The 51,453-nt window shown below is 60.9% G+C and carries 48 protein-coding genes; 27 read left to right on the top strand and 21 right to left on the bottom strand.

Annotation, left to right across the window (positions count from 1 at the left end):
- A partial coding sequence (dacB, locus tag K0H48_RS21585; protein ID WP_257627079.1) for a D-alanyl-D-alanine carboxypeptidase/D-alanyl-D-alanine-endopeptidase occupies window positions 1-1,418 on the top strand: 1,418 nt, incomplete at its 5' end.
- 1 nt (window position 1,419) lies between these two features.
- Here the strand turns inward: dacB and K0H48_RS21580 are convergent.
- Complete coding sequence (locus K0H48_RS21580) at window positions 1,420-2,199, bottom strand: IclR family transcriptional regulator (protein WP_219269072.1); 780 nt, start codon at window positions 2,197-2,199, stop codon at window positions 1,420-1,422.
- A gap of 120 nt (window positions 2,200-2,319) precedes the next feature.
- Between K0H48_RS21580 and hmgA the strand changes: the two genes are divergently transcribed.
- The 4 genes from hmgA (at window position 2,320) to K0H48_RS21560 (ending at window position 7,057) form a co-directional block, all read left to right on the top strand.
- On the top strand, window positions 2,320-3,603 hold the full coding sequence (hmgA, locus tag K0H48_RS21575) for a homogentisate 1,2-dioxygenase (protein ID WP_219269071.1): 1,284 nt from the start codon (window positions 2,320-2,322) through the stop codon (window positions 3,601-3,603).
- A 3-nt stretch (window positions 3,604-3,606) separates the two neighbouring features.
- Entirely contained in the window at window positions 3,607-4,893 is a 1,287-nt protein-coding gene (gene fahA, locus K0H48_RS21570; RefSeq protein WP_219269070.1) for a fumarylacetoacetase, read from the top strand.
- 12 nt (window positions 4,894-4,905) lie between these two features.
- On the top strand, window positions 4,906-5,550 hold the full coding sequence (gene maiA / locus K0H48_RS21565; protein WP_219269069.1) for a maleylacetoacetate isomerase: 645 nt from the start codon (window positions 4,906-4,908) through the stop codon (window positions 5,548-5,550).
- A 136-nt stretch (window positions 5,551-5,686) separates the two neighbouring features.
- On the top strand, window positions 5,687-7,057 hold the full coding sequence (locus tag K0H48_RS21560; RefSeq protein ID WP_219269068.1) for an aromatic acid/H+ symport family MFS transporter: 1,371 nt from the start codon (window positions 5,687-5,689) through the stop codon (window positions 7,055-7,057).
- Between the two features lie 288 nt (window positions 7,058-7,345).
- On the opposite strand, the gene K0H48_RS21555 is transcribed toward K0H48_RS21560, so the two are convergent.
- Window positions 7,346-8,149, bottom strand: a complete 804-nt coding sequence (locus tag K0H48_RS21555) for a SirB1 family protein (protein WP_219269067.1) — start codon at window positions 8,147-8,149, stop codon at window positions 7,346-7,348.
- Between the two features lie 187 nt (window positions 8,150-8,336).
- Here K0H48_RS21555 and K0H48_RS21550 point away from each other — a divergent pair, with 187 nt between their 5' ends.
- The gene (locus K0H48_RS21550; RefSeq protein ID WP_219269066.1) at window positions 8,337-9,356 is read left to right on the top strand and encodes a Glu/Leu/Phe/Val dehydrogenase dimerization domain-containing protein; all 1,020 of its coding nucleotides are present in this window, start codon (window positions 8,337-8,339) and stop codon (window positions 9,354-9,356) included.
- A 56-nt stretch (window positions 9,357-9,412) separates the two neighbouring features.
- Here the strand turns inward: K0H48_RS21550 and K0H48_RS21545 are convergent, their stop codons facing one another.
- On the bottom strand, window positions 9,413-9,673 hold the full coding sequence (locus K0H48_RS21545; protein WP_219269065.1) for a YebG family protein: 261 nt from the start codon (window positions 9,671-9,673) through the stop codon (window positions 9,413-9,415).
- A 248-nt stretch (window positions 9,674-9,921) separates the two neighbouring features.
- Between K0H48_RS21545 and K0H48_RS21540 the strand changes: the two genes are divergently transcribed.
- Window positions 9,922-10,410, top strand: a complete 489-nt coding sequence (locus tag K0H48_RS21540; RefSeq protein WP_200430904.1) for a phosphate-starvation-inducible PsiE family protein — start codon at window positions 9,922-9,924, stop codon at window positions 10,408-10,410.
- On the opposite strand, the gene K0H48_RS21535 is transcribed toward K0H48_RS21540, so the two are convergent.
- The 3 genes from K0H48_RS21535 to K0H48_RS21525 form a co-directional block, all read right to left on the bottom strand.
- Complete coding sequence (locus K0H48_RS21535; protein WP_099548463.1) at window positions 10,407-10,724, bottom strand: DUF3509 domain-containing protein; 318 nt, start codon at window positions 10,722-10,724, stop codon at window positions 10,407-10,409. The two genes, K0H48_RS21540 and K0H48_RS21535, sit on opposite strands and share 4 nt — an antisense overlap.
- A gap of 286 nt (window positions 10,725-11,010) precedes the next feature.
- A complete protein-coding gene (locus tag K0H48_RS21530; RefSeq protein ID WP_219269064.1) occupies window positions 11,011-12,315 on the bottom strand; it encodes a serine/threonine transporter in 1,305 nt (434 codons plus the stop codon).
- 60 nt (window positions 12,316-12,375) lie between these two features.
- On the bottom strand, window positions 12,376-13,752 hold the full coding sequence (locus K0H48_RS21525) for an L-serine ammonia-lyase (protein ID WP_219269063.1): 1,377 nt from the start codon (window positions 13,750-13,752) through the stop codon (window positions 12,376-12,378).
- A 137-nt stretch (window positions 13,753-13,889) separates the two neighbouring features.
- Here K0H48_RS21525 and K0H48_RS21520 point away from each other — a divergent pair, with 137 nt between their 5' ends.
- Both K0H48_RS21520 and K0H48_RS21515 read left to right on the top strand, forming a co-directional pair.
- The gene (locus tag K0H48_RS21520) at window positions 13,890-14,837 is read left to right on the top strand and encodes a LysR substrate-binding domain-containing protein (RefSeq protein WP_017135169.1); all 948 of its coding nucleotides are present in this window, start codon (window positions 13,890-13,892) and stop codon (window positions 14,835-14,837) included.
- Window positions 14,838-15,049: 212 nt separating this feature from the next.
- Window positions 15,050-15,460, top strand: a complete 411-nt coding sequence (locus K0H48_RS21515; protein WP_017135168.1) for an HPF/RaiA family ribosome-associated protein — start codon at window positions 15,050-15,052, stop codon at window positions 15,458-15,460.
- A 59-nt stretch (window positions 15,461-15,519) separates the two neighbouring features.
- Here the strand turns inward: K0H48_RS21515 and K0H48_RS21510 are convergent, their stop codons facing one another.
- A complete protein-coding gene (locus tag K0H48_RS21510; protein ID WP_219269062.1) occupies window positions 15,520-17,031 on the bottom strand; it encodes an MFS transporter in 1,512 nt (503 codons plus the stop codon).
- Window positions 17,032-17,136: 105 nt separating this feature from the next.
- On the opposite strand from K0H48_RS21510, the gene K0H48_RS21505 reads away from it, so the two are divergent.
- Entirely contained in the window at window positions 17,137-18,009 is an 873-nt protein-coding gene (locus tag K0H48_RS21505; protein ID WP_219269061.1) for a LysR family transcriptional regulator, read from the top strand.
- 511 nt (window positions 18,010-18,520) lie between these two features.
- On the opposite strand, the gene fecA is transcribed toward K0H48_RS21505, so the two are convergent.
- From fecA to K0H48_RS21490, 3 genes are all read right to left on the bottom strand, one after another.
- Complete coding sequence (fecA, locus tag K0H48_RS21500) at window positions 18,521-20,857, bottom strand: TonB-dependent Fe(3+) dicitrate receptor FecA (protein WP_219269060.1); 2,337 nt, start codon at window positions 20,855-20,857, stop codon at window positions 18,521-18,523.
- Window positions 20,858-20,950: 93 nt separating this feature from the next.
- The gene (locus tag K0H48_RS21495; RefSeq protein ID WP_219269059.1) at window positions 20,951-21,892 is read right to left on the bottom strand and encodes a FecR domain-containing protein; all 942 of its coding nucleotides are present in this window, start codon (window positions 21,890-21,892) and stop codon (window positions 20,951-20,953) included.
- The gene (locus tag K0H48_RS21490) at window positions 21,889-22,377 is read right to left on the bottom strand and encodes a sigma-70 family RNA polymerase sigma factor (RefSeq protein WP_219269074.1); all 489 of its coding nucleotides are present in this window, start codon (window positions 22,375-22,377) and stop codon (window positions 21,889-21,891) included. Before K0H48_RS21490 ends, K0H48_RS21495 begins: the two co-directional genes overlap by 4 nt.
- A 171-nt stretch (window positions 22,378-22,548) precedes the next feature.
- Between K0H48_RS21490 and K0H48_RS21485 the strand changes: the two genes are divergently transcribed.
- The 6 genes from K0H48_RS21485 (at window position 22,549) to K0H48_RS21460 (ending at window position 28,819) form a co-directional block, all read left to right on the top strand.
- The gene (locus K0H48_RS21485) at window positions 22,549-22,851 is read left to right on the top strand and encodes a DUF3649 domain-containing protein (protein ID WP_219269058.1); all 303 of its coding nucleotides are present in this window, start codon (window positions 22,549-22,551) and stop codon (window positions 22,849-22,851) included.
- Complete coding sequence (locus K0H48_RS21480) at window positions 22,848-24,416, top strand: PepSY domain-containing protein (protein WP_219269057.1); 1,569 nt, start codon at window positions 22,848-22,850, stop codon at window positions 24,414-24,416. The genes K0H48_RS21485 and K0H48_RS21480 overlap by 4 nt, the downstream gene beginning before the upstream one ends.
- Window positions 24,417-24,743, top strand: a complete 327-nt coding sequence (locus K0H48_RS21475; protein WP_219269056.1) for a DUF3325 domain-containing protein — start codon at window positions 24,417-24,419, stop codon at window positions 24,741-24,743.
- Between the two features lie 7 nt (window positions 24,744-24,750).
- The gene (locus K0H48_RS21470) at window positions 24,751-25,329 is read left to right on the top strand and encodes an RNA polymerase sigma factor (RefSeq protein ID WP_219269055.1); all 579 of its coding nucleotides are present in this window, start codon (window positions 24,751-24,753) and stop codon (window positions 25,327-25,329) included.
- Window positions 25,326-26,303, top strand: coding sequence for a FecR family protein (locus K0H48_RS21465; protein ID WP_219269054.1), 978 nt, complete (start codon window positions 25,326-25,328; stop codon window positions 26,301-26,303). The genes K0H48_RS21470 and K0H48_RS21465 overlap by 4 nt, the downstream gene beginning before the upstream one ends.
- 275 nt (window positions 26,304-26,578) lie before the next feature.
- A complete protein-coding gene (locus tag K0H48_RS21460; RefSeq protein WP_219269053.1) occupies window positions 26,579-28,819 on the top strand; it encodes a TonB-dependent receptor in 2,241 nt (746 codons plus the stop codon).
- Window positions 28,820-28,979: 160 nt separating this feature from the next.
- Here K0H48_RS21460 and K0H48_RS21455 read toward each other — a convergent pair whose 3' ends face one another.
- Together K0H48_RS21455 and yejK are read right to left on the bottom strand one after the other, a co-directional pair.
- On the bottom strand, window positions 28,980-29,330 hold the full coding sequence (locus K0H48_RS21455; RefSeq protein WP_219269052.1) for a glutaredoxin family protein: 351 nt from the start codon (window positions 29,328-29,330) through the stop codon (window positions 28,980-28,982).
- Complete coding sequence (gene yejK, locus K0H48_RS21450; RefSeq protein WP_065885922.1) at window positions 29,330-30,334, bottom strand: nucleoid-associated protein YejK; 1,005 nt, start codon at window positions 30,332-30,334, stop codon at window positions 29,330-29,332. The genes K0H48_RS21455 and yejK overlap by 1 nt, the downstream gene beginning before the upstream one ends.
- Before the next feature lie 397 nt (window positions 30,335-30,731).
- Here yejK and K0H48_RS21445 point away from each other — a divergent pair, with 397 nt between their 5' ends.
- Window positions 30,732-31,013 carry an HU family DNA-binding protein gene (locus K0H48_RS21445; protein ID WP_003188840.1) on the top strand — a complete coding sequence of 94 codons (282 nt, stop codon included), beginning with the start codon at window positions 30,732-30,734 and terminating at the stop codon, window positions 31,011-31,013.
- A 99-nt stretch (window positions 31,014-31,112) separates the two neighbouring features.
- Here K0H48_RS21445 and rlmF read toward each other — a convergent pair whose 3' ends face one another.
- The 5 genes from rlmF to K0H48_RS21420 all read right to left on the bottom strand — a co-directional run bounded on the left by rlmF (window position 31,113) and on the right by K0H48_RS21420 (window position 37,725).
- Window positions 31,113-32,132 (bottom strand): 23S rRNA (adenine(1618)-N(6))-methyltransferase RlmF, encoded by a 1,020-nt coding sequence (gene rlmF / locus K0H48_RS21440; RefSeq protein WP_200430922.1) that lies wholly within the window; start codon window positions 32,130-32,132, stop codon window positions 31,113-31,115.
- Window positions 32,133-32,363: 231 nt separating this feature from the next.
- Window positions 32,364-35,210 carry a valine--tRNA ligase gene (locus tag K0H48_RS21435; RefSeq protein WP_219269051.1) on the bottom strand — a complete coding sequence of 949 codons (2,847 nt, stop codon included), beginning with the start codon at window positions 35,208-35,210 and terminating at the stop codon, window positions 32,364-32,366.
- A 150-nt stretch (window positions 35,211-35,360) separates the two neighbouring features.
- Window positions 35,361-35,747, bottom strand: a complete 387-nt coding sequence (locus K0H48_RS21430) for a DNA polymerase III subunit chi (RefSeq protein WP_219269050.1) — start codon at window positions 35,745-35,747, stop codon at window positions 35,361-35,363.
- A 7-nt stretch (window positions 35,748-35,754) separates the two neighbouring features.
- Window positions 35,755-36,183, bottom strand: a complete 429-nt coding sequence (locus tag K0H48_RS21425) for a DNA polymerase III subunit chi (RefSeq protein ID WP_219269049.1) — start codon at window positions 36,181-36,183, stop codon at window positions 35,755-35,757.
- Between the two features lie 51 nt (window positions 36,184-36,234).
- Complete coding sequence (locus tag K0H48_RS21420) at window positions 36,235-37,725, bottom strand: leucyl aminopeptidase (protein ID WP_219269048.1); 1,491 nt, start codon at window positions 37,723-37,725, stop codon at window positions 36,235-36,237.
- 284 nt (window positions 37,726-38,009) lie between these two features.
- Here K0H48_RS21420 and lptF point away from each other — a divergent pair, with 284 nt between their 5' ends.
- From lptF to tadA, 10 genes are all read left to right on the top strand, one after another.
- The gene (lptF, locus tag K0H48_RS21415) at window positions 38,010-39,128 is read left to right on the top strand and encodes an LPS export ABC transporter permease LptF (RefSeq protein ID WP_056858889.1); all 1,119 of its coding nucleotides are present in this window, start codon (window positions 38,010-38,012) and stop codon (window positions 39,126-39,128) included.
- Complete coding sequence (gene lptG / locus K0H48_RS21410) at window positions 39,121-40,200, top strand: LPS export ABC transporter permease LptG (protein WP_219269047.1); 1,080 nt, start codon at window positions 39,121-39,123, stop codon at window positions 40,198-40,200. Before lptF ends, lptG begins: the two co-directional genes overlap by 8 nt.
- A 151-nt stretch (window positions 40,201-40,351) precedes the next feature.
- Entirely contained in the window at window positions 40,352-42,151 is a 1,800-nt protein-coding gene (lepA, locus tag K0H48_RS21405) for a translation elongation factor 4 (protein ID WP_138816700.1), read from the top strand.
- Between the two features lie 5 nt (window positions 42,152-42,156).
- On the top strand, window positions 42,157-43,011 hold the full coding sequence (gene lepB, locus K0H48_RS21400) for a signal peptidase I (RefSeq protein WP_017136294.1): 855 nt from the start codon (window positions 42,157-42,159) through the stop codon (window positions 43,009-43,011).
- A 152-nt stretch (window positions 43,012-43,163) separates the two neighbouring features.
- Window positions 43,164-43,853 (top strand): ribonuclease III, encoded by a 690-nt coding sequence (gene rnc / locus K0H48_RS21395; protein WP_219269046.1) that lies wholly within the window; start codon window positions 43,164-43,166, stop codon window positions 43,851-43,853.
- Window positions 43,846-44,748 carry a GTPase Era gene (gene era, locus K0H48_RS21390; protein WP_034102340.1) on the top strand — a complete coding sequence of 301 codons (903 nt, stop codon included), beginning with the start codon at window positions 43,846-43,848 and terminating at the stop codon, window positions 44,746-44,748. The genes rnc and era overlap by 8 nt, the downstream gene beginning before the upstream one ends.
- A gap of 165 nt (window positions 44,749-44,913) precedes the next feature.
- Window positions 44,914-45,603: a DNA repair protein RecO gene (gene recO, locus K0H48_RS21385; protein WP_219269045.1), complete on the top strand. Its 690-nt coding sequence runs from the start codon at window positions 44,914-44,916 to the stop codon at window positions 45,601-45,603.
- 51 nt (window positions 45,604-45,654) lie between these two features.
- Complete coding sequence (gene pdxJ, locus K0H48_RS21380; protein WP_219269044.1) at window positions 45,655-46,398, top strand: pyridoxine 5'-phosphate synthase; 744 nt, start codon at window positions 45,655-45,657, stop codon at window positions 46,396-46,398.
- A gap of 258 nt (window positions 46,399-46,656) precedes the next feature.
- Window positions 46,657-48,033 carry a multicopper oxidase family protein gene (locus tag K0H48_RS21375; RefSeq protein ID WP_219269043.1) on the top strand — a complete coding sequence of 459 codons (1,377 nt, stop codon included), beginning with the start codon at window positions 46,657-46,659 and terminating at the stop codon, window positions 48,031-48,033.
- Complete coding sequence (gene tadA, locus K0H48_RS21370; RefSeq protein ID WP_219269042.1) at window positions 48,033-48,524, top strand: tRNA adenosine(34) deaminase TadA; 492 nt, start codon at window positions 48,033-48,035, stop codon at window positions 48,522-48,524. The genes K0H48_RS21375 and tadA overlap by 1 nt, the downstream gene beginning before the upstream one ends.
- Before the next feature lie 114 nt (window positions 48,525-48,638).
- Here the strand turns inward: tadA and cmoB are convergent, their stop codons facing one another.
- From cmoB to K0H48_RS21350, 4 genes are read right to left on the bottom strand one after another with little or no spacing between them, the layout of a single operon-like run.
- Complete coding sequence (gene cmoB, locus K0H48_RS21365) at window positions 48,639-49,595, bottom strand: tRNA 5-methoxyuridine(34)/uridine 5-oxyacetic acid(34) synthase CmoB (RefSeq protein WP_219269041.1); 957 nt, start codon at window positions 49,593-49,595, stop codon at window positions 48,639-48,641.
- Window positions 49,592-50,335, bottom strand: coding sequence for a carboxy-S-adenosyl-L-methionine synthase CmoA (cmoA, locus tag K0H48_RS21360; protein ID WP_219269040.1), 744 nt, complete (start codon window positions 50,333-50,335; stop codon window positions 49,592-49,594). Before cmoA ends, cmoB begins: the two co-directional genes overlap by 4 nt.
- A 36-nt stretch (window positions 50,336-50,371) precedes the next feature.
- The gene (locus K0H48_RS21355; RefSeq protein ID WP_219269039.1) at window positions 50,372-51,028 is read right to left on the bottom strand and encodes a lysoplasmalogenase; all 657 of its coding nucleotides are present in this window, start codon (window positions 51,026-51,028) and stop codon (window positions 50,372-50,374) included.
- 1 nt (window position 51,029) lies between these two features.
- On the bottom strand, window positions 51,030-51,419 hold the full coding sequence (locus K0H48_RS21350) for a protease inhibitor I42 family protein (RefSeq protein WP_138816694.1): 390 nt from the start codon (window positions 51,417-51,419) through the stop codon (window positions 51,030-51,032).
- Window positions 51,420-51,453 lie beyond the last annotated feature (34 nt).

Below are 51,453 nucleotides of genomic sequence, written 5' to 3'. Positions count from 1 at the left end.
TGGGCTTGAGTTTGTTACTGGGCGGTTGCGCCACGCCTTCCAAGACGGCTACCGGGCAGAGCCTCGACCAGTTGCTGGCCGACCCTGCGCTGCACGGCGCCTCGGTCTCGCTGATGGTGCGGGATGCCAACAGTGGCGCCACGCTGTATCAGCACAACCCGCGCACACGGCTGGTGCCGGCTTCCAACCTCAAGTTGCTGACCACGGCTGCGGCCATGGACGTGCTCGGGCCACAGTATCGTTTCGCTACGCAACTGCTGAGCAATGGCATTCGCCAGGGCGACCGCCTGACGGGCAACCTGTACCTGCGCGGCCTGGGCGACCCGACCATTCAGTTCGCCGATTACCAGGCGTTGGCAGCGCAGTTGGCCAGCCAGGGTGTGCGCCAGGTGCAGGGCGACCTGGTGTTCGATGACACCTGGTTTGACGCTGAGCGGCTGGGCGTCGACTGGTCTCACGACGACGAAACCACCTACTACGGCGCGCAGATTTCGGCGTTGACCGTGTCACCCAATACCGATTTTGATGCCGGCAGCGTGCTGGTCACTGCCAAGGCGCCGGCGCGGGCCGGGCAGCCAGTGAGTGTCGATATCTTCCCGCCGACCAACTACCTGCAACTGAGCAACCGCGCTGTCAGCGGGCCGGGCAATACCTATGGGATCAACCGTCGCCATGGCACCAACCTGCTGCAGCTCAGTGGCGCCGTGGCGCCTGGGCGTCAGAGCGAGCAACTGGTGAGTGTCTGGGAGCCAACGCAACTGGTGGCCAACCTGTTCGAGCAAGCGCTGGCGCAGCAAGGCATCACAGTGCTTGGCCGTCGTGTGATGGGCGGTGCCAGCCCGTCTGCGGTGACGGTACTGGCCGAGCACAAGTCGGCGCCGTTGCAGGAATTGATCACGCCGCTGCTCAAACTCTCGAACAACAACATGTCCGAGGCCTTGCTCAAGGCCATGGGCCGCCAGACGGCCAACAGCGGCACGGCGGCAGCGGGTGCGGTGGCGGTGGCCGGGTTTCTCAAGCGTCAGGGGCTGGACACGGCGACGCTGAGCCAGGTCGACGGCTCGGGGCTATCGCGACGTAATCTGGTGTCGTCGCAAAACCTCACCGACCTGCTGCTGGCCGCAAGCAAGCAGCCGTGGTTCAACGCCTGGTACAACGCGCTGCCCATTGCCGGCAACACCGACCGCATGACCGGCGGCAGCCTGCGTTATCGCCTGCGCGGCACCCCGGCCGAGAACAACCTGCATGCCAAGACCGGCTCCATGGGCGGCGTATCGTCCTTGAGTGGTTACATCACCGATACCAAAGGGCGCAAGCTGGTGTTCTCGATGCTGAGCAACAACTACGTGGTGGCCGGCGCGCAGGTCAAAACCGTGGAAAACCGCGTGGCGCTGGCTCTGTCACGCTGGGACGAGTGATTCAGGGCTGATAGCCCATGCGCCAACTCACGGCCCGGGTCGCCGCCAGCAAGCGCTGCGCCGCCGGGCCATCTTCATCGGCGTGGAACAGTGAGGTGGGGCCGACCACGGTCATCACCGCCGCCACGTGTCCGACCGCATTGAATACCGGCGCCGACAACGCATCGACGCCGGGCATCAGCAAACCATGCACAAAGTGCAGGCCGCGGTGGCGAATCTGTTCACAGGCGCTGGCGTAAGCCTCGTCGTCCGCCAGGGCATGGGCAGTCCCGGCCTGTATCTCGCGTTCGCGCAATTCCACGGTTTCCCGAGAGGGCAGGTAAGCGCTGAAGACCAGCCCGGTGGACGAACTGAGCAGCGGCAGCACCGAACCCAACTGCGTCACCACGGTGACGGCGCGCACTGCCGGTTCTATCTGCACCACGGTCGCGCCCTGGTTGCCCCACACCGCAAAAAAGCAGGTTTCATTCAATTCATCACGCAGCTCTGCCAGCGGCATTGCGCCGACTTTCAACACGTCTATGCTGCCCAGTGCTGCCAAACCCACGCGCAACGCTTCGCGGCCCAGGCCGTAATGGTTGGTAGCGGTGTTCTGCTCGGCAAAGCCTGAGGCGATCAGCGCCTGCAAATAGCGGTGGACCTTGCTTGCCGGCATCTGCACATGTTCGGCCAGGCGCGACAGCGAAGTGGCCGGAGACAGTTCGGCCAGCGCCTTGAGGATATCGGTGCCCACTTCGGCCGAGCGGACTTTCTGTTTACCGTTGTCGCGGGGCTTTTCCATGGAAGGGCGAGAATCCGAGAGATGAATGGGCGTCTTTATAGCTTGACGGTCGATAGTGATCAAATTACGTTATGCGTAACTGGATTACGATAAAAACAACTTCCGCACAGAGGATGATCCATGGACCTCGAATACCAATCGGGCTTCGGCAATCAATTCGCCAGCGAAGCCCTGCCCGGCGCGCTGCCCGTCGGCCAGAACTCCCCGCAAAAAGCCCCCTACGGCCTGTACACCGAGCTGTTTTCCGGCACTGCCTTCACCATGGCGCGCAGCGAAGCCCGCCGCACCTGGCTGTACCGCATTCAGCCGTCGGCCAACCACCCGGCGTTTATCAAGTTGGAACGGCAATTGGCCGGTGGGGCGTTGGGCGGGGTGACGCCGAATCGCTTGCGCTGGAACCCGCTGGATATTCCGAGTGAGCCGACCGACTTTGTCGACGGCCTTGTCGGCATGGTCGCCAACTCCGGTGCGGAAAAACCTTCAGGCATCAGCATCTACACCTACCGCGCCAACCGTTCCATGGAGCGCGTGTTTTTCAACGCCGATGGCGAACTGTTGATCGTCCCGGAGCAAGGCCGTCTGCGTATCGCCACCGAGTTGGGGGTGCTGGACGTCGAGCCGCTGGAAATTCTGGTGCTGCCCCGTGGCCTGAAGTTTCGCATCGAACTGCTGGATGCCCAGGCGCGTGGCTATGTTGCGGAAAACCACGGCGCGCCACTGCGCCTGCCGGACCTTGGGCCGATCGGCAGTAACGGCCTGGCTAATCCGCGTGATTTTCTTACCCCGGTTGCCCACTACGAAGACAGTAAAAAGCCTACAACGCTGGTGCAGAAATTCCTCGGTGAACTGTGGGCCTGCGAGCTGGACCATTCGCCGTTGAACGTAGTCGCCTGGCACGGTAATAACGTGCCGTACAAATATGATCTGCGCCGCTTCAATACCATCGGCACCGTGAGTTTCGATCACCCGGACCCGTCGATTTTCACCGTATTGACCTCGCCCACCAGCGTGCACGGGCTGGCCAACCTCGATTTCGTGATTTTCCCGCCGCGCTGGATGGTGGCCGAGAACACCTTCCGTCCGCCGTGGTTCCACCGCAACCTGATGAACGAATACATGGGCCTGATCCAGGGCGCCTACGATGCCAAGGCCGAAGGCTTCCTGCCCGGTGGCGCGTCGCTGCACAGCTGCATGAGCGCCCACGGCCCGGACGGCGAGACCTGCACCAAAGCCATCAACGTGGAGCTTGCGCCGCACAAGATCGATAACACCATGGCCTTCATGTTCGAGACCAGCCAGGTGCTGCGCCCGACACAGTTCGCCCTTGAGTGCCCGCAACTGCAACCCTCTTACGATGCGTGTTGGGCTTCACTGCCCGCCACCTTCAACCCGAACCGGAGATAACCCATGACTCAGCCAACCCTTACCCGCAGCTGGGTAGCCTCCGCCAACGGCCACCGCGATTTCCCCTTGCAGAACCTGCCGCTGGGCGTGTTCAGCATCAATGGCTCGGCGCCGCGCAGTGGCGTGGCGATTGGCGACTCGATTCTCGACCTGCACGCTGCGCTGGATGAGTTCGAAGGTGAAGCACGGCGCGCCGTTGAAGCCACCGCCGGTGGCCAACTGAATGCCTTTTTCGAACTCGGCCGTGGCCCGCGCGTAGCCTTGCGCGAGCGCCTGCTGGAACTGCTCGCCGAAGGCAGCAAGCTGCACACCCGTGAGGCGCAGGTACTGCACCGCGCGGCGGATTGCCAGATGCATTTGCCGGCAAAAATCAGCGATTACACCGACTTTTATGTGGGTATCGAACACGCGCAAAACGTCGGCAAACTGTTCCGTCCCGACAACCCGTTGCTGCCTAACTACAAGTACGTGCCGATTGGCTATCACGGCCGCGCCTCGACCATTCGCCCGTCGGGCACGGACGTACGTCGGCCTAAAGGCCAGACGCTGCCGGCCGGCCAGACCGAGCCAACCTTTGGCCCGTGCGCGCGCCTGGATTACGAATTGGAACTGGGCATCTGGATCGGCCAGGGCAATGCCATGGGCGACTCGATTGCCATTGGCGACGCCGCCGAGCATATCGCCGGCTTCTGCCTGCTCAACGACTGGTCGGCACGGGATATCCAGGCCTGGGAATACCAGCCGCTCGGCCCGTTCCTGTCGAAAAGCTTCATCACCAGCATCTCGCCGTGGGTGGTCACCGCCGAAGCCCTGGAGCCGTTCCGCAAAGCCCAACCGGCGCGCCCCGAAGGTGACCCGCAGCCGCTGCCGTACCTGCTGGACCAACGTGACCAGGCCGCTGGCGGTTTCGACATCGAGCTGGAAGTGCTGCTGACCACCGCCGCGATGCGCGAGCAAAACCTGCCGGAACACCGCCTGACCCTGAGCAACACCCAGCATATGTACTGGACCGTAGCGCAGATGGTTGCGCACCACAGCGTCAACGGCTGCCAGTTGCAGGCCGGTGACTTGTTTGGTTCGGGCACGTTGTCCGGGCCGCAGCCGGGGCAATTCGGCAGCCTGCTGGAGATCACCGAGGGCGGCAAAAAGCCGATTGAACTGGCCTCCGGCGAGGTGCGCAAGTTCCTTGAAGATGGCGACGAAATCATCCTGCGCGCCCGTTGCAGCCGTGAAGGTTTTGCCTCCATCGGTTTCGGCGAATGCCGTGGCACCGTGATCGCAGCACGCTAAGAGGGCAGGGCGATGCAACTCTATACCTACTACCGTTCTACTTCGTCATACCGGGTGCGTATCGCCCTGGCGCTCAAGGGGCTGGACTTTACCGCCGTGCCGGTGAACCTGCTGGTGCCGCCCGGTGGTGCGAATCGCCAGCCCGAGTACCTGGCGATTAACCCGCAGGGCCGTGTGCCAGCGCTGCGTACCGAGGATGGCGAGCTGTTGATTCAATCACCGGCAATCATCGAGTACCTGGAAGAGCGTTATCCACAGGCGCCGCTGCTCTCCAAGGACTTGGCGACCCGCGCCCATGAGCGCGCTGTGGCGTCGATCATCGGCTGCGATATCCACCCACTGCACAACTCCAGCACGCAAAACCTGCTGCGCAAATGGGGGCATGACGAGGCGCAAGTGCTCGAGTGGATCGGGCATTGGATCAGCCAGGGGCTGGGTGCGGTGGAGCAGTTGATTGGCGATGAAGGCTTTTGTTTTGGTGAGCAACCGGGGATGGCGGATGCGTTTCTGATCCCGCAGTTGTATGCGGCTGAGCGTTTCAAGGTGCCGTTGGGCGCGTACCCACGCATTGGGCGCGTGGCGGCGCTGGCGGCGCAGCATCCGGCGTTTGTGCAAGCGCATCCCGCCAACCAACCCGACACCCCTGACACACCCTAAATCAATGTGGGAGCTGGCTTGCCTGCGATAGCGGTCTATCAGTTGATAATTCACTGGCTGACACACCGTCATCGCAGGCAAGCCAGCTCCCACAGTTTGATCCGCGTCATCCTTATAAAAATAACAGGTACTTGCGATGCACAATCAGATTGCGAGCTTTCGCGCTGCACTCGACGCCCGTGCGGTGTCGCGCTACCAGTGGTTGATTCTGCTGTTGCTGGCGCTGCTGCTGGTAACCGACGGCTATGACGCCCAGGTGCTGGGTTACGTGGTGCCGGCATTGGCCAAGGATTGGGGCCTGGAAAAAGCCGCGTTCGGCCCGGTGTTCAGTGCCAACTTGTTGGGCCTGACCTTGGGCTCATTGCTGGTAACGCCGCTGGCCGACCGCTTCGGCGTGCGCCGCATCCTGCTCGCCTGCGTGCTGATCTACGCGAGCCTCACCGTGCTGATGGTGTTCGCCAACTCCCTGAGCACACTGATGGCCGCGCGGTTTATCTGCGGCATCGGCATGGGCGGCGCGATGCCCAGCGCCATGGCGTTGATGTCGGAATATTCCCCACCGCGCATGCGCACCTTGATGGTGACACTGGCCGCCTGCGGCTTCTCGTTCGGCGGCGCGGCGGGTGGCTTTGTCGCTGCGGGTTTTATCGAAGGCTACGGCTGGCAGGCGGTCTTCCTGGCGGGCGGGGTGACGCCGTTGCTGCTGTTCCCCTTCCTGGTATGGCTGTTGCCGGAATCCCTGCCACGTCTATTGCGTGATGCGCCACCCTATACGCGGCTGCAAAAGGTCACGGCGCGCATGCTGCCCGACTGGCAGCCGCCGCTGGCGAGTGAGGCAGAGAACCTTCAGGAGCAGGGCAGCAAACTCACGGTGGTGGAGCTGTTTCGCAACGGCTACGCGCGTCCGACCGTGCTGATTTGGGCAACCTTTTTTGTCAGCCTGATCCTGCTGTATTTCATGATCAGCTGGCTGCCGACGCTGCTGCTGGAAAGCGGCCTGGCATTGAAGCAAGCCAACTTGGTGACCTCAATGTTCCTGTTTGCCGGCACCCTGGGCGCCATCGGTATGGCCTGGTTCGCCGACCGCCTCAAAAGCAAAGTGCGGCTGTTGTCCGGCGTGTTGGCGGCGGCTGCAGTGTGCACGATTTTGCTGGGGCTGAACCATGACAACCCGCGTTATCTGGTGGCCTGTGTGTTCGCGGCCGGGTTCTGCATTATTGGCGGGCAACTGACCCTCAATGCCTTTGCCAGCAACTTCTACCCCGCGCATGTGCGTGCTACCGGCACTGGCTGGGCTTTGGGTGTGGGGCGCTTTGGTTCAATCCTGGGGCCGTTGTTTGGCAGCATGTTGCTGGCGATGCATATTCCGGTTGAGCAGATCTTTTTCTTCTGCGCGATTCCGGCGGTGATTGCGGCGCTGTTGATTATTCAGGTGCGCTCGCCTGGCTCCAACGCGGCGCAGGGTCCTTTGCACAGCGATACTCTCAAGACGCCGGCCAATCATTGATTTTCGGCTGGGCAGGTTCTGTGCCGAGCTGGGCTTTCTGTGGCAAACGGGCTTGTTGTGGCAAACGGGCTTGTTGTGGCAGGCGGGCTTGTTGTGGCGAGCGGGCTTGCCCCGCGTTGGGTGGCGAAGCCGCCCCAAAACCTGCCACTGCGGTTTGTCTGGAGAAATGCGGTGACGGTAATGGGGCTGCTGCGCAGCCCAACGCGGGGCAAGCCCGCTCGCCACAACAAGCCCGTTTGCCACAGAAAGCCCGCCTGCCACAACAAGCCTGCAGGCGCAGATAGTATTTCAGTGCACCACGGTGTTGGGTGGCAAATGCCCCAGCCGCTCGGTCAGGCGCAGGCGCTGGATCGGGTCTTCGCTGAGCAACAGGGCATGTTCCAGATCAAAGCGCTCGGCGCTCGGGCAGTCCAGGCGCTGGTAAAGGCTGGCCCGCGCCAGGTAATCCGCTGCGCTGGCGTTGCCCAGCTCCAGCACGCGCTCGGCGTCGATCAGAGCCGACAGCGGATGGTCATTGGCCAGGTGCAGTTGGCGCAGGTTACGTGACAGCCGTTGCAGGATCGCGCGCGGTTCGGCGGTGTGCAGGTGCTCGGCCTGCAACTTGAGGTTTGGCCCGTACTGGCGGTGCAGCAACTCGCGGCAGTCGTTGGGGTACAGGCGCCGCCCGCCACACGGGTCCAGCAGGTGATCGGCGCCAGGCACCCGCAGCAGGAAATGGCCGGGGAAATTAACCCCCTCCATGGGGATATCCAGGCGCCGCGCCATCTCCAGCGCGATCAGGCCCATGGCCAAAGGCTGGCCGCGTTTGCGCTGCAGTACTTTGTCGAGCAGCGCGGCGGCGGGGCGCAGTGGCGTGGAATCATCCTGGGCAAACCCCAGGTCATTCATGCGCCGCAGCAACGGTTGGCCGAGTTCATCCGTCGGTAGCATGGGCATGCCTACGCTGACCTGTTGTTGCAGCAGGGTCAGGTCTTGCAGGATCAGCAAGGGTTGCACGCTCGGATCATGTTCAGCCGCTATCCACAGCGCGGCTTCAAACAGCGCAGGCGGTGAGCGGTCCAGGCAGGCGAAAAAGGCTGTGCGGGGATTCATTGCATTCTCCGGCGGATGCCCACGTTTTAGCCTTGCTGTGAATATTCGTCCAGTAACTTAAGAAATGTCCTGCGTGCTTATGTCGTGATGCCTACGAAACCTGGCGGCTTATTCCAGCGTGATTCAGCAGTTTTCTACCGCAAGCCTATACTGGGGCCTCTACCAGAAGTGATTCGGGAGCTTGACGATGTTTGCGCTTATGCACAGCACCCGCCTTGAATCGCTGCACCTGAGCGTCGACCCGGTCACCGGGTTGAAGGCCGTCATCGCCATCCACAACAGCCGCCTCGGCCCTGCCTTGGGCGGTTGCCGTTATCTTGCTTATCCCGACGATGAAAGTGCCGTAGCCGATGCCGCACGCCTGGCCCAAGGCATGAGCTACAAAGCCGCCCTGGCCGGCTTGCCGGTGGGCGGCGGTACGGCGGTGATTATCCGCCCCGTGCACGTGGAAAGCCGCGCCGCATTGTTCGAAGCGTTTGGCCGTTGTATCGAAAAACTCGACGGCCGTTTTGTCACCTCGATCGACAGCGGCACCTCGGTTGCTGATATGGACTGCATCGCCCAACACACCCGTTTCGTCACCAGCACCACGGCCGCCGGCGACCCGGCGCCGCATGCGGCCATGGGCGTTTTCACCGGCATCCGCAGCACCGCCATGGCGCGCCTGGGCAGTGACAACCTTGAAGGCCTGCGCGTTGCGATCCAGGGCCTGGGCAATGTCGGTTATGCGCTGGCCGAACAACTGCACGCGGCGGGCGCCGAACTGTTGGTCAGCGACATTGACCACGGCAAGGTGCAATTGGCCATGGAGCAACTCGGCGCACACCCCATCGCCAACGATGCTTTGCTCAGCACACCCTGTGACATCCTGGCGCCGTGCGGTGTCGGCGCGGTGTTCAACCGCCACACGGTCGGCCAACTGCGTTGCGCCGCCGTGGCCGGTTCCGCCAGCGCGCAATTGACCACCCTGGACATTGCCGACCAACTGGAAGGGCGCGGTATCCTCTACGCCCCGGATTACGTGATCAACTCCGGTGGCCTGATCTACGTCGCCCTCAAACACGCCGGCACCGAGCTGCCCGCCATCACCGCGCACCTGTCGAACATCGGCACGCGCCTCACCGAAATATTCGCCCACGCCCAAGCCGAAAAACGCTCCCCCGCACGGGTAGCGGACGAGTTGGCCGAACGCCTGCTCTACAAATAGCCCAGGCATTAAAAAGGCCCTGAATCAATGATTCAGGGCCTATTCAATTCGGGCGTTTACTCGTCTACCGAGTTCAACAACTCGGACAGCGCGTCTGGCTGGCTCTTGAACGCCTTGGCAAAGACATCGCGATTCTTCGCCATGTAGAACCCGGCTTCTTCGACCTGCTGCTCGCTCAAGGACGGCACGGCTTTTTGCAACACTTCTGCCAGCAACTCAGCGAGTTCAAGCATCTTGTCATGACGGTCAGCTTCGGCTTTATCCATGAACAAATGCTCCAGATCTCGGCTGCTGCGGTATACCACTTCGACGGCCATTCACCACCTCACATGCCTTCACGATAGTTGTCTTTTTCGACTACTGTATTTATATACAGCTAAAAGGGTAAGCCAAACCACGGGGTTTGGGTAGCAGTTTTTTAATGTAGCCCGTAAATACAGGTTCGGAGTGCCTCATGTCACGCCGCCACCATCTTATACCTGCCACTGGCCTTTTTTCTGCATGCAGAACAACCGTCACGTCCACCCCGCATTATCCGGTCGAGCCGACCTAAGGAAGCATCATCGTGAAAATCAATTGGGCCGAAAAGCTGCGTCAGCAAGTCCATGGGCTGGCCGAGTCGCTGGGGAATCTGTTCGTCGAGACGTTCCACTACCTGGCGCTGTTCGCCATTGGTGCCGTAACAGCCTGGGCGGCGGTGATGGAGTTTCTGGGGATGCTGGAGACAGGGCACATCAAGATCGATGACATCTTGCTGCTGTTCATCTACCTGGAATTGGGCGCAATGGTCGGGATTTATTTCAAGACCAACCATATGCCCGTGCGCTTCCTGATCTACGTGGCGATCACCGCGCTGACGCGCCTGCTGATCTCCAACGTGTCGCACCACAACCCGCCGGACGTCGGCATCATCTACCTGTGCGGCGGCATTCTGTTGCTGGCGTTCTCGATTCTGGTGGTGCGCTATGCCTCGTCGGCGTTCCCGTCGGTGAAGGTCGAAGGCCCGCGTCGCAAGGGCGAGGCGAGCCTGGAAACCGAGAAAGGCGAGCTTTAAAGCCCGACGCTGAAGGGCAGGGTGCGGGCGGGCGGTGGCTGCAATAGTTTGTGGCTGTCGCCGTCCGTCATCACCGCCAGAATCTCCATGGCGCTGTGGCCCTGTTCGATGGCGATGCCGAACTGAATGCTTTGCACCAGGCGCTTGAGCCGCTGCGGGTCGTTGCGTTGTTCGGCGCTGATCATGCGTTTGGCCACCACGCCCGTCTCATCCGAGAGGGTGAGCATGATGCTGCCGTCGAGCCGTTGGATGCTCAAGTTGACGCGGTAGGTGGGCGTGAAGGTGTCAGTGATGATCTGAAAAGGATTGTCCATGGTGCGTTACCGCCTGATAAGAACATGCAGTCATTGACGACCGGTGTCTGGTTTAGTTCGCATTGCCTGACCACCGGCCACTCCGTCGCTGAGGGTTCACAAGGTCCGTTTGCCTCAAGAGCTGTACAGCAAGGGGCGTGCCGTATAGCGCTTTACCAGGCGCTGCAATACCCCTGTGGGAGCGGGCTTGCCCGCGATTGCGGTGTATCAGCTAAATAATTTCTGGCTGACAGACCGCTATCGCGGGCAAGCCCGCTCCCACAGGGGATGTGTGTTGTGTTCGATTTCAGGGCAGCACGGAAAAAACGATCGCAGACAGCGCAATCAAGCCGATCACCACCACAAACACATTCGACACCTGCCCCGAATACTGGCGCAGAGATGGCACGCGGTGGATTGCGTACATCGGCATCAGGAACAGCAGGCACGCGATGATCGGCCCGCCCAGGGTTTCGATCATGCCGAGGATGCTCGGGTTGAAGGTCGCCACGGCCCAGCAGGTCAGCACCATGAACAGTGCGGTGCAGCGTTCCAGCCCCTTGGATGACATCGAACGGTTACGCCCACGCAGGGATTTGACGATCAAACCCTGGAAGCCTTCGCTGGCGCCGATGTAGTGGCCGAGGAAAGACTTGGTAATCGCCACCAGCGCGATCAACGGCGCGGCGTAGGCAATCACCGGCGTCTGGAAGTGGTTGGCCAGGTACGACAGGATCGAAATGTTCTGCGCCTTGGCGGCCGCCAGGTCAGCTGGCGACAGGGCCAGCACGCAGCTGAAGCAGAAGAACATCACCGTCAGCACCATCATGCCGTGGGCGGTGGCGAGGATGCCGCTGCTTTTGCGTTCGGCCTGTGGGCCGTACACGCGCTTCTGGTCGACGGCAAAGGCGGAAATGATCGGCGAGTGGTTGAAGGAGAACACCATCACCGGGATCGCCAGCCACAGGGTCTTGAAGAACAGCGGCAATGGCATGCCTTCACTGGCGGAGGCGAAGAATGCGCCGTTCCAGTTGGGGATCAGGCTCACGGCCAGCAACAGCAAGGCGGCGACGAAGGGGTACACCAGCACGCTCATGGCTTTGACGATCACGCCCTGGCCGCAGCGCACAATGGCCATCAGGCCCAGGATCAGCACCAGCGACAGGATCGCCCGAGGCGGCGGGGCCATGTGCAGTTGGTGTTCCATGAAGCTGCTGAGGGTGTTGGTCAGCGCCACGCTGTACACCAGCAGGATCGGGAAAATCGCGAAAAAGTACAGCAGCGTGATCAGCTTGCCGGCGCCGACGCCGAAGTGTTCTTCGACCACTTCGGTGATATCACCGGATTTGCCCGACAGCACAAAGCGCGTCAGCCCACGGTGAGCGAAGAAGGTCATCGGGAAGGCCAGCAACGCCAGCACGATCAGCGGCCAGAAGCCGCCAACGCCGGCGTTGATCGGCAGGAACAAGGTGCCCGCGCCAATGGCGGTGCCGTAGAGGCCGAGCATCCAGGTGGTGTCGTGTTTGGTCCAGCCGGTGGTGACAGTTTTGTCTACAGCGTTATCTGTAGCAACAGTAGGGTTTTCAACGGCAGGTGTACGTACATCAGTCATCGATATTGCCTCGTTATTATTTTTGCGCGGGCTCACGTAGGGGGCGGGTAGCAGTGCTCGTCAGCACTCCACCCAGCTGACCGCCAGGCCGCCCCGTGAAGTTTCTTTGTATTTGTCATGCATGTCGGCGCCGGTATCGCGCATGGTGCGGATCACCCGGTCGAGGGAAATAAAGTGTTTACCGTCACCGCGCAGGGCCATTTGTGTGGCGTTGATGGCCTTGACCGCCGCGATGGCGTTGCGCTCGATACACGGCACTTGTACCAGGCCGCCGACCGGGTCGCAGGTCAGACCGAGGTTGTGTTCCAGGCCGATTTCTGCGGCGTTTTCCAGTTGCTCCGGCGTGGCGCCGAGAATATCGGCCAAACCCGCAGCGGCCATGGCGCAGGCCGAGCCTACTTCGCCCTGGCAGCCGACTTCGGCGCCGGAGATCGAGGCGTTTTTCTTGCAGAGGATGCCGACGGCAGCGGCGGCCAGGAAGAAATTGACCACATCGTCATCGCACGCTTGCGGGTTGAACTTCATGTAGTAATGCAGCACGGCCGGGATGATCCCCGCCGCGCCATTGGTCGGCGCGGTGACCATGCGCCCGCCGGCGGCGTTTTCTTCGTTGACGGCAAGGGCGAACAGGTTGACCCATTCCATCGCCGACAAGGTGGAGGTGATCACATTGGGTTTGCCGATTTCCAGCAGGCTGCGATGCAATTTCGCTGCACGGCGTGGCACGTCGAGGCCACCTGGCAAGATGCCTTCATCGCGCAAGCCTTGCTCCACGCACTCGCGCATCACCGACCAGATATGCAGCAGGCCGCTGCGGATTTCTTCGTCGCAGCGCCACGCGCGTTCATTGGCCATCATCAGCTCGGAGACCCGCAGGCCGTGCTTGTTGCACAAGGCCAGCAGTTCGACGGCGCTGGAAAAGTCATAGGGCAATTCAACGTCGCTGCTAGGCGCAATGCCCGAGGCGGCTTCGGCCGCTTCGATGATGAAACCGCCGCCTACCGAGTAATAGGTTTGTTCGCTCAGCAGGCCGTTTTCGCCATAGGCGTGCAGGGACATGGCGTTGGGGTGGTAGGGCAGGCTTTCGTCGAGCAGCAGGAGGTCGGTGTGCCAGTTGAAGGCAATGTCCTGCGAGCCTGCGAGCAGCAATCGGCCGGATTCGCGCAACTGCTGGATACGCGCATTGATCGACGTGGGGTCGACCTTGTCTGGCCATTCGCCCATCAGCCCCATTACGGTGGCGCGGTCGGTGGCATGGCCCACGCCCGTGGCGGACAGCGAGCCGTACAGGCGCACTTCGATACGTCGCGTATCGGCCAGTAATTGTTGGTCGGTCAGGGCTTGGGCGAAGGTCGCCGCTGCGCGCATCGGGCCGACGGTATGGGAGCTGGACGGGCCGATGCCCACTTTGAATAGATCGAAAACACTGATAGCCATGCTAAAGCCTTACAAGCAATGGAGTAGAAATCGCTGCCATGTTTTGTAGAGCAGGCGGAATTGGCGCGATACTGAGCCTCTGGATCGGCACTGACCAACGAATTATCCTAAGACACCCTTTAGCAGGACTAAACGCTATGACTCGCCCCCTCCATGGCCAGACGTATGTCTGGTTGCACGTGTTTTCCTGCGCAGCGCGGCATTTGTCGTTCACCCGTTGTGCCGAAGAACTGCACATCACGCCGGGGGCGGTGAGCCAGCAAATCCGCCAGTTGGAAGAGCGCTTGGGCTTTCGGTTGTTTCATCGGCGCGCCCGTGGCGTGGAGCTGAGTGCCGAAGGGCAAAGGCTGGCGGCAACCGTAGGCGAGGCGTACGGCAGCATCGATGCGGAATTGCAGCGGCTGGACGCGGGGATGATCAGCGGCACCTTGCGCCTGCGCTCGATCCCATCGTTTCTCGGCAAGTGGCTGACCCCGCGTTTGCCGCGTTTGCAGCAGCGCTTCCCGGATATCCAACTGCGCATGGTCGCTGAAGACAGCAGCATCGCCCTGCACGAAGGCGACTTCGACCTGGCCATCGACTTGAACGACGGCAGCTACCCTGGCCTGTTATCCACAGCCCTGCTCGATGAACAGATTTTTCCAGTGTGCGCGCCGAGCCTGCTGCGCGGAAGGCCGCCGCTGCATGGCCCGGCGGACCTGGTGCATTTTCCGCTGTTGCACGACATCACCGCCTGGCGTGGGAGTTATGAATACGCCGAGTGGGAGTTTTACCTGAATGCTATCGGCTACCACGATGCCGACGTGCGACGCGGCCACACCTTCAACCGCAATCACCTGACCATCGAGGCCGCTATCGCAGGTATGGGCGTGGCGATTGCGCGGCGTACCCTGCTTAACGATGAACTCGAGCGCGGCACCTTGATCGTGCCCTTCGGCCTGGCCGTGCCCAACCATAAACGTTATGTGCTGTTGTATGCGCCGGGCGCGTTGAGCCATCCGGGCGTGCGTGCGGTGCATGACTGGCTGGTGGAGGAAGCGGGGATTTTTCGCGGATTGCACCCGTTGGGAGAGGGGCAATTATGAGGTTCGCTGGGCGTAAGAAGATGTAACTAACTCCCCACCCTAACAGCGTTTTTGCTCCTCGTCAGGGTTAATTTGTAATGTGGGATTTATCTTTGCAAAGGGGTTGAATTGTTCTGCGCAGTGCTCAATTGTGTAATCAAGAGGTCATGGTTTCACCGCCCCGGTGTTGCAGTTGTGACCTCTCGCGAGCTAGCTGAAATAAGGGAAGAACTATGCAAATCCAAGTCAATAGCGATAACCATATTGAAAGCAGCATCCGACTGGAGGAGTGGGTACGAACTACCATTGAGAGCACGCTCGAACGTTATGAAGAGGACCTGACCCGCGTTGAGGTCTACCTGAAGGATGAAAACGGCGACAAGCCCGGCCCCCACGATCTGAGTTGCCGTCTGGAAGCACGGCCAAAGGGCCATCAACCACTGTCGGTTCTGCACAAGGCCGATACGCTGGAACAGGCGATCGATGGTGCCGCCACCAAGCTTGAGCATGCGCTGGAACATCTGTACGGCAAACTGCGCGGCAAACCACGCGCCGCGGGGCAGAGCCTGCCTGATACCAAGGCTGATGAGGCCGAGTTGGAAGAGGAATTTCTGGAAAACGAACAGGCTGCGCTTAACAGCTGATAGCTGAGTGTTTTTTCAACCCCAATAAAACGGGCCTGCATGCGCAGGCCCGTTTTCGTTCAGCGGCGCTGCTGGAAGAAGTACCGGCTCAAGATCGCCAGCCCACACGCGCCAACACCCGCAAACAGCATGGCCCAGCCGGCGCCGTAGCGCAGTGCGGCCTGTGCCTCTGCAGGCGCCAGCACCAGCGCGTTCAGCTTGCCGGCCGCAATGTTCTGGCTGATAGCGGGCCAATCCAAGGCCGTAGTGGCAGGCAGCAGGCTGGAAAGGTGATGGCCGATGCCCAGCAGCAGCACCAGCCCCATCAACGCGATATTGAGCGCCAGCGTGATCAACCGTGCGCTGAGGTCAATACCCGAGGCCATGCCCGCCCGGTCAGCCGACACTGCGCCGGTGGTGGTGTTGGTGGTCGGTGAGTTGGTCAGTGCCAGTCCCACGCCCGCTAACACGCAACTGAACAGTACCCAGACGATACTCGGCTGCTGCGCGCCATTGACTGCTGCCATGGTGATAAACCCTGCACCCATCAAACCCAGGCCCAGCGGGATAATACGTTCGGCGCCGTAGCGCAGGGCCAGGCGTTCCGCCAGTGGCGGCACCAGCAAGGTCGGCAGCGTGTAGGCCAGCAAGGCCGCGCCGGTGGTCAGCGTGTCGTAACCCAGGCCAGCCTGGAAGTAGAGCGGCAGGTAGATCATGAAAGGCCAGAAACTGAAGTTCATGCCAATCGAGCCCATCAGCGCGCCGTTGAAGCGCTGGATGCGGAACACCGAAAAATCGAACATCGGGTGAGCGCTGCGCCGCTCAACAAAGATGAACAGCAGCAGCCCGCCCAGCGACAAACCGGCCCAGCCGAGCATCGCCGGGCTGCCGAAGCCGTTTTCGCTGCCCTGAGTAATGAAATACACCAAGGCGAACACCGACAGCGTCAAGGTCAGCATGCCGGCGATATCCAGCCGATGGCCCGCCGGATCGCGGGATTCCTGCACGCTGATGCGCAGCAGCACCAAGGTCAGCAGTGTGAGCGGCACATGCACCAGGAACACCCAGCGCCAGTCCGCGACTGCCAGAATCAACGCGCCGACCATCGGCCCGAAGCCCAGGCCCAGGCCCGCGATCACGCCCCATATCGCAAAGGCGCGTGCCCGAGCAGCAGGTTCACGGAACTGGTGCGACAGAATCGCAAACTGGCAGATCATCATCGCCCCGGCGCCCACGCCCTGAACGAAGCGCGCGGCGATCAAGGTGCTGGCATCATTGGCCAGCCCGCAGGCCAGCGAAGCCAATCCGAACAGCCACAGGCACAACACCAGCATGCGCCGCCGTCCAAAGCGGTCAGCCAGGGTGCCGGCGGCCATCAAGACGCTGGTGCAGGCCAGGGTGTAGGCGTTCATGATCCATTGCGCATCCTGAAAACCGGTGCCCAGTTGCTGTTCCAGGGTCGGCAGGATGACCGGAACGCTGGAGATTTCCAGGCCGAACATCAATGCCACAAGGCACACGGCGGTGAGCGCGAGGCCATCTCTGGCAGTGCGCGGAGCACTGATGGCCGATACGGCGGCGGCGGGCGGCATGGGATATTCCTTTTGCTTGGGGGAGAGCGCTATTCTCGCGGGAGCAGAATTCTTTATTCGTGATAAGTTTTCCTTTGATAAGGGAATTGAGGGCGACAATTAAGCATGGTCATTCCGCGTTTTGATGGTGTTGAGCTCTTTGTGCAAGTCGTCGAGAGCGGCAACCTGACCGAGGCTGCCGAACGACTGAACCTTACGCGTTCGGCCGTGGGTAAAGGCTTGGCGCGCCTGGAAGCGCGCTTGGGCACTCGCCTGTTGCAGCGCTCCACCCGCCGCCAGCGTCTGACCGAGGATGGGCAGGCGTACTACGAACATTGTTTGCGGGCGTTGGCAGAGCTGGAAGCTGCCGAATCGGTGCTGGAGAGCGGCCGGCAACAGCCGCGCGGGCGTTTAAGGGCGAGCTTGCCTTTGGCTTTCGGCCATCATTACGCGGCGCCAGCGTTGTGGGGGTTGATGGACCGTTACCCGGCGTTGGAAATCGAGATTTCGTTTTCTGACCGGTTGATCGATCTGGCACAGGAAGGCTTCGACGTGGCCGTGCGTATTGGTCCGCTGCCGGACACCGATCGCCTGAGTGCGCGTCGCCTGGGCGAGCAATCTGTTGGTCTGGCTGCTTCGCCGGCCTATTTGCAGCGGGTCGGGCCAATCAACGCTATCGACGACCTCGCCGCCCACCGAGGTATTGCCTACCGCTGCAACACCTCGCAGCGCCCCGGAGTGCCTTCGCTGTTGATGCTCGACGACCTCCAGGCCGTGGCCGATGCCGCGATTGCGGGCGTGGGCCTGGCCTGGTTGCCGAGCTGGTTGATTGCGCACTACGTATTGCGCGGGCAACTGGAAGCGGTACTGCCAGACCACCGCGACCAGCCGGCGCCGATCCACGTGATCTGGCCGACGGCCCCACACATGCCAGCCAAGACGCGCTGCGCCATCGACGCCTTGGTGGCCGGCATGCCGAGTTGCCTGGCAGGCAGTTAGACGCCGCCAACGCAGGCCTCCCCAACAAAGCCGATCTACTGTGGGAGCTGTCGAGCTTTAGCGAGGCTGCGAAAGCGGTGGGTCAGGCAATTTATGTGTCGCCTGTGCCGCCGCCTTCGCAGCCTCGCTGGGGCTCGACAGCTCCCACATTTGCGCTTTGTCGCTGGGAGAATCTGCGTTCGACGGGATGGCCCCGCTAACCGAAACCTCAGCAACAAAGCCGATCCCTGTGGGAGCTGTCGAGCCTTAGCGAGGCTGCGAAAGCGGTGGGTCAGGCAATTTATGTGTCGCCTGTGCCGTCGCCTTCGCAGCCTCGCTAGGGCTCGACAGCTCCCACATTTGAGCTTTGTCGCTGGCAAAATCTGCGTTCGACGGGATGGCCCCGCTAACCGAACCTCAGCAACAAAGCCGATCCCTGTGGGAGCTGTCGAGCTTTAGCGAGGCTGCGAAAGCGGTGGGTCAGCCAGCATATATGCCGCCTGTGCCGCCGTCTTCGCAGCCTCGCTGGGACTTAAAACGCGATGGACGTTTGCACGTATACCGTGCGCGGCTCGCCCACATATTTGCCCTTGTTGTTGTCGTCGAACGAGCGTGTGAAGTACTGCTTGTTGAAAATGTTCTTCACACCAACCGCCACATTCAAGTCTTGCAGCTGCGGGCCGAAGTCATACGCCGCGCGGCTGCTGAACAGCATGTAGCCGGGGATACGCCCGTTGGCGCCGTCGGCGGTTTCGGCCTGGGTGTTGGCGTTGTCGGCGAACTGGCTGCTCTGGTAGCTGCTGTCGACATTGAGCTTCCAGCGGCCTTCGGTGTAACCCACGCCGAGGGTGCCTTTGTGCTTGGACGAGAAGGGCACGCGGTTGCCTTTGTTCGGCCCGTCTTCGCGAATGGTTGCGTCCACATAGGCGTAGGTGGCGTACACGTCAAAGCCCGCGAGTGCCGGGCTCAAGCCGTCGAGGGCGTAGTTGATGCTCGACTCGATGCCCTGGTGGCGCGTTTCTCCACGGGCGATCACCGTGTCGTTGGTCTGGTTGCTGTCGTACTGATTGTCGAAGTTGATCAGGAACGCGCCGATTTCCGCACGCAGGCTGCCGTTGTCGTAGCGGGTGCCGAGTTCCCAGGTGCGGGCTTTTTCCGGTTTCACTTCGCCGCTGCTCACACGGTTGGGCATCTGGCTGTATTGCACGCTGCCGAACGAACCTTCGGTGTTGGCGTAGAGGTTCCAGTCTTCGGTGAGGTGATAGAGCACGTTCAACGCAGGCAACGCGGTGTTGTAGTCGCCTTTGTATTTGACGTTGGTGAGGTTGTTGGTCTGCTGGGACTCAATCATTTCGTAGCGCACGCCCGGGGTGATGGTCCACTTGCCGATATCAATGCGGTCATCGATGAAGAACGCGTTGGCTTCGGTGGCGCCACGGGTGTCACGGTCGTTGCGGCTGTTGGTGTTGGGCAGCTGCTGGTTGGCGCTGATCGGCGTGCGGTAGCGCATCTCATGGCCGGCTTCGCTGATGTAGCGGTAACCAACGCCCACTTCATGGCTGGTAGGGCCCAGATCGAAGCCTTGGGCGAAGCGCGTTTCCAGGCCGCGCACCCAGTATTCGCGCGGGGACAACGACAGGAAGCTGCCCTGGTCCAGGTAGCCATTACGCAAGGTGGTGGTGAAGAAGGTGTTGGCGGTGAATTCGCGGCGGTCTTCCTGGTAGCGGTAACCGGCGTTGAACATTGTGCGGCGGCCCCAGAACTTGTCGTAGGGGCGGGTGGACTGGTACGGATCCGCCTTGTAGTCCTTGACGTTCAAGCCGCCGGGCATATCGGCCTGGCCTTCGTAGTACTGCGCCATGGCGTTGAAGCTGTTGGCGTCGTCCAGCTGGTATTTGCCCTTGAGGATCAAGTCGTCGATGCGCGTGTTGCTGTTTTCGCGCCAGTCGCCGCCACGGGTGCCGGAGTACAGGATCGCGCCCCCCAGGCCGTTGTCGGCAGTGCCGCCAGCCAGCAGGTTGCCGGTGGTCTTGAAGCCGTCATGGCTGGAGGACGGGCTGGTCTCGGTCTGTAAGCCACCTTTGACGGTCGGCGCATCCGGGATTGCGCGGGTTACGAAGTTGACGATGCCGCCCACGTTCTGCGGGCCGTAGCGCACGGCACCGCCGCCGCGAACCACGTCAACCGCGTCCATGTTGCCCATGCTGATCGGCGCGAAAGACAACTGCGGCTGGCCATAGGGCGCGAACGGCACCGGAATGCCGTCCATCAACACAGTGGAGCGCGAGGCCAGGCGTGGGTTGAGGCCGCGAATACCAAAGTTCAGCGCCATGTCATGGCTGCCGGTGCCGTTGTTTTCCGGGGCATTGACGCCGGGGATGCGGTTGAGCACATCGCGGGCCTGGGTGGCGCCTTGGCGTTCGAATTCTTCGCGACGGATCACGTCACGGGCGCCGGGGTGCTCGAACACATTGGTTTGCGCCGCATCGCCAAGCCAGTCGCCGACCACGCTGGAGGTTTGCAGCTCCACGGTCGCAGGCGCATTGGCCGGTTGCAGACTGTAGGCCTTGTCGCCCTCGGCGCGCGCTTGCAGGCCGGTGCCTTCGAGCAGTTTTTGCAGGCCTTCGTCGGCGCTGTAATTGCCCGACAAACCACGGCTCTGCATACCAGCCGTGACTTGCGAACCGAACGAAATCAGCACGCCCGCTTCGCGACCAAATTGATTCAGCGCCGCTTCCAGCGAGGCCGGAGCGATGTGATACGGCTTGGCCTCGGCCGCCATCACCTGAGGCAGTACGGTGAAACTGAGGCTGGCGCCGAGTAACAGTTGGCGCAAGGTGCGGGCGAGAAGGGTCGGCTGCTGGGGCATGACGTGCGGTCCTGAGAAGGAAGGATCAAGGTGGCTTTCCTTCTCTGTCACGCGAGGTGTGGAAAACAGCTCACTGTTATTGAAAATAATTTTTCAGGCGCGGGCCTGAACGGTCACCCAGTAGCGCGTAAAGCGCCGCACTTTGACCGGCAGGCTGACTTCCAGCAGGTCGAGAATGCGCTCGCTGTCATCCAATGGATAACTGCCGGACAACAGCAGGTTCGCCACTTGCGGGTCGCAGTTGAGCTGGCCCCGGCGATAACGGCCAAGCTCTGCGAGGAAATCTTCCAGGCGCATATGCGCCGCCACCAGCATGCCGTCGGCCCAGGCGCCGCTGTTGGCGTCGTTCGGGCGTGGCGTGTCCCAGCCTTTGCGGGTGAAATTGACCTGACGCGCGGCCTCGACGGTCAACGGCAAACCGCTGTAGCTGTTGGGCATGACCTCAACATTCCCTTCAAACACCGCCAGTTGGGTATGGTCGTTGAACTGGCGCACGTTCAGCCGGGCCGCCTGGCTGCTGAGCAAACCCTGGCCGGTGAGTACGCGCAGCGGCGTATCGCCTGCGCGTGCCGTCAGCAAAATCTCGCCTTCAAGCAAGCGGATCAGGCGCTGCTGCCCATCAAAATGTACATCCACCGCACTGCCGGTATTGAGCTGCAACTGGCTGCCATCGGCCAGTTGCACCTTGCGCCGTTGGCCAACAGGGCTTCGGTAGTCGGCGCTCAAGGGCGGCAAAATATGCTGCTGGCGCAAACCCCAGGCAGCCACCGAACCTGCGCCGAGAATCAGCAACAGCTTCAGCGCCTGGCGGCGGCTGCTCGATTGCGGCGCGTTCAGCGCTGCGTGAGCGAGAGGCGAGGGCATGCCGCGTAGGCGCTGGTTGACGCGTTGGATGTGGTCCCACGCGCGCTGATGTTCACTGTGGGCATTCAGCCAGTGCTGCCACGCCGCTTGCTGGCGCGGGTTAAGCGCGCCTTGCTGCATTTCCATCAGCCAGTGCACAGCTTGTTCGGCAACCTGGGTTGAAAAGTTCATAGGGCGAAGTAGCAGCGCATCGCTGCTTTATTCAGGTGGCGCTTGACCGTGGCGATGGAGATGCCCAGTTCGGCGCCGATTTGTGCGTAGGTCAGGCCGTCGAGCTGGGCCAGCAGGAAGGCGCGCTTGACCTGCACGGGCAGGCCGTCGAGCAGTTGGTCCAGCTCCACCAGCGTTTGCAGGATGATGGCGCGGTCTTCTTCCGAGGGCGCGACGTGTTCGGGCATCTGCGCGAGAGCATCGAGGTAGGCGCGTTCCAGGTCCTGGCGGCGGTAGAAGTTGAACAGCACACGCTTGGCCACGGTGGTAAGGAAGGCGCGTGGCTCGATCAGCGTGGGTGCTTCGCGGGCGGTGAGTACGCGGATAAAGGTGTCTTGCGCCAGGTCCGCCGCGCTTTGCGGGCAGCCGAGCTTGCGTCGCAACCAGCCGGTAAGCCAGAGGTGATGGTCGTGGTACAGGACTTCGACGGTGTTGGGCGGCTGCAACGCGTTCACTCCGAAAGTATCAATGTACTTTAGAGAACAAGAATTGTTCGCATTGTAAGGGGCGTGATACGCATTCGGCAATCCATGTGGGCAGGTGATTCATCCGTTCTCTTTTGCTTATGAGAATATTTATCATTAATATTGCGCGCTGATGAATCTGGCGTCTCCTGCATGAAAAGCAAACCCTCACTGCCCGTCTCCTACCGCCTCGCCGTCAGCTCGCGCGCGCTGGCTGCCGTGGTCGGCGGCTATCTGATGGCATCCCTGGCCGCCGTGTGCATGGCGCTGTGGATGCCCACCTCGCGCGCTGACGCGGTGATCACCGGGATGATGAGTTCGTTTGTGTTCTATCTGCTGGCCGTTATCTGGTGCTTCGCTTGCCGCACAGCTTCGCGCGCCTGGTTTGGCGTGATGCTGCCCAGCGCGTTATTTGCCACCCTGGCGGGCGTGGGTTTTTGGATGGCACGCACATGAAAGAGGGCTTCCGCCAGGCGATGGCCTGGTTGCACACCTGGGCCGGCCTGATCTTCGGCTGGCTGCTGTTTGCGATTTTCCTGACCGGCACCCTGGCCTATTTCAAGGACGAAATTACCCACTGGATGCAGCCCGAAGTGCAGGCGTACCCATTGGACGAAGCGCGTAGCCTCGCCGCTGCGCAAACCTATCTGCAGCAACAGGCGCCCAACGCCGCGCGCTGGTTTATCACCCTGCCCAACAGCCGTGACCCTGGCCTGTCGGTGATGTGGCAAGACAAAGTTGACCCCGGCAAACGCGGCAACTTCATCCAGAAAGTCCTCGATCCCGTCAGCGCTCAACCCGTCCAGGCCCGCGAAAGCATGGGCGGCGAATTTTTCTACCGCTTCCACTTCCAACTGCAAATGCCTTACCCGTGGGGCCGCTGGCTGTCGACTATCGCCGCGATGGTGATGTTCGTCGCGCTGATCACCGGGATCATCACTCACAAGAAAATCTTCAAGGACTTCTTCACCTTTCGCCCACGCAAGGGCCAGCGCTCCTGGCTCGACGGGCATAACGCGGTGGGTGTGCTGGTGCTGCCGTTTCACCTGATGATCACCTACAGCAGCCTGGTGATCTTCATGAACATGGTGATGCCCGCGCCGATCCTGGCCTCGTATGGCGACGACAGCCGCGCGTTCTTTAATGAAGTGTTCCCCAATACCAACAATGCGCCGGCGCTCGGCCAGCCGGGTCAGTTGCTGCCGTTATGGCCGATGTACGAGCAGGCGCGCACGCAATGGGCCGGTGGGCATGTGGGTCGTTTGGTGGTCAACAATCCTGGCGATGTGAATGCGTCGGTGAATGTGGTCCGGGCCGGCTCCGACCGTGTGGTGCATGACTTTGGCAGCAGCGTTTCATTCAACGGCACCACCGGCGAGTTGCTGCGCGTCAGCGGTGAACAATCGCTGCCGGCGGCGATTGGCGGCAGTTTCTACGGCCTGCACATGGGCCATTTCGCTGGCCCGGTGCTGCGCTGGCTGTACTTTATCTGTGGCCTGGCGGGCACGGCGATGATCGGCACCGGCCTGGTGATCTGGCTCGGCAAGCGCCAGCTCAAGCACGCTAAAACCGGTGTGATGCCGTTTGAACTGCGGCTGGTGGAAGTGCTCAACATTGCCAGCATGTCTGGCTTGATGATCGCCATCGCGGCGTTTTTCTGGGCCAACCGCCTGTTGCCGGTGAGCTTCGCCGAGCGTTCCGATGGGGAAATACAAACCTTCTTTATCGCCTGGGGCCTGAGCCTGCTGCACGCCGTATTGCGCCGTGGTCGCCAGGCTTGGGTCGAGCAACTGAGCTTCGCTGCGCTGTTGTTTGTGGCGATCCCTCTGCTCAACGCGCTGACCACCTCGCAGCACTTGGGCGCGTCATTGGCCAAGGGTGATTGGGCCATGGCCGGCTTCGACCTGACCTGCCTGGCCAGCGGCCTGTTCCTCACGTGGGCGGCGTGGAAGATGCAACACCGCACGCAACCCAAGGCCGAGCGCGTGCGGGCAGTAACGCTCAAGCAGGAGGCGCACTGAATGCTGCTTGCCCTGTTGATGTGCTACGCCGGGTTTACCGCGTTGTGCCTGGCCACCGACCGCCATCACGGCGAACTGCTGCACAGCAAGCCGTCGCCCGCGCGGCGCTCAAGCCTGCGCATGGCCGGTTGGTTGTTGCTGAGCGTGTCGATCTGGCCCGCTGTCGCCGCTTCAGGTTGGGCTCAAGGGTTGGTGGAATGGTGCGCGGTGTTGATGCTCAGCGCGCTGCTGCTGGTATTGCTGTTGCCGTATCGGCCAAGGCTGGCCTTGATCCTGGCGGGCGTCGGCCTGCTGGCCAGCCCTGTTGCGGCCTTCGCCTTATTTTGAGCCTGTAATGATGATCAGCACGCCACCCGAATCCCAGGACCGCCCGCACACCGATGCGGCCGGTGGGCGTGCGCATTTTTTGCAGGTGTTTTTGTCCCAGCGTTCGCAAATGGAAGCCTTGGTCAGCCGCCGTGTGGGGTGCCGCGCCACGGCAGCGGATTTGGTACAGGATTTATTCCTGCGCTTCTGGCGCCGCCCGTTGGTGCAGGTCGAAGAACTCAGCACTTACTTGCTGCGCTGTGCTGGCAACATTGCCATCGACCATTTGCGCAGCGAAGGCGCCCGCGTGCGCAGCAACGAAGGCTGGCTGCCGGAGCAACAGGACCATCAGGGCTCCGAACCGCAGGCGGCGCTCGAAGCGGGCAATGATCTGCGCCATGTCGAAGCCGCCTTGCGCAGCCTGCCGGAGCGCACGCGGCAGATTTTTTTGCTCAACCGCATCCACGGCCGCAAGTACGCAGAAATCGCCAAGGCCATGGGGCTGTCCCAAAGCGCCGTGGAAAAACATATGATGCGTGCCCTCGAAGCCTGCAAGGCCAGCCTTCGCGAACCATTGCCCCCACGCACGCCAGGGACAGCACCGTGAACGTTACCCCCACGCCCGCCCAGGAACAGGCCGCACTCGACTGGCTGAGCCTGTTGCACGACCAGCCCAGCAGTGGCGACCAGGCCACCTTCAGCCGCTGGTTGCGGGCCGATCCTGCCCACGTCGAGGCTTATTCCCAGGCCCAGGTGCTGTGGGAGCTGAGCGAAGTACCGGCGCGCGCACTGGCGGATGAAGACGCCCTGGCCCTGCAGGGCTACCTCAATGCGATGAACACCTCGAAACGTTCGCGCACCCTGCGCTGGTCAGGCGCCTTGGCCATGGCCGCGTGCCTGCTGGTGATGGTGTCGATGGGCGCCGGGTGGCAGCCGTCGCGTTGGGTGAATGACTTCGGCGCCGATTACGTGACCGCGCCGGGTGAGGTCAAGACCGTGACCCTGGCCGACCAGTCCCAAGTGACCCTGGATGCCGACAGCGCCATCGCCGTGGATTTCAGCCACGGTGAGCGGCATATCCAGTTGCGTCGCGGTGCCGGGTTTTTCAGCGTGACCCACACCGGCCAATCCTTTGTGGTCGAGGCCGGCAGCGGCGAAGCGCGGGTGTTGGGCACACAGTTCGAAGTGCGCCTGCAACCGGCTGGCGCGCAGGTGACGGTATTGTCTGGCCGGGTTGGCGTGACAGCTTCCAGGCAAGGCCGGCAGCAGGTTCTGACCGCAGGCCAACAGGTGGCCTACGCAGACGGTGTGGCCGAAGCGATGCACGCGGTCGACAGTGAGTCACGCCTGGCCTGGCGTGACGGTTGGCTCAATTACTACAAGGCGCCGTTGGCTGACGTGGTCAAGGACCTGAGCCGTTACTATCCGGGGCGCATTCTGTTGCTGAACGACGAGATGAGCGCCAAGCGTGTCAGCGGCAGCTTTCCGAGCAAGGACCCAGTGGCGGTTTTGAATGCCCTGCAAGCGGTGCTGGGGTTTGAACAGCATACGGTTTTGGGCCGTATGATTGTGTTGCGCTAGACACGAACGGTTTGCTGGCCACCTTCTTTTACAACTATTTTCCTCGCGATCATTTCCTGCCGGCAGTTACAGGCCAGGTATCACGCTGCCTGTAGATCCTTCACTTAACCTTCATCCTAATTGCCCAAACCTGTCACCAAACCGTTACACGCGCCAAGGATCATCCTCGGATTCCTGAGCAGGTGGTCAGGAAGACTGGCGTCGCCGTTCACCCGGTTCTGACAGCCAGTACCGCCCTCCATAACAACAGATAGATGCACGTAAGGGATCTACTTGTGAAGATCAACACACTCTCTGCCCTGCTTTTTGCATCGGGCCTAGGTAGCTTTGCGCCATTGGTTTTGGCAGACACCACGCAGGACGTCGGTTCGGTGGACATCGCCGGCAAACAGACCCTGGGCAACGGCCACATGATCCGTGAAGAAAGTGCCAAGGCGCGGTCGACGGTGACCAAGGAAGCCATGGACCAGATGTCGTCGACCGCCAACGCCATCGACAAGCTCAAATACACGCCGGGCATCAACGTTTCCAGTGATGATGCCAGTGGCACCAGCGGTACCAACTTCACCATGCGCGGCATGAACTCCGACCAGATCGGGGTTTCCGTCGATGGCGTGCCGATCAACGATTCGGGCAACTACAGCGTCTATTCCAACCAATTGGGCGACCCGGAAAACCTTGCGGAAGTATTCGCGACCCAGGGTTCTTCGGAAGCAGACGGCCCGCACATCGGTTCCAGCGGTGGCAACATCGGCATGATCACTATTCGGCCGACCAAAGAGGCCGGCTTGTTTGCCAAGCAGATCGTCGGCGCCAACGACTTGCGCAAGACCTTCGTGCGGGTCAATACCGGTGATTTCGGCGGCCTCAAGACCTGGGTCTCGGCATCGCACCTGGAGGGCGACAAGTGGCGCGGCAAAGGCACGCTGCGCAGCGACAAGGTCGAGTGGAGCAGCCTGTTTGAAGACGGCAGCGGCAACTCCACATTGGCCACCATCAAGTACAACAACCAGGAAAACTACAACTACAACTCCTTGAGCAAGTCGCAGTTCGACACGGACGGGCGGCGCAAGGACTACTCGCAAACTCCGGTGTATAAGTCGGGTTTGCTGTCGTCCTCCTACAAGCTCAACCGCAACCCCTTCGAAAGCGTCAACGCCACGCTCACCCAGCGCTGGCAGTTGCAGGACAACCTGGCGCTGACGGTCACGCCGTATTACTACTGGGCCAACGGTGGCAGCTTCAGCGGCCAGACCGCATCGAACCTGGGGCCGAAGTCCGACAAGGCCGGCAACTACGACCTGAGCAACCTCAAATCGCTCAACTACTACCGCCCTTCGTGGACCGAAACCTGGCGCCCGGGCGTTACCGCCAAGATGAAGTGGGACATCAACGAAGAACACAGCCTGGACTACGGCTACTGGTATGAGCGCGCACGTCAGCGCCAGACCCAGCCGTTTATCGGCATCAACGGCGAAGGCGCACCCGATGATGTGTGGGGCGACTACAACAGCGGCGGGCAGGTGGTCGACAAGAACGGTGCGACGGTACAAGGCCGTCATTACTACACCGTCACGCCAGCGCAAAAGCTCTGGGTGCAGGATAGCTGGCAAGCCACGCCCGACCTGAGTTTTGTCGGCGGCGTGGCCTACCAGTACGTCGAGCGCGACGGCAACAACCTGGGCAGCCTGTACGACAAACCGGAAAAACGTAACACCCGTTACCACCAGTTCCTGCCGAACTTCAGCGCCAAGTACCAGGTCGACGAGAGCAACCAGGCGTTCTACAACGTCACCCGCAACATGCGCACGCCGCCGAACTACGTGCTGTACAACAAGGGCGATTCGGTAAGCCTCAAACCTGAGTTGAGCTGGAACCAGGAACTGGGCTGGCGCTTCACCGAAGACGATATGGCGCTGAGCGCGACGCTGTTCTACATCAGCTTCAAGGACCGCCAGTTGTCGACCACCGACCTCAACGGCGACTACGCGGTGATCAACGTCGGAAAAGTCGACAACAAAGGCCTGGAACTGGAGTGGAGCGGGCTGTTGCCGCATCACTTCAACTACTACGCGTCTTACACCTACACCCAGTCTGAACAGAAAGACAATCTGCTCAGCAAGAACGTGTTGTTGCCCACCGCCGGCAAGCAACTGGCCAACGTGCCGGAAAACATGTTCAACCTGGTGTTTGGCTACGACGACTCGCGTTTCTACGGCAACGTTGCGGGCAAATACGTCGGCAGTTTCTACGGCGATTTGACCAATGACGAAAAAATCTCCGGGCGCACCGTGGTGGACCTGAATGCCGGTATCTACTTGCCGGTGGACAAGAAGGTGATCAAGTCTGCGACCCTGCGGCTGTCGATGCTTAACGTGTTTGACAAGGAATACCTGAGCTCGGCGCGTACCGTGTCGTTCAACTCGGTGCCGGTAAACGGTCTGGCGCCAAGTACGGCGTATTACAACGTCGGTGAAGAGCGTACGGCGATGGTGTCGTTGGAAGCTAACTTCTAAAGACGCTGCAGAACTGAATGTGGGAGCGGGCTTGTGTGGGAGCTGGCTTGCCTGCGATGCAGGCAACTCGGTCTGCCAGTTACTGCGCGGTGATGCTATCGCAGGCAAGCCAGCTCCCGCAAAAAAGCTCCCACACAAGCGGGCTGCCGCTAAGATCGGGTTACTTCAAGGCAGCCATGATCGCGTCCGGGTTGTAATCGCGAATGAGCGTGCCATTGACCTCCACAAACGGAATCCCGCCGCCGCCCAGCGCCTCATACGCCTTGCGCGCCTGGGCATCCTTCTCGATATCGAACGCCTGGTACGGCACACCTTTCTGGTCCAGAAAGCGCCGGATCTGCTTGCAGTAGCCGCACCACTCGGTGGAGTAGAGCACCACGTGCGCCGAGGCGCGTACCTGCTCTGAAACCACCTGCGAGGGGTTGAACAGCCGCTCGATCTTGCCCCAGTGCTGAATCACCACCACCACCAGCAATACCAACAGGACTTTCTTGAGCACCCCGCCGAGCATCAGTTGCGGCGCTTGAGCTGGTCGGTCAGTTGGGTCGGCAGGCCCTTGATGATCAAGGTACCGGCGGCTTCGTCGTATTCGATCTTGTCGCCCAGCAGGTGTGCCTCAAAGCTGATGGACAAGCCCTCGGCGCGGCCGGTGAAGCGGCGGAACTGGTTGAGGGTGCGTTTGTCGGCTGGAATTTCCGGCGACAGGCCGTAGTCCTTGTTGCGGATATGGTCGTAGAACGCTTTTGGCCGCTCTTCATCGATCAAACCCGACAGTTCTTCCAGGCCCATCGGCTCACCGAGCTTGGCCTGGCTGCTGGCGTAGTCCACCAGGGTTTTGGTCTTTTCGCGGGCGGATTCGTCCGGCAGGTCTTCGCTTTCAACAAAGTCGCTGAACGCCTTGAGCAAGGTGCGGGTCTCGCCCGGGCCGTCGACACCTTCCTGGCAGCCGATAAAGTCGCGGAAGTACTCCGAAACCTTCTTGCCGTTCTTGCCTTTGATAAACGATATGTACTGCTTGGACTGCTTGTTGTTCTGCCACTCGGAGACGTTGATGCGTGCCGCCAGGTGCAGTTGGCCCAGGTCCAGGTGGCGCGATGGGGTCACGTCCAGCTCATCGGTCACCGCCACGCCTTCGCTGTGGTGCAGCAGGGCGATGGCCAGGTAGTCGGTCATGCCTTGTTGGTAGTGGGCAAACAGCACGTGACCGCCGGTGGAGAGGTTGGACTCCTCCATGAGCTTTTGCAGGTGTTCGACCGCCGTGCGGCTGAAGGTGGTGAAATCCTGGCCACCGTCGAAATATTCCTTCAACCAGCCGCTGAACGGGTGCGCGCCGGACTCGGCATGGAAAAAACCCCAAGCCTTGCCTTGTTTGGCGTTGTAGCTCTCGTTGAGGTCGGCCAGCATGTTCTCGATGGCGGCCGATTCGGACAGCTCCGAATCGCGGGCATGCAGAACTGCAGGTGTGCCGTCGGGTTTTTTGTCGATCAGGTGAACAATGCAATGACGGATCGGCATAGGCTTCTCGGCTGGTTGAAGGGGAGCGGTGGGCCTCCCCAAAAAGTCGCCCAGTGTACCGCACCCATTGGCCAAGACGCGCCTGCAAGGCTGTTTTGGACGACCTCCGACGGCCCATATGCCTTTTTTTCACGGTTTAGAGCGATAAAGCTGACCAAATGGGTATGTTGAGGCGGATATTTCCCCGTCTCTGTGCTAGTTTTGCCCCGTCTTACGCCAAGTCTCGGCGTTAAGCGTGCATTCAGCATCTGTCAGGTCGAACCAATCCCCGTTTCAAGCATCTATAACCCCGATCTCCGTGGTTGTAGGCCTGGGGTGCCAGGCCATGACGGTCGGGCTCGACGGCTGACACTGCACTCTGCAATCCATATGAATTTGATAGGGAAGGAACACCACAATGGCTATTACTAAAGACCAACTGATCGCTGACCTGGCTGAAGCAGTAGACGCACCGAAAACTACCGTGCGCGCTCTGCTGGACCAACTGAGCCAAGTTGTTGCTGATCAGCTGGAAAACGGCGGCGAAATCACTCTGCCAGGCGTTGGCAAACTGAAAGTGACCGAGCGTCCAGCCCGTACTGGCCGTAACCCTTCGACTGGCGCTGCCATCGAAATCGCTGCCAAGAAAGTTATCAAGCTGGTTGTGGCCAAAGGCCTGACCGACGCTGTTAACAAGTAAGACGCAGCAAAAAAAACCGTGCCTCGGAGCGATCCGGGCACGGTTTTTTGTTGCCTGCGATATGTGTGGCGAGCGAGCTTGCTCCCTCGCCACAATGATTCAGTCGCGAACCCAGCGCTGACGCCAGATCTGCTGCTCATTCTTGGTCTGGAAGGTCCAGGCCACAAAACGGCTTTGCTTCTGCCCCTGGGACATTTCCACCACCTGGCTTTCCAGCACGCCGGCTTTTTTCAGGGCTGTCTCGATCGCGGGCAAGTTCGACGCTTTTGACACCAGCGTGCTGAACCACAGCACCTTGTGGGCAAAATGCGCGCTCTCGGCGATCAGTTGCGTCACAAAACGTGCTTCGCCGCCTTCACACCACAACTCCGCCGACTGGCCACCGAAGTTCAGCACCGGGAGTTTGCGCTTGGGATCAGCTTTACCCAGGGCACGCCATTTGCGCTCGCTGCCCTTGGTGGCTTCGTCCATGGACGCGTGGAAGGGTGGGTTGCACATGGTCAGGTCAAAGCGCTCACCCGGCTCCAGCAAGCCCAGCAGGATCTGCTTGGGGTTGGGTTGCTGGCGCAGCTGGATGACCTTGCTCAGGTCATTGGACTGCACGATGGCCTTGGCGGCGGCCACGGCGATCGGGTCGACCTCGGAGCCGAGGAAATTCCAGCGGTATTCCATATAGCCGATCAGCGGGTAGACGCAGTTGGCGCCCATGCCGATGTCCAGCACCTTGACGATAGAACCGCGCGGAATCTTGCCGTCGTTGACGCTGGCCAGCAGGTCGGCGAGGAAGTGCACATAGTCGGCACGCCCCGGCACCGGCGGGCAGAGGTAATCCTGCGGGATATCCCAATGCTGGATGCCATAGAACGACTTGAGCAGTGCTCGGTTGAACACCCGCACCGCGTCCGGGCTGGCGAAGTCGATGCTCTCTTTGCCATAAGGGTTGAGGATCACGAATTTCGCCAATTCCGGCGTGGTCTTGATCAGCGCCGGGAAGTCGTAACGGCCTGTGTGGCGGTTGCGCGGGTGTAAGGTAGCCTCTTTGCGCGGCGCGACGGGCTTGGCCGGGGCTGCGGTTTTAGGCTTTTTGCGCGGTGGTTTGGGTGTGCTGGGGGCGGTCATTGGCTGCGTCGATTCTGGGTTTGTTTCAAAAGTGGCGGGTATTGTCACACATTCCGAAGTTGACCTCGGTTTAAATGTGGGAGCGGGCTTGCTCGCGAATGCGGTGTGTCAGTCACTGAATGTGCTTCTGACACACCGCATTCGCGAGCAAGCCCGCTCCCACCCTGATTGGGTTTTCAAATCCCCCAAAAAAAGAGACCCGAAGGTCTCTTTTTTTACACAGTTTCCAGCTTACAGACTGGAAATCCGCGCATGTTGCTCGGCCAGCTTGCCCAAAGCCTGTTCAGCCTCGGCCAACTTGGCGCGCTCTTTGTCGATGACTTCAGCCGGCGCCTTGTCGACAAACGCCGCGTTGGACAACTTGCCGCCCACCCGCTGCACTTCACCTTGCAGGCGCGCGATTTCTTTGTCGAGACGCGCCAGTTCCGCGCCCTTGTCGATCAAACCGGCCATTGGCACCAGCACTTCCATCTCGCCGACCAGCGCGGTCGCAGACAGCGGTGCATCTTCGCCAGCAGCCAATACCGTGATCGACTCCAGCTTCGCCAGCTTCTTGAGCAACGCATCGTTCTCGGTGAGGCGACGCTGATCTTCGGCACTGGCGTTCTTCACGAACACTGCCAACGGCTTGCCCGGCCCGATGTTCATCTCGGCACGAATATTACGCGTGCCCATCATCAGGGTCTTGAGCCATTCGATATCGCTTTCGGCCGCCTCATCGATGCGCGCTTCATTGGCCACCGGCCAAGGTTGCAGCATGATGGTCTTGCCTTCGATACCGGCCAGCGGCGCGATGCGCTGCCAGATTTCTTCGGTGATAAATGGCATGAACGGGTGCGCCAGGCGCAGCGCCACTTCGAGTACGCGCACCAGGGTGCGGCGGGTGCCGCGCTGGCGTTCGATCGGCGAATTCTCGTCCCACAGCACGGGCTTGGACAGTTCCAGGTACCAGTCGCAATACTGGTTCCAGATGAACTCGTACAAGGCCTGTGCGGCCAGGTCGAAACGGAACTGGTCGAGCTGGCGGGTCACTTCGGCTTCGGTGCGCTGCAGCTGCGAGATGATCCAGCGATCAGCCAGGCTCAGTTCGACGGCTTCGCCGTTCTGGCCGCAGTCTTCGCCTTTATCCAGCACGTAACGTGCAGCGTTCCAGATCTTGTTGCAGAAGTTGCGATAGCCTTCGACGCGGCCCATGTCGAACTTGATGTCGCGACCAGTGGACGCCAGCGAGCAGAAGGTGAAACGCAGGGCGTCGGTGCCGTAGCTGGCAATGCCATCGGCGAACTCGTCGCGGGTCTGCTTCTCGATCTTCTTCGCCAATTTTGGCTGCATCAGGCCCGAGGTGCGTTTCTGCACCAGGGTTTCCAGGTCGATGCCGTCAATGATGTCCAGCGGGTCCAAGACGTTGCCCTTGGACTTGGACATCTTCTGGCCCTGGCCATCACGCACCAGGCCGTGTACGTACACGGTCTTGAACGGTACTTGCGGCGTGCCGTCTTCGTTCTTCACCAAATGCATGGTGAGCATGATCATCCGGGCAACCCAGAAGAAAATGATATCGAAGCCGGTGACCAGCACGTCGGTGGAGTGGAATTTCTTCAGAAACTCGGTCTGCTGTGGCCAGCCCAGGGTCGAGAAGGTCCACAGGCCCGAGCTGAACCAGGTGTCGAGTACGTCGTTGTCCTGTTGCAGGGCGATGTCCGCGCCGAGGTTGTGCTTGGCACGCACTTCGGCTTCGTCGCGGCCTACGTACACCTTGCCCGACTCGTCGTACCAGGCCGGAATGCGATGGCCCCACCACAGTTGACGGCTGATGCACCAATCCTGGATGTCACGCATCCACGAGAAGTACATGTTTTCGTACTGTTTAGGCACGAACTGGATGCGGCCGTCTTCCACGGCAGCAATGGCAGGCTCGGCCAACGGTTTGGTGGACACGTACCACTGGTCGGTCAGCCACGGCTCGATCACGGTGCCGGAACGGTCACCTTTCGGCACTTTGAGGCCGTGGTCGTCAACGCTGACCAGCAAACCGGCGGCGTCAAAGGCGGCCACGATCTGCTTGCGCGCTTCGAAACGGTCGAGGCCAGCGTATTCAGCCGGGATCTTGCCGTCGATGCTGTCGTTCAGCGTGCCGTCCAGGTTGAACACCTGGCAGGCCGGCAACACGGCGGCATTTTTGTCGAAGATGTTCAGCAGCGGCAGGTTGTGGCGCTTGCCGACTTCGTAGTCGTTGAAATCGTGGGCCGGGGTGATTTTCACGCAGCCGGTGCCGAATTCAGGGTCGCAGTAGTCGTCCGCGATGATCGGGATACGACGGCCAACCAACGGCAGTTCGACAAACTTGCCGATCAGCGCCTGATAGCGTTCATCGTTCGGGTTAACCGCCACGGCGGCGTCGCCGAGCATGGTTTCCGGACGCGTGGTGGCGACGATCAGGTAGTCGTTGCCCTCAGCCGTCTTGGCGCCATCGGCCAGCGGGTACTTGAGGTTCCAGAGGAAGCCTTTCTCGTCGTGGTTTTCCACTTCGAGGTCGGAAATTGCCGTGTGCAACTTGGTGTCCCAGTTGACCAGGCGCTTGCCGCGGTAGATCAGGCCGTCTTCGTGCAGGCGCACGAAGGCTTCTTTCACCGATTCCGACAGGCCGTCGTCCATGGTGAAGCGCTCGCGGCTCCAGTCGACTGACGAGCCGAGGCGACGGATCTGACGGCTGATATTGCCGCCGGACTGGTCTTTCCATTCCCAGATCTTTTCCAGGAATTTCTCGCGGCCCAGGTCGTGACGGTTCTGGCCGGTGGCTTCGAGCTGGCGTTCCACCAGCATCTGCGTGGCGATACCGGCGTGGTCAGTACCCGGTTGCCACAGGGTGTTGCGGCCCTGCATGCGGCGGAAACGGATCAACGCATCCATGATCGCATTGTTGAAGCCATGGCCCATGTGCAGGCTGCCAGTGACGTTCGGTGGCGGAATCATGATGGTGTAGGACTCGCCGGCACCTTGTGGGGCGAAGTAATTCTCGGACTCCCAGGTGTTGTACCAGGAAGTTTCAATGGCGTGCGGCTGGTAGGTCTTATCCATGCGCGGCGGGACCCTAGTTGGCATTTATTCAGGAAAGCCGACAAGTATAACGGGGGATAAGGCGCAGGGCGAGGCGAAGACGGGCTAGAGATGTACGTTGAGCAAATGTGGGAGCAGGCAAGCCAGCTCCCACAGGGATCTATGCAGGGCTCAGGACTGGTATTGGCTTAATAGCCGTTCCATGCGCGCATCCATCCGCCGTTTGATCTCGGCTTCAATATGCGGTGCAAAGTCGTCGATCACATCCTGCATGATCAGTTGCGCAGCGGCACGCAGTTCATTGTCCAGATGCAGCAGCAACGCGTCGGGGGCTTTTTCAGCGGCGGGTGCCGGTTCTGCAGCGGGGGCTGGTGTTGCGGGCTCAGGTGCGGCGGGTTTGCCACCGACCATTTCGAACAACAGCGGAATCTGTACCTCGCTCTCGACCGATTCGGTCAGCAGCGGCGGTTGCAACTCATCATCACCGAGCAATTGACGGATCGACTCCAGGTCGTCCAGCAAGTGGTCGTCTTTTTTCAGCGGGTTTGGAGTGTCCATCGTGTGCTCAAAGTCGTTGTAGCCGGTGATCTTGCAGAGGATAGCCCTGTTCGCGGTAGAAACGGAAACTCTCCCGCGCGGCCTGACGAATAGCCGGGTCTTCGACCACCACTTCCGCCACGCGGGCAAAAGCCTTGGCAAAGGCCGGTACTTTCAGGTCCAGGTTAACCAGCAAGTCATGATGATCGCCGCAGCTGTCGCCCAAACCCAGCACAATCAGGCCTTCGGGTTCGGACTCGGCGGGGCCGTGGGGCACGAAGCTTTCGCCCTTGAAACGCCACAGGCGGGCGTCAAGGTCTTCACGCTGGGCGGCATCGCTGCAATGCAGGTAGATGCGGTGGCCCATGCGCCAGGCTTTTTCGGTGAGTTTGCAGGCAAAGTCCAGGCGCGCAGTGGGATCGGCGCTGGGCAATATATAGAAGTCGACTTGGGTCATTGCGGTTCCTGAGACCGGGGCGCCATGCAGGCCGCCCCGGAATCTTCAGTTTCAGGCTTTGGCGCGATCCAGCAGGTACTGGGTCAACAGAGGAACCGGACGGCCACTGGCGCCCTTGTCCTTGCCGCCGCTGGTCCAGGCCGTACCGGCGATGTCCAGGTGCGCCCAGTTGAAGTTTTTGGCAAAGCGCGACAGGAAGCAGGCAGCGGTGATGGTGCCGGCTTTAGGGCCGCCGATGTTGGCGATGTCGGCGAACGGGCTGTCCAGTTGTTCCTGGTACTCGTCGAACAGCGGCAGTTGCCAGGCGCGGTCGTCGGCAGCCTTGCCGGCGCTGAGCAGTTGCTCGATCAGCTCGTCGTTGTTACCCAGCAGGCCCGAAGTGTGAGCGCCCAGGGCGACCACGCAGGCACCGGTCAGGGTGGCGATGTCAATCACGGCCTGTGGCTTGAAGCGTTCGGCGTAGGTGAGGGCATCGCACAGCACCAGACGGCCTTCGGCGTCGGTGTTGAGGATCTCGACAGTCTGGCCGCTCATGGTCGTAACGATGTCGCCCGGGCGTGCAGCACCACCGCTCGGCATATTCTCGGCGCAGGCCAGGATGCACACCAGGTTGATCGGCAGCTTGAGTTCCAGCACGGCACGCAGGGTGCCGAACACGCTGGCGGCGCCGCCCATGTCGTATTTCATTTCGTCCATGCCGGCACCCGGCTTGAGGCTGATGCCGCCGGTGTCAAAGGTGATGCCTTTGCCGACCAGCGCATAAGGCTTCTCGGACTTCTTGCCACCGTTGTATTGCATCACGATCAGACGTGGCGGTTGGTCACTGCCCTGGCCCACCGCATAGAACGAGCCCATGCCCAGTTCCTTGATCTTCTTCTCGTCCAGCACTTCAACCTTCAGGCCCTTGAACTCCTTGCCCAGCGCCTTGGCTTGTTCGCCCAGGTAGGTGGGGTGGCAGATGTTCGGCGGCAGGTTGCCCAGGTCGCGGGTAAACGACATGCCGTTGGCGATGGCAGTGGCGTGGGTGACGGCGCGCTCGACTTCAGCCTGGGCAGCCTTGATGGTCAGCAGGGTGATTTTCTTGATGGCGCGCGGTTCGGCCTTCTGGCTCTTGAACTGGTCGAAGACGTAACCGCCGTCCACCAGGCTTTCGGCCAGCAGGCGAGTCTTGCCGTAGCTGTCACGGCCTTTTACGACGATTTCATCGAGGGCCAGTGCCGCATCGGTGCCGCCCAGACCTTTAAGAGTGCTGAGGATACCGCTGATGATCTTGCGGAACGGGCGGTCGCCCAGTTCGGCGTCCTTGCCCACGCCCACCAGCAATACGCGGTCGGCTTTAAGGTTGGGCAGGCTTTGCAGCAGCAGGCTTTGGCCGACTTTGCCGGCCAGATCGCCGCGCTTGAGGACCGCGCTGATGGCGCCGCCGCTCAGTTCATCCAGTTGCTTGGCGGCGACGCCGAGCTTGCGCCCTTCGCCGACGGCGACCACGAGGGTGGCGGTTTTCAACGTTTCGGGGCTAACGCTTTTTACAACCAATTCCATTTTCGGGTCCCTTATTTAAGGTCTGTGAGCCTGGCGTCTGTACGCAGGCTTTGATGCTCGGCAGCTTTGTAAACCGCCCGCGACAAAGGCCGCAGTTTGAACCTCGCCAGAGCAGCCTGACAACCCTTGCAGCATGCTTTGTGCACGCGCATGAGCAAGCACCGTGACAGGCGCGGCCAATCACAGGATAATGCGCAATCTTTTTAGCCGGCCCGTGCATGCGGGTCGACTCGGTATGCTTGCTTGTTTGGCCGCCTTAGCCTGACAACCCTGGAGTGTCTGGTTTGATTGTCTTCCGTTATCTGTCCCGCGAAGTCCTGTTGACCCTGAGTGCCGTGAGTGCGGTATTGCTGGTCATCACCATGAGTGGTCGTTTCGTCAAATTCCTCGCCCAGGCAGCCTCGGGCGCCCTGGATCCGGGCGCATTGTTCCTGATCATGGGCTTTCGACTGCCGGGTTTCCTGCAGTTGATCCTGCCCCTTGGCCTGTTTCTCGGCATCCTGCTGGCCTATGGCCGGCTTTACCTTGAAAGTGAAATGACCGTGCTCTCGGCCACTGGCATGAGCCAACAGCGCCTGCTGGCCATGACCATGGTGCCGGCTACTGGCGTTGCCCTGGTGGTGGCCTGGTTGAGCATGAGCCTGGCGCCCCAGGGCGCCATGCAGTTCCAGTTACTGCTGAACAAGCAGGATGCGATGACCGAGTTCGATACCCTGGAGCCCGGGCGCTTCCAGGCGCTCAACGACGGCACGCGGGTCACCTATACGGAAACCATGACCGACGACCGCTCTAACCTGGGCGGCGTGTTCATCTCGCAGAAAAACCTCGGTCTGAACCAGAAAGACCGCGGTATCTCGATTCTGGTAGCCAATAGCGGGCGCCAGGAAATACGTCCTGACGGCAACCGCTACCTGATCCTCGAAAATGGCTATCGTTACGACGGCAGCCCTGGCATGGCGGACTATAGGGCGGTCAAATACGACACTTATGGCGTAATGCTGGCTAAGCCTGACATCAGTGAAGAGGTCACCGACCGCGACGCACTGCCGACGCTATCGCTGATCGGCAATCCCGAGCTGCGCTCCGTTGCCGAGCTGCAATGGCGAATCTCCCTGCCGCTGCTGGTGTTTATCGTGACCTTGATGGCCGTGCCGCTGTCACGCGTCAACCCGCGCCAGGGCCGTTTCCTCAAGCTGTTGCCGGCAATCCTTTTGTACATGGCCTACCTGACCATCCTGATTTCCGCCCGTGGCTCCCTGGAGAAGGGCAAGCTGTCGCCAACCCTGGGCCTGTGGTGGGTGCACGGGATCTTCCTGGTGATCGGCCTGGGGCTGCTCTACTGGGAACCTATCCGTTTGAAAATGAAGAGCCGTCGTGGCCTGAAGGAGTTGGCTCGTGGCTAAGCTCGACCGCTACATTGGTAGCAGCGTACTGATCGCCATCCTGGCGGTATTGGGCATCATCCTTGGCCTGGCTTGCCTGTTTGCCTTTATTGATGAAGTGAGCAACGTCACCGACACTTATACGGTCACCAACGTGTTGAGCTACGTGGCGCTGACCGCACCGCGTCGTCTCTACGACATGATGCCGATGGCGGCACTGATCGGCTGCCTGATTGGCCTGGGCAGCCTGGCCAGCAGCAGCGAACTGACCATCATGCGCGCGGCGGGCGTTTCCATCGGCCGCATCGTCTGGGCGGTCATGAAACCCATGCTGTTGCTGATGGCTTGCAGTGTGTTGATCGGCGAGTACGTAGCGCCACCGACCGAAGCCACAGCCCAGGCCAACCGTGCCCTGGCCCAGGGTTCGGGGGATGCGCAGAGCGCTCGGCACGGCCTGTGGCACCGCCAGGGTGATGAGTTTATCCACATCAACGCCGTGCAGCCCGGCGGTTTGTTGGTGGGGGTGACGCGTTATACGTTCGACAAAGAGCGGCATATGCTGAGCTCCAGTTTCTCCAGGCGCGCGCAGTATGACGAGGGGAAATGGCAGCTGTACGACGTCACCACGACGTATTTTCGTAATGTGGGGCAGGGCATCAAGGCCTACACCGAAGTGATCAATGTGCCGTCCGAGCAGTGGGACATTGCCCTGAAGCCGGAACTGCTCAATACCGTGGTGATGATCCCGGAAAGCCTGCCGATCTCCGGTTTGTGGAGTTATATCCACTACCTCAAGGATCAGGGCCTGAACAACGGCCGTTACTGGCTGGCATTTTGGGTCAAGGTGTTGCAGCCGCTGGTCACCGCCGCACTGGTGTTGATGGCCATTTCGTTCATCTTCGGTCCGCTGCGTTCGGTAACGCTCGGCCAGCGGGTGTTTACCGGCGTGCTGGTGGGCTTTACCTTCCGCATCGCCCAGGACCTGCTTGGGCCGTCGAGCCTGGTATTCGGTTTCTCGCCGCTGTTTGCGGTGCTGGTGCCGACGGCTATTTGTGCCGTGGCTGGGTTCTGGCTGTTGCGCCGGGCCGGTTGATACCGCGCTTATGCACAAAAAATGCCCCGCTCCCATGAGCGGGGCATTTTTGTTCTGGTCAGCAAAGATGACGCCCGGCCCGAGCATCAGGTACAATTCCCGGCTATTTTTCAGCGGGCAATCTGCCTGCAGCCTTTTTGAGTGTTGATCCGTGAGTGATTTGAGTCATATCCGCAATTTCTCCATCATCGCCCACATTGACCATGGTAAGTCGACGCTGGCCGATCGATTCATCCAGATGTGCGGCGGCCTTGCCGAGCGTGAAATGGAAGCCCAGGTCCTGGACTCCATGGACCTCGAGCGCGAGCGCGGCATCACCATCAAGGCCCACAGCGTTACCCTGTACTACACCGCAAAAGACGGTATCAAGTACCAGCTGAACTTCATTGACACCCCCGGCCACGTTGACTTCACGTACGAAGTCAGCCGCTCGCTGGCCGCCTGTGAAGGCGCCTTGCTGGTGGTCGATGCCGGCCAGGGCGTTGAAGCTCAGTCCGTAGCCAACTGCTACACCGCGATCGAGCAGGGCCTTGAGGTCATGCCGGTACTGAACAAGATCGACCTGCCCCAGGCCGATCCTGACCGCGTTAAAGAAGAAATCGAAAAAATCATCGGCATTGACGCCACCGACGCCGTCGAGTGCAGCGCCAAGACCGGCCTGGGCGTTGACGAAGTGCTCGAGCGCCTGGTCAAGACCATTCCTGCGCCTACCGGCAACTACGAAGATCCGCTGCAAGCGTTGATCATCGACTCCTGGTTCGACAACTACCTGGGCGTTGTTTCCCTGGTACGCGTGCGCCACGGCCGTGTGAAGAAGGGCGACAAGATCCTGGTCAAATCCACCGGCAAGATCCACCTGGTGGACAGCGTCGGTGTGTTCAACCCGAAACACACTGCTACCACCGACCTCAAAGCCGGTGAAGTAGGCTTCATCATCGCCGGTATCAAGGACATTCACGGTGCGCCAGTGGGTGACACCCTGACCTTGAGCTCCACCCCTGACGTCGACGTGCTGCCGGGTTTCAAACGCATCCAGCCGCAGGTTTACGCCGGCCTGTTCCCGGTCAGCTCCGATGACTTCGAAGATTTCCGCGAAGCGCTGCAGAAGCTGACCCTCAACGATTCGTCGTTGCAGTACACCCCGGAAAGCTCCGACGCCCTGGGCTTCGGCTTCCGCTGCGGGTTCCTGGGCATGCTGCACATGGAGATCATCCAGGAGCGCCTCGAGCGCGAATATGACCTGGACCTGATCACCACGGCGCCAACGGTTATTTTTGAGCTGGCGCTGAAAACCGGTGAAACGATTTACGTCGACAACCCGTCCAAGCTTCCGGATCTGTCCACTATCGAAGACATGCGCGAGCCGATCGTGCGGGCCAATATCCTGGTTCCGCAAGAGCACTTGGGCAACGTTATTACCCTGTGTATCGAAAAACGTGGCGTGCAGCACGACATGTTGTTCCTTGGTACCCAGGTGCAAGTGACCTACGATTTGCCGATGAACGAAGTGGTTTTGGACTTCTTCGACCGTCTCAAATCCACCAGTCGCGGCTATGCTTCGCTGGATTACCATTTCGACCGTTACCAATCGGCTAATCTGGTGAAACTGGATGTGTTGATCAACGGCGACAAGGTGGATGCACTGGCACTGATCGTGCACAAGGACAACGCGCACTACAAAGGTCGCCAGTTGACCGAAAAGATGAAAGAACTGATTCCGCGCCAGATGTTCGACGTCGCGATCCAGGCCGCCATTGGCGGGCAGATCATTGCTCGGACCTCCGTCAAGGCACTCAGAAAGAACGTACTGGCCAAATGCTACGGCGGTGACGTAAGTCGTAAGCGCAAGCTGCTTGAGAAGCAAAAGGCCGGTAAAAAACGCATGAAGCAAGTGGGCAACGTGGAAATTCCACAAGAAGCCTTCCTTGCAGTGCTCAGGTTGGATAGTTAGGTCCTATGTCACTAAATTTCCCGCTGTTGCTGGTCATCGCCGTTGCCGTTTGCGGTCTCCTGGCGTTGCTCGATCTGGTGTTCTTCGCCCCGCGTCGGCGGGCGGCTATCGCCTCGTATCAGGGCAGCGTCAGCCAGCCCGATGCGGTGGCGATCGAGAAACTGAACAAAGAGCCTTTGCTGGTTGAATACGGCAAGTCGTTCTTCCCGGTGTTGTTCATCGTGCTGGTGCTGCGCTCGTTCCTGGTGGAGCCGTTTCAGATCCCTTCGGGGTCGATGAAACCCACCCTGGACGTGGGCGACTTTATCCTGGTGAACAAGTTTTCCTACGGGATCCGCCTGCCGGTGCTCGACAAGAAGGTCATCCCGGTCGGTGACCCGCAGCGCGGCGACGTGATGGTGTTCCGCTACCCAAGCGACCCGAACGTCAACTACATCAAACGTGTCGTGGGCCTGCCGGGCGACGTGATTCGCTATACCAGCGACAAGCGCCTGTTCGTCAATGGTGAGTCGGTCGCCGAGAAGTTGATCGGCACCGAGCCGAACACCCTGGGCAGCGCTGAGCTGTATCAGGAAAAACTCGGCGCAGTAGAGCACCAGATCCGCAAGGAAATGAGCCGCTACCGCTCGCCGCCCGACACCGAATGGAAAGTGCCGGCCGGGCACTACTTCATGATGGGCGACAACCGTGACAACTCCAACGACAGCCGGTACTGGGATGACCCTAATATTCCCAAGGACCTGCTGGGCATGGTTCCCGACGAGAACATTGTCGGCAAGGCCTTTGCGGTCTGGATGAGCTGGCCGGAACCCAAGCTCAGCCACCTGCCGAACTTCTCGCGGGTCGGGCTGATCAAGTAATACAGGCGGCGCTGTGAACACAGCGCCGAATGCTTTTCTGGGGTTGGGACAATCATTGGCCCAACCCCTTGCTGTACCAATCAGGATTTGAATTTGAACACTGCGTCAATCGTCGATGGCCGCCGGTGCCACCAAACAGATATGGGTAAACCGTGAGCGTTTCTCTAAGTCGTCTCGAGCACCAGCTCGGCTACACCTTCAAGGATCAGGAATTGATGGTCCTTGCCCTCACACATCGCAGCTTTGCAGGGCGCAATAACGAACGCCTGGAATTCCTCGGTGATGCCATCCTTAACTTTGCCGCCGGTGAGGCGCTGTTCGAGCGTTTCCCGCAAGCGCGCGAAGGTCAGCTGTCACGTCTGCGTGCACGCCTGGTCAAAGGCGAGACCCTGGCCGTGCTGGCCCGTGGTTTCGGCCTGGGCGAGTACCTGCGCCTGGGTTCCGGCGAACTCAAAAGCGGTGGTTTTCGCCGCGAGTCGATCCTGGCCGATGCTCTCGAAGCGTTGATCGGTGCGATCTACCTCGATGCAGGCATGGAGACCGCCAAGGAGCGCGTGGTCGCCTGGCTGGCATCGGAGATCGAGAGCCTGACGCTGGTCGACACCAACAAAGATCCCAAGACCCGCCTGCAGGAATACCTGCAGTCGCGTGGTTGCGAACTGCCACGCTACGAAGTGGTGGATATCCAGGGTGAACCCCATTGCCGCGTGTTTTTCGTGGAATGTGAAATCACCTTATTGAACGAAAAAAGCCGAGGTCAGGGTGTGAGCCGTCGTATTGCCGAACAGGTAGCGGCCGCTGCAGCACTGATTGCCCTGGGCGTGGAGAATGGCCATGACTGATTCAACCGCAACACGCTGTGGCTATGTTGCCATCGTCGGCCGCCCGAACGTGGGCAAGTCCACGCTGCTGAACCACATCCTCGGCCAGAAGCTCGCGATCACTTCGCGCAAGCCGCAGACCACCCGCCACAACATGCTGGGCATCAAGACTGAAGGCACTGTGCAAGCGGTGTATGTCGACACCCCAGGCATGCACAAAGGTGGCGAGAAGGCGCTGAACCGCTACATGAACAAGACCGCTTCGGCGGCGTTGAAAGACGTCGACGTGGTGATCTTTGTGGTCGACCGCACCAAGTGGACCGACGAGGACCAGATGGTTCTGGAGCGCGTGCAGTACGTCACCGGCCCTTTGATCGTCGCGCTGAACAAGACCGACCGCATCGAAGACAAAGCCGAGCTGATGCCGCACCTGAGCTGGCTGCAGGAACAACTGCCTAACGCTCAGATCATGCCGATTTCGGCCCAGCACGGCCACAATCTCGACGCTCTGGAGCGTGTGATCGCCGAGCACCTGCCGGAGAACGAGCACTTCTTCCCGGAAGACCAGATCACCGACCGCAGCAGTCGCTTCCTGGCCGCCGAACTGGTACGCGAGAAAATCATGCGCCAGATGGGCGCCGAGCTGCCGTACCAGATCACTGTCGAAATCGAAGAGTTCAAGCAGCAGGGCAAAACCCTGCATATCCACGCGTTGATCCTCGTTGAGCGTGACGGCCAGAAGAAAATCATCATTGGCGACAAGGGCGAGCGCATCAAGCGCATCGGCACCGAAGCGCGCAAAGACATGGAATTGCTGTTTGATTCCAAGATCATGCTTAACCTGTGGGTGAAGGTTAAAGGTGGTTGGTCTGATGATGAACGTGCGCTGCGTTCCCTGGGCTACGGCGACCTGTAATCGGTCTTCGCTAGCGCCGCAAGACAAAATGTGGGAGCGGGCTTGCTCGCGAATGCGGTGGATCAGTCAGTACATATATTGGCTGACCCACCGCATTCGCGAGCAGGCCCGCTCCCACATTAGGTTTGTATCGTTTTCAATATTGCATTCCAGCTGAGAGAACTCATGTCCCAAACCCCACCCCCCAGCCAACTCGCCTACGTGCTGCACAGCCGCGCCTACCGCGAGACCAGCGCTTTGGTGGATTTCCTCACGCCTCAAGGCCGCTTGCGCGCGGTGTTGCGCAGTGCGCGGGGCAAGGCGGGCACGCTGGCACGGCCGTTTGTGGCGCTGGACGTGGAGTTTCGTGGCAAGGGCGAGCTGAAAAACGTTGGCCGCCTGGAAAGTGTCGGCAACTCTGCGTGGCTCAATGGCGAAGCGCTGTTCAGCGGGCTTTACCTTAACGAGCTGCTGATCCGCCTGCTGCCCGCCGAAGACCCGCACCCCGCAGTCTTCGATCACTACGCTGCCACGTTGGTGGCCCTGGCCGAAGGTCGCCCGTTGGAGCCGCTGCTGCGCGCCTTTGAATGGCGTTTGCTCGACGACCTGGGCTACGGCTTCGAACTGAGCAGCGACCTGCACGGCGACCCCATCGCCGCCGACGGTATGTACCGCCTGCAAGTCGACGCCGGCCTTGAGCGCGTGTACCTGCTGCAACCGGGGCTGTTCCAGGGCACCGAACTGTTGGCCATGAGCGAAGCCGATTGGACTGCACCTGGGGCGTTGTCCGCGGCCAAGCGCTTGATGCGCCAGGCGCTGGCCGTGCATTTGGGCGGGCGCCCGCTGGTCAGTCGCGAGTTGTTTCGAAAGCCCTGACAACCCCGTGTATGCTGTGCAGCGTTTCTTTCCCTTTTCAGGAGCGCTTCCGTGACCACCAGCAATCGCATTCTTCTTGGCGTCAACATCGACCACGTCGCCACCCTGCGCCAGGCCCGGGGCACCCGTTACCCCGACCCGGTCAAGGCCGCGCTGGACGCCGAAGAAGCGGGCGCCGATGGCATCACCGTGCACCTGCGCGAAGACCGCCGCCACATCCAGGAGCGTGATGTGCTGGTGCTCAAGGACGTGCTGCAAACCCGCATGAACTTCGAGATGGGCGTGACCGAAGAAATGATGGCGTTCGCCGAGCGCATCCGCCCGGCGCATATTTGCCTGGTGCCGGAAACCCGCCAGGAGCTGACCACTGAAGGCGGCCTCGACGTGGCTGGCCAGGAAGCGCGGATCAAGGCGGCGGTGGAGCGCTTGTCGAAGATCGGCAGCGAAGTGTCGCTGTTCATCGACGCCGACGAGCGCCAGATCGAAGCCTCACGTCGCGTTGGCGCTCCGGCGATCGAACTGCACACCGGCCGTTACGCCGATGCCACCACGCCCACCGAAGTGGCCGAGGAACTGCAGCGCATCATAGACGGCGTGAAGTGCGGCCTCAGTGAAGGCCTGATCGTCAACGCCGGCCACGGCCTGCACTACCACAACGTCGAAGCCGTGGCCGCGATCAAGGGCATCAACGAGCTGAACATCGGCCATGCGCTTGTGGCCCATGCGCTGTTCGTCGGTTTCAAAGGAGCGGTAACCGAGATGAAAGCCCTGATTCTGGCGGCTGCCAAGTACTGACCAAACACTGGATATGTCCTGTGGGAGCGGGCTTGTGTGGGAGCGGGCTTGCTCGCGAAAGCGGTGTGTCAGTCACAGTTATATAAACTGACCCGGCGCATTCGCGAGCAAGCCCGCTCCCACATTGGCCCATTCTCATCTTTAGATCCCCAGCGTTTTCGCCATGCGGCAATGCGAAGCCTTACTGTTTAGCCGATGCAGGTGTATCGTATCTGCCCTTTGCGGGCCTCTGGCTTGCGGCAGATACGTGAGGTTGTTGTGTCCCGATCCTTTTCCCGTCGACAAATCCTGGGTGGCCTGGCAGGCCTGGCCGTCGTGGGCGTCGGTGCCGGTGGTGCCTATCGCTACTGGCTGGGGAAAGTCGCTGAGGCCGAGGCAGGCCACGATTACGAGCTGATCGCCGCACCGTTGGACGTGGAGCTGGTGCCCGGCCACAAGACTGAAGCCTGGGCGTTCGGCCCCTCGGCGCCAGGTACCGAGTTGCGTGTGCGTCAGGGAGAATGGCTGCGGGTACGTTTTATCAACCACCTGCCGGTTGCCACCACCATCCACTGGCACGGCATCCGCCTGCCGCTGGAAATGGACGGCGTGCCCTACGTTTCACAACTGCCGGTACTGCCCGGTGAATACTTCGACTACAAATTCCGCGTGCCTGACGCTGGCAGCTACTGGTATCACCCGCACGTGAACAGCAGCGAAGAACTCGGCCGTGGCCTGGTCGGCCCGCTGATTGTCGAAGAGCGCGAACCCACCGGTTTCAAACACGAACGCACCTTGAGCCTGAAAAGCTGGCACGTGGACGAGGAGGGCGCATTCGTCGCCTTCAGCGTGCCCCGTGAAGCCGCGCGTGGTGGCACGGCCGGGCGGTTGTCGACCATCAATGGCGTGCCCCAGGCGGTGATTGACCTGCCTGCCGGGCAGATCACCCGCGTGCGCCTGCTCAACCTCGACAACACCCTGACGTATCGCCTCAATATCCCGGACATTGAAGCGCAGATCTACGCACTGGACGGCAACCCCATCGAGCCGCGCCCACTGGGCAAGGAATACTGGCTGGGCCCAGGCATGCGCATTTGCCTGGCGATCAAGGCCCCGCCGGCGGGTGAAGAACTGTCGATCCGTAACGGCCCGGTGCGCCTCGGTACTTTCCGCTCAGTCGCCAATACCGACGCACCCACCGAATGGCCACCGGCGTTGCCGGCCAACCCGATTGCCGAACCGGACCTGGCCAATGCCGAGAAACTCAACTTCAATTTCGAGTGGGTCGGCAGCGTGTCGGTGGATGACGGCAAACCGCCGAGCCTGTGGCAGATCAACGGCAAGGCCTGGGATATCACCGACAAGACCTGCGCCGACCGCCCGATTGCCAAGCTTGAGAAGGGCAAAAGCTACATTTTCGAACTGAAGAACATGACCCAGTACCAGCACCCGATTCACCTGCATGGCATGAGCTTCAAGGTGATCGCCTCGAACCGCCACAAGGTGATTCCGTATTTCACCGACACCTATTTGCTGGGCAAAAACGAGCGTGCGCGCGTGGCGTTGGTGGCCGATAACCCAGGCGTGTGGATGTTTCACTGCCACGTGATCGACCATATGGAAACCGGCCTGATGGCCGCCATCGAGGTGGCGTGATGCGCCAGATTCGCCCCGCTGCGATTATCGACCGCAGCCGTGACCAGCACTTCATGCGCGAAGCCCTGGCCCTTGCCGCCCAAGGCGCGGCGCTGGGCGAAGTGCCTGTGGGCGCGGTGCTGGTGCAGGACGGTGAAATCATCGGCCGGGGCTTTAACTGCCCGATCAGCGGCAACGACCCCAGTGCCCATGCCGAAATGGTCGCCATCCGCGCCGCCGCGCAGGCGATCAGCAACTACCGCCTGGTGGGCAGCACGCTGTACGTGACGCTGGAACCGTGCAGTATGTGCGCTGGTTTGATAGTGCATTCGCGCATCGCGCGGGTGGTGTATGGCGCGCTGGAGCCCAAGGCCGGGATTGTGCAAAGCCAGGGGCAGTTTTTTACCCAGGGCTTTTTGAATCACCGGGTGCTGTATGAAGGCGGGGTGTTGGCCGAGGAATGCGGCACGGTGCTGAGCGAGTTCTTCAAAGCCCGCCGAGCTCGTCAATGATCGTTCCCACGCTCCGCGTGGGAATGCCTCTTGTGACGCTCTGCGTCACGCTTTGGGACGCAGAGCGTCCTTGGCTGCATTCCCACGCGGAGCGTGGGAACGATCTGTTTGGGGCTACTTTTTGGCGATAATCACCGCCCGCATCGGCGCCGGCAGCCCTTCGATGGTCTTGCTGTGATCATCCGGGTCCAGGAAATCACTCAGCGACTGATACTTCATCCACTCGGTGCCGCGTTGTTCCGCAACCGTGGTCACGCTCACATCCACACAACGTACTTCACTGAAACCCGCGCGGCGCAGCCATAGCATCAGCGCCGGCACCGACGGCAGGAACCACACGTTGCGCATCTGCGCGTAGCGGTCTTCCGGCACCAGTACTTGCTGCTGGTCGCCGTCCACGACCAAGGTTTCCAACACCAGCTCGCCACCTTTGACCAGTGTGTCCTTGAGCGCCAGCAGATGCTCGATCGGCGAGCGGCGGTGATAGAACACGCCCATGGAAAACACCGTATCGAAGCCTTCCAGGTTCGACGGCAGGTCTTCAAACGGGAACGGCAAGTGCCAGGCCTTGGGCTCGGACAAGTAACGCTGCACCGCTTGGAACTGGCAGAAAAACAGCCAGTTCGGGTCCACGCCAATCACGCTGTCGGCACCCGCACCGAGCATGCGCCACATGTAGTAGCCGTTGCCGCAGCCCACATCGAGGATGCGCTTGCCCTTCAAATCCAGGTGCGGCGCCACCCGTGACCACTTCCAGTCCGAACGCCATTCGGTATCCACGTGTACGCCGAACAAGTTGAACGGGCCTTTGCGCCACGGGCTCAGGCCCATCAACGCAGTGTGCATTTGTGCGCGGGTGGCGTCGTCGCAAGCGGTATCCAGCGTCAGGCCATTGAGCAAATCGACTTCGCTGGGCTGGATCTGCGGCAGTGCATCCAACGCACTTTGCCAGCGCTCCAGGTCGCCGTGACCCTTTTCCATCTTGCTGTCGAGTTGCGCTTGCAGGCCCTGGGCCCACACGGCCAGGGGAGTGCCGACCAAGTGGCGGGCGAGGGGGGACAAATCAATCATGGCAAGGCAATCAACGAGGCAAAGTTAAGACACTGGAACCACGGCACGACTTTCGAGAAACCGGCCGCCAGCAGGCGTTCGCGGTGTTCTTCGAGGCTGTCGGGCTTCATGACGTTTTCGATGGCGCTGCGCTTCTGGGCAATTTCCAGTTCGCTGTAGCCGTTGGCGCGTTTGAACGCGATGTGCAGGTCAGTGAGCAGCGCGTGTTCTTCAACATCGTTGAAGCGCAGCTTTTCCGACAGGATCAACGCACCGCCTGGCAGCAGCGCTTGGCGGATACGCCCGAGCAACGCCAGGCGTTCGTCGGGCGCGATAAATTGCAGGGTAAAGTTCAACGCCACCACCGAAGCGGGCTGAAATTGCAGCGCGAGAATGTCGCCCTCAATCACCTCAACCGGCAGCAACTCCTGGAACATCGAGTCCTGACCGTTGAGGTATTCACGGCAACGCTCGACCATCGCTGCGGAATTATCCACCGCAATCACCCGGCAGCCGTCGGTACGCACATGGCGACGCAAGGCTTGAGTGACTGCGCCAAGAGACGAACCGAGGTCGTAGAGCACGCTGCCCGGCTGGGCAAACTGCGCCGCCAGCACGCCGAGGTTCTCGACGATGGTCGGGTAGCCCGGCACCGAGCGTTTGATCATGTCCGGGAACACCCGCACCACGTCCTCGTTAAAGGCGAAGTCCGGCACCTGGGGCAGGGGCTGGGCGAATAGGCGATCGGGTTCTTTGCTCACGGTTGTTCCGGCGACGAGGGGGGAAAGGCCGGCATTTTAGCCAAGTTGGCCCTCGTGTGCGCGGGTTGTCTGATGGAAAGCCGAGGCCGTGATGCCCCACTGGCCGAGCCAGTAGGTGGTGATCAGCAAATACGGCGCCGCATCGAAAGCCAGCACAAACCGATTGATGCCGATCAGGGTGTCGGAAAACACAAACGACACCGCTCCCGCTGCCGCAAACCATGCCGAGCGTTTCGGCACCTCACTGCCCAACCGCGCCAGTGCGCGCCAGAGCATGGCGCTGATCACCAAGGCATAAATCACCACCGGGATCAGCAACTCGCCCAGGCCGTGGGAAATCAGGATGCTCAACAAAATCGCGCCAACCACCAGCGCCAATACCAAGGGCAACACCGCCAGACGGCAACAATCGCTGAAATAGGCTTTCAAATACGCGAGATGCGCGAACAGGAACGCGCCGAGGCCAAAGATAAACAGGTCGCCCGGCCAGGCGAGCAGCACATCGCCGACCAGGGAAAAAATCAGCCCCAGGCTGATCCAGCGTCGATAGTCGGTGGGCGGCGCATCATGCAGCCAGCCCAGCAGTGCCAGCACCGGCAGCGGTTTGACCAGCAGGCACAACAGGGTGGCGTGGGTGGTCAGGCCGTAGATAAAGGTGCCGGCGCCCATCAGCGCGAGGATCAGCCATGGCATATCAGTTCACCGTAATGGCGCAGTCGAAGGTTTCGGCCGGCTCGGCTTCCGGCTCCCAAGGTTGCTGGGACGTCAGGCGCAAACGGCCTTGGCCGGCTGCGAAGGCCTGGAAGCGCCAAGTCGACTGGCCGCCGCCCCCGATCACGCCGGATTCGCTGCTGCTGTAGACCTCCGGGCTCAATGCGCGCAACACGCCGCCGGCCGAATCCTGGATAGCCCAGCGGTAGCCGGTGGTGGGGTTGCTCGGCAAGGTGAGGGTCAGGTTTTGTCCAGTTTTTAGCTGGAGCGGGCAGGCGCTCTGGTTATCCACGCTGACGTTTTGCTTGGGGGCACTGGCGCATCCGGCCAGCAGGGCAAGGCTCAAGGGGAGAAACAGGCGGGCAGCGGTCATGGGGGCTCCGTTCATTCACGACGAAGGGCGAGCA

The sequence above is a fragment of the Pseudomonas sp. Xaverov 259 genome (assembly GCF_019352915.1).
Lineage (GTDB): Bacteria > Pseudomonadota > Gammaproteobacteria > Pseudomonadales > Pseudomonadaceae > Aquipseudomonas.
This window is presented reverse-complemented; position numbering and strand designations above follow the sequence as displayed.

Coding starts and splice junctions, on each gene's coding strand:
- K0H48_RS21580 (WP_219269072.1), bottom strand. CDS start 2,199: ATGGAAAAGCCCCGCGACAACGGTAAACAGAAAGTCCGCTCGGCCGAA.
- hmgA (WP_219269071.1), top strand. CDS start 2,320: ATGGACCTCGAATACCAATCGGGCTTCGGCAATCAATTCGCCAGCGAA.
- fahA (WP_219269070.1), top strand. CDS start 3,607: ATGACTCAGCCAACCCTTACCCGCAGCTGGGTAGCCTCCGCCAACGGC.
- maiA (WP_219269069.1), top strand. CDS start 4,906: ATGCAACTCTATACCTACTACCGTTCTACTTCGTCATACCGGGTGCGT.
- K0H48_RS21560 (WP_219269068.1), top strand. CDS start 5,687: ATGCACAATCAGATTGCGAGCTTTCGCGCTGCACTCGACGCCCGTGCG.
- K0H48_RS21555 (WP_219269067.1), bottom strand. CDS start 8,149: ATGAATCCCCGCACAGCCTTTTTCGCCTGCCTGGACCGCTCACCGCCT.
- K0H48_RS21550 (WP_219269066.1), top strand. CDS start 8,337: ATGTTTGCGCTTATGCACAGCACCCGCCTTGAATCGCTGCACCTGAGC.
- K0H48_RS21545 (WP_219269065.1), bottom strand. CDS start 9,673: ATGGCCGTCGAAGTGGTATACCGCAGCAGCCGAGATCTGGAGCATTTG.
- K0H48_RS21535 (WP_099548463.1), bottom strand. CDS start 10,724: ATGGACAATCCTTTTCAGATCATCACTGACACCTTCACGCCCACCTAC.
- K0H48_RS21530 (WP_219269064.1), bottom strand. CDS start 12,315: ATGACTGATGTACGTACACCTGCCGTTGAAAACCCTACTGTTGCTACA.
- K0H48_RS21525 (WP_219269063.1), bottom strand. CDS start 13,752: ATGGCTATCAGTGTTTTCGATCTATTCAAAGTGGGCATCGGCCCGTCC.
- K0H48_RS21520 (WP_017135169.1), top strand. CDS start 13,890: ATGACTCGCCCCCTCCATGGCCAGACGTATGTCTGGTTGCACGTGTTT.
- K0H48_RS21515 (WP_017135168.1), top strand. CDS start 15,050: ATGCAAATCCAAGTCAATAGCGATAACCATATTGAAAGCAGCATCCGA.
- K0H48_RS21510 (WP_219269062.1), bottom strand. CDS start 17,031: ATGCCGCCCGCCGCCGCCGTATCGGCCATCAGTGCTCCGCGCACTGCC.
- K0H48_RS21505 (WP_219269061.1), top strand. CDS start 17,137: ATGGTCATTCCGCGTTTTGATGGTGTTGAGCTCTTTGTGCAAGTCGTC.
- fecA (WP_219269060.1), bottom strand. CDS start 20,857: ATGCCCCAGCAGCCGACCCTTCTCGCCCGCACCTTGCGCCAACTGTTA.
- K0H48_RS21495 (WP_219269059.1), bottom strand. CDS start 21,892: ATGAACTTTTCAACCCAGGTTGCCGAACAAGCTGTGCACTGGCTGATG.
- K0H48_RS21485 (WP_219269058.1), top strand. CDS start 22,549: ATGAAAAGCAAACCCTCACTGCCCGTCTCCTACCGCCTCGCCGTCAGC.
- K0H48_RS21480 (WP_219269057.1), top strand. CDS start 22,848: ATGAAAGAGGGCTTCCGCCAGGCGATGGCCTGGTTGCACACCTGGGCC.
- K0H48_RS21475 (WP_219269056.1), top strand. CDS start 24,417: ATGCTGCTTGCCCTGTTGATGTGCTACGCCGGGTTTACCGCGTTGTGC.
- K0H48_RS21470 (WP_219269055.1), top strand. CDS start 24,751: ATGATGATCAGCACGCCACCCGAATCCCAGGACCGCCCGCACACCGAT.
- K0H48_RS21455 (WP_219269052.1), bottom strand. CDS start 29,330: ATGCTCGGCGGGGTGCTCAAGAAAGTCCTGTTGGTATTGCTGGTGGTG.
- yejK (WP_065885922.1), bottom strand. CDS start 30,334: ATGCCGATCCGTCATTGCATTGTTCACCTGATCGACAAAAAACCCGAC.
- K0H48_RS21445 (WP_003188840.1), top strand. CDS start 30,732: ATGGCTATTACTAAAGACCAACTGATCGCTGACCTGGCTGAAGCAGTA.
- rlmF (WP_200430922.1), bottom strand. CDS start 32,132: ATGACCGCCCCCAGCACACCCAAACCACCGCGCAAAAAGCCTAAAACC.
- K0H48_RS21435 (WP_219269051.1), bottom strand. CDS start 35,210: ATGGATAAGACCTACCAGCCGCACGCCATTGAAACTTCCTGGTACAAC.
- K0H48_RS21430 (WP_219269050.1), bottom strand. CDS start 35,747: ATGGACACTCCAAACCCGCTGAAAAAAGACGACCACTTGCTGGACGAC.
- K0H48_RS21425 (WP_219269049.1), bottom strand. CDS start 36,183: ATGACCCAAGTCGACTTCTATATATTGCCCAGCGCCGATCCCACTGCG.
- K0H48_RS21420 (WP_219269048.1), bottom strand. CDS start 37,725: ATGGAATTGGTTGTAAAAAGCGTTAGCCCCGAAACGTTGAAAACCGCC.
- lepB (WP_017136294.1), top strand. CDS start 42,157: ATGTCACTAAATTTCCCGCTGTTGCTGGTCATCGCCGTTGCCGTTTGC.
- era (WP_034102340.1), top strand. CDS start 43,846: ATGACTGATTCAACCGCAACACGCTGTGGCTATGTTGCCATCGTCGGC.
- recO (WP_219269045.1), top strand. CDS start 44,914: ATGTCCCAAACCCCACCCCCCAGCCAACTCGCCTACGTGCTGCACAGC.
- tadA (WP_219269042.1), top strand. CDS start 48,033: ATGCGCCAGATTCGCCCCGCTGCGATTATCGACCGCAGCCGTGACCAG.
- cmoB (WP_219269041.1), bottom strand. CDS start 49,595: ATGATTGATTTGTCCCCCCTCGCCCGCCACTTGGTCGGCACTCCCCTG.
- K0H48_RS21355 (WP_219269039.1), bottom strand. CDS start 51,028: ATGCCATGGCTGATCCTCGCGCTGATGGGCGCCGGCACCTTTATCTAC.
- K0H48_RS21350 (WP_138816694.1), bottom strand. CDS start 51,419: ATGACCGCTGCCCGCCTGTTTCTCCCCTTGAGCCTTGCCCTGCTGGCC.